34 protein-coding genes (2 of these 34 only partly in view) are annotated in these 57,671 nt (G+C 72.4%); 11 read left to right on the forward strand and 23 right to left on the reverse strand.

Annotated features, from left to right (window positions below):
- The 4 genes from WME98_RS38590 to WME98_RS38605 form a co-directional block, all read left to right on the forward strand.
- On the forward strand, nucleotides 1-1,091 hold the 3' end of the coding sequence (locus tag WME98_RS38590; RefSeq protein WP_437946729.1) for an AAA family ATPase. 3,928 nt of this gene lie to the left of the window's left edge; the window shows 1,091 of its 5,019 coding nt (coding positions 3,929-5,019); its start codon lies beyond the left edge, outside the window; the stop codon is at nucleotides 1,089-1,091.
- Between the two features lie 113 nt (nucleotides 1,092-1,204).
- Nucleotides 1,205-1,873: a methyltransferase gene (locus tag WME98_RS38595; protein ID WP_437946730.1), complete on the forward strand. Its 669-nt coding sequence runs from the start codon at nucleotides 1,205-1,207 to the stop codon at nucleotides 1,871-1,873.
- A gap of 17 nt (nucleotides 1,874-1,890) precedes the next feature.
- Nucleotides 1,891-2,706 carry a class I SAM-dependent methyltransferase gene (locus tag WME98_RS38600; protein ID WP_437946731.1) on the forward strand — a complete coding sequence of 272 codons (816 nt, stop codon included), beginning with the start codon at nucleotides 1,891-1,893 and terminating at the stop codon, nucleotides 2,704-2,706.
- Between the two features lie 138 nt (nucleotides 2,707-2,844).
- Entirely contained in the window at nucleotides 2,845-3,570 is a 726-nt protein-coding gene (locus tag WME98_RS38605; protein ID WP_437946732.1) for an SAM-dependent methyltransferase, read from the forward strand.
- Between the two features lie 87 nt (nucleotides 3,571-3,657).
- Here the strand turns inward: WME98_RS38605 and sfnG are convergent, their stop codons facing one another.
- The 4 genes from sfnG to WME98_RS38625 all read right to left on the reverse strand — a co-directional run bounded on the left by sfnG (nucleotide 3,658) and on the right by WME98_RS38625 (nucleotide 7,750).
- Nucleotides 3,658-4,803, reverse strand: a complete 1,146-nt coding sequence (sfnG, locus tag WME98_RS38610; protein WP_437946733.1) for a dimethylsulfone monooxygenase SfnG — start codon at nucleotides 4,801-4,803, stop codon at nucleotides 3,658-3,660.
- A 32-nt stretch (nucleotides 4,804-4,835) separates the two neighbouring features.
- On the reverse strand, nucleotides 4,836-6,017 hold the full coding sequence (locus WME98_RS38615) for an acyl-CoA dehydrogenase family protein (protein ID WP_437946734.1): 1,182 nt from the start codon (nucleotides 6,015-6,017) through the stop codon (nucleotides 4,836-4,838).
- Nucleotides 6,018-6,174: 157 nt separating this feature from the next.
- Complete coding sequence (locus WME98_RS38620; RefSeq protein ID WP_437946735.1) at nucleotides 6,175-7,383, reverse strand: acyl-CoA dehydrogenase family protein; 1,209 nt, start codon at nucleotides 7,381-7,383, stop codon at nucleotides 6,175-6,177.
- 52 nt (nucleotides 7,384-7,435) lie between these two features.
- Nucleotides 7,436-7,750 carry a hypothetical protein gene (locus tag WME98_RS38625; RefSeq protein WP_437946736.1) on the reverse strand — a complete coding sequence of 105 codons (315 nt, stop codon included), beginning with the start codon at nucleotides 7,748-7,750 and terminating at the stop codon, nucleotides 7,436-7,438.
- Between WME98_RS38625 and ssuD the strand changes: the two genes are divergently transcribed.
- Nucleotides 7,743-8,882: an FMNH2-dependent alkanesulfonate monooxygenase gene (gene ssuD, locus WME98_RS38630; RefSeq protein WP_437946737.1), complete on the forward strand. Its 1,140-nt coding sequence runs from the start codon at nucleotides 7,743-7,745 to the stop codon at nucleotides 8,880-8,882. The genes WME98_RS38625 and ssuD overlap by 8 nt on opposite strands.
- Nucleotides 8,883-8,956: 74 nt before the next feature.
- Here ssuD and WME98_RS38635 read toward each other — a convergent pair whose 3' ends face one another.
- The 6 genes from WME98_RS38635 to WME98_RS38660 all read right to left on the reverse strand — a co-directional run bounded on the left by WME98_RS38635 (nucleotide 8,957) and on the right by WME98_RS38660 (nucleotide 16,383).
- Nucleotides 8,957-10,117, reverse strand: a complete 1,161-nt coding sequence (locus WME98_RS38635) for a sigma 54-interacting transcriptional regulator (RefSeq protein ID WP_437946738.1) — start codon at nucleotides 10,115-10,117, stop codon at nucleotides 8,957-8,959.
- Between the two features lie 106 nt (nucleotides 10,118-10,223).
- Nucleotides 10,224-10,790 (reverse strand): NADPH-dependent FMN reductase, encoded by a 567-nt coding sequence (gene ssuE, locus WME98_RS38640; RefSeq protein WP_437337582.1) that lies wholly within the window; start codon nucleotides 10,788-10,790, stop codon nucleotides 10,224-10,226.
- A gap of 295 nt (nucleotides 10,791-11,085) precedes the next feature.
- On the reverse strand, nucleotides 11,086-13,077 hold the full coding sequence (locus WME98_RS38645) for a hypothetical protein (protein ID WP_437946739.1): 1,992 nt from the start codon (nucleotides 13,075-13,077) through the stop codon (nucleotides 11,086-11,088).
- 866 nt (nucleotides 13,078-13,943) lie between these two features.
- Nucleotides 13,944-14,684, reverse strand: coding sequence for a hypothetical protein (locus WME98_RS38650; protein WP_437946740.1), 741 nt, complete (start codon nucleotides 14,682-14,684; stop codon nucleotides 13,944-13,946).
- Nucleotides 14,681-15,286, reverse strand: a complete 606-nt coding sequence (locus WME98_RS38655; protein ID WP_437946741.1) for an RNA polymerase sigma factor — start codon at nucleotides 15,284-15,286, stop codon at nucleotides 14,681-14,683. The genes WME98_RS38650 and WME98_RS38655 overlap by 4 nt, the downstream gene beginning before the upstream one ends.
- On the reverse strand, nucleotides 15,286-16,383 hold the full coding sequence (locus WME98_RS38660) for a hypothetical protein (protein ID WP_437946742.1): 1,098 nt from the start codon (nucleotides 16,381-16,383) through the stop codon (nucleotides 15,286-15,288). The genes WME98_RS38655 and WME98_RS38660 overlap by 1 nt, the downstream gene beginning before the upstream one ends.
- 441 nt (nucleotides 16,384-16,824) lie before the next feature.
- Between WME98_RS38660 and WME98_RS38665 the strand changes: the two genes are divergently transcribed.
- Both WME98_RS38665 and WME98_RS38670 read left to right on the forward strand, forming a co-directional pair.
- Nucleotides 16,825-18,999: a substrate-binding domain-containing protein gene (locus tag WME98_RS38665; RefSeq protein WP_437946743.1), complete on the forward strand. Its 2,175-nt coding sequence runs from the start codon at nucleotides 16,825-16,827 to the stop codon at nucleotides 18,997-18,999.
- Between the two features lie 238 nt (nucleotides 19,000-19,237).
- The gene (locus WME98_RS38670) at nucleotides 19,238-23,146 is read left to right on the forward strand and encodes a protein kinase domain-containing protein (protein WP_437946744.1); all 3,909 of its coding nucleotides are present in this window, start codon (nucleotides 19,238-19,240) and stop codon (nucleotides 23,144-23,146) included.
- Between the two features lie 102 nt (nucleotides 23,147-23,248).
- On the opposite strand, the gene WME98_RS38675 is transcribed toward WME98_RS38670, so the two are convergent.
- From WME98_RS38675 to WME98_RS38690, 4 genes are all read right to left on the reverse strand, one after another.
- Nucleotides 23,249-24,559 carry an ammonium transporter gene (locus WME98_RS38675; RefSeq protein ID WP_437946745.1) on the reverse strand — a complete coding sequence of 437 codons (1,311 nt, stop codon included), beginning with the start codon at nucleotides 24,557-24,559 and terminating at the stop codon, nucleotides 23,249-23,251.
- A gap of 199 nt (nucleotides 24,560-24,758) precedes the next feature.
- The gene (locus WME98_RS38680) at nucleotides 24,759-25,190 is read right to left on the reverse strand and encodes an SRPBCC family protein (RefSeq protein ID WP_437337590.1); all 432 of its coding nucleotides are present in this window, start codon (nucleotides 25,188-25,190) and stop codon (nucleotides 24,759-24,761) included.
- Nucleotides 25,183-25,503 carry an ArsR/SmtB family transcription factor gene (locus tag WME98_RS38685; protein ID WP_061623556.1) on the reverse strand — a complete coding sequence of 107 codons (321 nt, stop codon included), beginning with the start codon at nucleotides 25,501-25,503 and terminating at the stop codon, nucleotides 25,183-25,185. Before WME98_RS38685 ends, WME98_RS38680 begins: the two co-directional genes overlap by 8 nt.
- Before the next feature lie 344 nt (nucleotides 25,504-25,847).
- On the reverse strand, nucleotides 25,848-27,500 hold the full coding sequence (locus WME98_RS38690) for a 4-alpha-glucanotransferase (protein ID WP_437946746.1): 1,653 nt from the start codon (nucleotides 27,498-27,500) through the stop codon (nucleotides 25,848-25,850).
- Between the two features lie 292 nt (nucleotides 27,501-27,792).
- On the opposite strand from WME98_RS38690, the gene glgX reads away from it, so the two are divergent.
- The 4 genes from glgX to WME98_RS38710 all read left to right on the forward strand — a co-directional run bounded on the left by glgX (nucleotide 27,793) and on the right by WME98_RS38710 (nucleotide 36,210).
- A complete protein-coding gene (gene glgX / locus WME98_RS38695) occupies nucleotides 27,793-30,126 on the forward strand; it encodes a glycogen debranching protein GlgX (protein ID WP_437946747.1) in 2,334 nt (777 codons plus the stop codon).
- A 610-nt stretch (nucleotides 30,127-30,736) separates the two neighbouring features.
- Nucleotides 30,737-32,440, forward strand: coding sequence for an Ig-like domain-containing protein (locus tag WME98_RS38700; protein WP_437946748.1), 1,704 nt, complete (start codon nucleotides 30,737-30,739; stop codon nucleotides 32,438-32,440).
- A gap of 3 nt (nucleotides 32,441-32,443) precedes the next feature.
- Complete coding sequence (locus WME98_RS38705) at nucleotides 32,444-34,801, forward strand: PKD domain-containing protein (RefSeq protein ID WP_437946749.1); 2,358 nt, start codon at nucleotides 32,444-32,446, stop codon at nucleotides 34,799-34,801.
- Nucleotides 34,798-36,210: a c-type cytochrome gene (locus WME98_RS38710; RefSeq protein ID WP_437946750.1), complete on the forward strand. Its 1,413-nt coding sequence runs from the start codon at nucleotides 34,798-34,800 to the stop codon at nucleotides 36,208-36,210. Before WME98_RS38705 ends, WME98_RS38710 begins: the two co-directional genes overlap by 4 nt.
- Before the next feature lie 142 nt (nucleotides 36,211-36,352).
- Here WME98_RS38710 and WME98_RS38715 read toward each other — a convergent pair whose 3' ends face one another.
- The 9 genes from WME98_RS38715 to WME98_RS38755 form a co-directional block, all read right to left on the reverse strand.
- The gene (locus WME98_RS38715; protein ID WP_061623547.1) at nucleotides 36,353-36,991 is read right to left on the reverse strand and encodes a glutathione S-transferase family protein; all 639 of its coding nucleotides are present in this window, start codon (nucleotides 36,989-36,991) and stop codon (nucleotides 36,353-36,355) included.
- Nucleotides 36,992-37,041: 50 nt separating this feature from the next.
- Nucleotides 37,042-38,682, reverse strand: coding sequence for a cyclic peptide export ABC transporter (locus WME98_RS38720; protein ID WP_437946751.1), 1,641 nt, complete (start codon nucleotides 38,680-38,682; stop codon nucleotides 37,042-37,044).
- On the reverse strand, nucleotides 38,679-41,069 hold the full coding sequence (hypF, locus tag WME98_RS38725; RefSeq protein ID WP_437946752.1) for a carbamoyltransferase HypF: 2,391 nt from the start codon (nucleotides 41,067-41,069) through the stop codon (nucleotides 38,679-38,681). Before hypF ends, WME98_RS38720 begins: the two co-directional genes overlap by 4 nt.
- On the reverse strand, nucleotides 41,041-42,069 hold the full coding sequence (hypE, locus tag WME98_RS38730) for a hydrogenase expression/formation protein HypE (protein WP_437946753.1): 1,029 nt from the start codon (nucleotides 42,067-42,069) through the stop codon (nucleotides 41,041-41,043). The genes hypF and hypE overlap by 29 nt, the downstream gene beginning before the upstream one ends.
- A gap of 118 nt (nucleotides 42,070-42,187) precedes the next feature.
- Nucleotides 42,188-42,778 carry a cysteine hydrolase family protein gene (locus WME98_RS38735; protein WP_437319836.1) on the reverse strand — a complete coding sequence of 197 codons (591 nt, stop codon included), beginning with the start codon at nucleotides 42,776-42,778 and terminating at the stop codon, nucleotides 42,188-42,190.
- A gap of 105 nt (nucleotides 42,779-42,883) precedes the next feature.
- Entirely contained in the window at nucleotides 42,884-55,354 is a 12,471-nt protein-coding gene (locus WME98_RS38740) for an amino acid adenylation domain-containing protein (protein WP_437946754.1), read from the reverse strand.
- Nucleotides 55,355-55,415: 61 nt separating this feature from the next.
- Entirely contained in the window at nucleotides 55,416-56,417 is a 1,002-nt protein-coding gene (sbnB, locus tag WME98_RS38745; protein WP_437946755.1) for a 2,3-diaminopropionate biosynthesis protein SbnB, read from the reverse strand.
- A 3-nt stretch (nucleotides 56,418-56,420) separates the two neighbouring features.
- A complete protein-coding gene (gene sbnA / locus WME98_RS38750; RefSeq protein ID WP_437946756.1) occupies nucleotides 56,421-57,386 on the reverse strand; it encodes a 2,3-diaminopropionate biosynthesis protein SbnA in 966 nt (321 codons plus the stop codon).
- A gap of 43 nt (nucleotides 57,387-57,429) precedes the next feature.
- A protein-coding gene (locus WME98_RS38755) for a carbamoyltransferase family protein (RefSeq protein WP_437946757.1) crosses the window boundary here: on the reverse strand, nucleotides 57,430-57,671 show its final stretch. Its footprint extends 1,762 nt past the window's final position; the window shows 242 of its 2,004 coding nt (coding positions 1,763-2,004); the start codon falls outside the window, past its right edge; its stop codon occupies nucleotides 57,430-57,432.

Genomic DNA, 57,671 nt, shown 5'->3' on the forward strand with positions numbered 1-57,671 from the left:
GCCGCGCGGACTCGCCGGTGTCCTTCACGGTGTCGAGCTCCTCGACCGCCAGCACCGGTCGCAAAGGCGTGCTCGACGTGACGGCGATGATCCGCGCGGCGCAGGTGATCGCCGGCGAGGTCGAGCTCGACAACGTGCTCGAGCAGCTGATGCGGATCGCCGTGGAGAACGCGGGGGCGCAGCGGGGCGCGCTCGTCCTCGATCGCGGCGAGCGGCTCGTGGTCGAGGCGCTCGCGACCGTCGATCCCGACGCGGTCCGCACGGGCATGACGACGCCCGTCGAGGACAGCGCCGAGATCGCCGTCTCGGTCGTGCAGTACGTCGCCCGGACCCGGGAGCCGGTCGTCCTGGGCGACGCGACCGAGGACGCGCGCTTCGCGGCCGACCCGTACATCGTCGCGAGCCGCCCGCGGTCGGTCCTCTGCATGTCGATGATCCACCGGGGCCGGCTCACGGGCGTGCTTTATCTGGAGAACAACGCCGTCAGCAACGCCTTCACGGCGGCGCGGATCGAGCTCCTCGGGCTGCTCCTGTCGCAGGCGGCCATCGCCGTGGAGAACGCGCTGCTCTACGCGCACTTGCAGCACCGCACCGAGGAGCTGCGCGTGGCCGGCGAGCGGCTGGAGCTCGAGCTCGCCGAGCGCGCGCGCTCCGAGCAGACCCGGGCGTCGCTCCAGGAGGAGATCATCCGGGTCCAGAACGACAGGCTGGCCGAGCTGTCCACGCCGCTCATCCCGATCACCGATCGCATCATGGTCATGCCGCTCATCGGGACGATGGACGCGGCGCGCGCCCAGCAGGTGCTGCACACGGCGCTGCAAGGGGTCGACGCGAACAGCACGCAGGTCGTGATCATCGACATCACCGGCGTCAAATCGATCGACACCGGCGTCGCTGCCTCGCTCATCCGCACGGCGAGCGCCCTCCGGCTGCTCGGCGCGCAGGCGGTGATCACGGGCGTTCGCGGCGACGTGGCGCAGACGCTGGTCGCGCTGGACATCGATTTCGGGGCGATCGTGACCAAGGGGACCTTGCAGAGCGGGATCGCTTACGCGCTGGAGCAGAGCAGGAGGGCTCGCCGTCTGTCCTGAGGGACCGACCAGGACACGACGTCGCGTCCCGCCATCTACAATCGTCCTCGCGCAGGCGCGAAGTCGCGCCTTCTCTCTTGTTGCGGCGCATCTCGTACTTATATGGATGAGGTATGTTGTCGAGCGAACACACTCGACGCGACGCCGAGCTCCGCGCGATCCGCCGCCGGCAGCCGTACGCGATCGACGTCGACGGACTTCGGATCTGGGTCGCAGAAGACGTCTTTCCTCCCGATCTGGGCTACTCGCCGCGTCGGCTCGCGGCCGTCCTCGGGCGGTACACGCCTCGTCGCGCCCTCGATATGGGCTGCGGATCGGGGTACCTCGCCCTGGTGTTGAGCAAGAACGGAGCCAGAGAGGTCTGGGCGGTGGACAAGCATCCGCCGGCGATCGCGTGCACGACAGCGAACGTGGCGAGGAACCCGCCGCTCCGCGTCCGCGCGGTGGAGAGCGATCTGTTCTCGTCGGTCCCACCTGGCACGATGTTCGATCTCATCGTGTTCAATCAACCCTTCTATCCGAGCACGGCGCCGCGAGGCGTGTTCGGCATGAGGCGCGACGGCGGCCGCGCCATCATCGAGAGGTTCTTGATCCAGGCGAGGGGCTTCGTCGCGCGCGATTCCGTCATTCTCATGCCCTTCTCGCAGATGGCGGGAGCAGAGAACGATCCGGGCGCGATCGCGGCGCGGCTCGGGTACACGTCCCGGATCGTGCGCCGCGACGACGACGGGCCTCACGCGCACGTCATCCACGAGATCCGAGCGCGGGGCGGCGCGTCCTGACGCCGGCAGGAGAGGCCATGACCGGGTTCGACGTCAGCCGCTATCCTCTCTGCGGTGCGCCGGAGGCGATGCCCGCGCGCCCCCGCCGGCCGCATCGGCTGACCCACCAGGCCTGGGCCCTCGCGTCGCGCCGGTTCGTCCGCAATGACATCCCGCCCATCCTCGACCGGCTGGAGGGCTGCACGAGGGTCCTGGATATCGGCGGAGGAACCGGGGTGGTCGTGCGGCGCATCGCGGAGGCGCTCGGCGGGTGCACGACCGTCGAGCCCGACGCGGCGAGCGCGTCCGCGATCGGGGAGGGGCGAGCGGGCCACAGGATCTGCGTGCTGCGCGGCAAGGCCGAGCGCCTGCCGATCGAGGAGGACACGTTCGATGGGGTCGTGTCGACCTGGGTGCTTCACTACGTCGATGACGTCGTGAGCGCCGTGGAGGAGATGATCCGGGTGTGCGACAAGCGCGGGTCGAGGATCTTGATCGTGCAAGGGGCCCCCGACAACGAGATGATCGGCCTGCTGAACAGGAACTGCTGCGCCGTGGCGGGCGACGCGGCGGATCATCAGGGATACCTGCTCGCGACGGCCGCGGAGGTGCTCTTCGGCCGCGGCTTCAGGAGCATCGAGATGACGAGGGTGAACGTCGAGCTCCGCTGCGAGGAGGCCGATCTCGAGGAGCGGATAGCGAGCGCCGCGGAGGTCCTTCAGCGGTTCTGGTACGACCGGCACCCGGCGGCGGAGCTCATGAAGAGGCGGCTCGCTGGCGAGCTGAGGGCCCATTTCACGAGGAAGCCGAGCGCGATCGGCAACGATGGCGTCCTTTTGACCGCGCGCCGATGAGGTGCCCCGCCGGGGCCGGCCGGCGCGCGGCGCGGAGATGGGCGGAGATGGGCGGAGATGGGCGGAAATGGCGGGAGATGTCAGATGATGAGCGGTTCAGCATCCGTGGGACGGTTCGCGCACGCGAACGCGGCGCGTATGATCGATTACTGGCTCGGCGGCATTCACTACCTGCCGGTCGACATCGAGGCGGCGAAGGAATACGAGGCCGCGTACGGCGATTTCCGCGGCATCTTCCGCGTCCTGCGCGCGTACATCGGGCGCGCCGCGAGGGCGATCCGCGCGGAGGGCATCGATCAGCTCCTCGTCTTCGGCGCCGGGCTGCCGACCTCCGGGAACGTCCACGAGGCCGTGCCGGACGCGCGGGTGCTCTACACCGACGTGGATCCCATCAACATCGCGATGGGGCAGCGGATCCTCGCCGGCCTGCCGAACGTCGGGTATGCCTACTGCGACGCTTCGGACCTGACAACGCTGGACCGGGCGTCGGTCGAGCGCGTGCTCGGGCCGATCCGGCGGCTCGGGATCGTGTTCGTCGGGGTCGCCGCCTTCATCGCCGACGACAAGCTCGCGGCGACGTTCGCGTCGCTCCACGACCTGGCGCCGGCCGGCAGCTTGATGGCGCTCGATTTCGACAGCGAGATGTGCCGCCGGTACCCGCGGATCGTCGCGCTGCTCGAGGCGCCGGGGCTCCGGTTCCACATGCGCGCCCCGGAGGCCATCCGCCCGCTGCTCGGCCCGTGGCGGCTGACGAGCGAGGGGATCACCCCCGTCGGCGCCTGGCGCAATCACGGAGAGGACGCCGATTATCCGCCGTTCATGTACGGGTGCATGGCGCGCCGTGCGGGCGACGAGGAGGGCTGATCCGGGGCCGACCGCCCGCGGGGCGCCCGCCCCGCCCGGACCGAGCTCGCCGGAAGGCACCGGCGCCCGCGCGGGCGCCGGCCGCCCTCAGGCCGCCTTGCGCGCCTCGTCGGCCTCGAGCTCGCGGACGATCGGCAGGACCTTCTTCCCGAACTGCTCCACCTCCTCGAGGTAATGCAGGAACCCGCCCAGCACCAGATCGACCCCGGCCGCCTGATAGGCCACGATCCGCCTCGCGATCTGCTCGGGGGTGCCGATGAGGCCCGTGCGGAAGCCGTCGTTGTACTGCACGAGATCCTCGAAGTTGGAGTTGGCCCACATGCCCTCGCGCTCGGGCGACGCGCGGCCGGCTTGCCGCACGGCGTCGCCGAAGCCGTTCACGGCCTCCACGTCCGCGTGCGCGATGATGTCGCGCAGGACCTGCCGCGCCTCCTCCTCCGTGTCGCGGGCGATGATGAAGGCGTTCAGGCCGAACTTCACGCGGCGCCCCGCCCGCGCCGCGAGCTCCTGGATCTCGCTCACCTGCGCGCGGACGCCCTCGATGGAGTTGCCGTTCATGAAGTACCAGTCGGAGACGCGGGCGGCCATCTGCCGCGCTGCCTTCGAGTTCCCCCCCTGGAAGATCTCGGGGTGCGGCTTCTGCACCGGCTTCGGCTTCAGCGTGAAGTCGTTGATCCGGTAGAAGTCGCCCCGCAGCGAGAAGTGGTCCTCGGTCCAGATGCCCCGGAGCGCCCGGATGAACTCCTCCGAGCGCCGGTATCGCTCGTCGTGCTCGAGCCACGGCTCGCCGAGGGCGGTGAACTCCCCCTTGAACCAGCCGCTCACGACGTTGACGGCGAACCGCCCGCCCGACAGGTCGTCGGCGGTCGCGCCTAGCTTCGCGAGCACCCCGGGGTGCCACAGCCCCGGGTGGACCGCCGCGATCACCTTGAGCCGCTCGGTCGCGAGCAAGAGTGCCAGGCTGAATGACGTGGACTCGTGCTGGTTTTCGGCGCCGTAGCTCGCCATGTACCGGACCTGGCTGAGCGCATACTCGAAGCCGCTGTCCTCGGCGAGCCGGGCGAGCTTGCGGTTATAGTCGATGCCCCAGTGCGTCCGCTGCTCGATCTTGCTCACCACGAGCCCGCCGCTGACGTTCGGCACCCAGTACGCGAACTTCACGGGGCCGCGCGAAGGCGCCGTCGAGGGCAGCGCGGTCAGCGCGGTAGGCACAACATTTCCGTGATTACTCATGATTTCATTCCTCCAAGCATGCCCGCGGGGGCTCACTCTCCGCCGGCCTCGAAGAGCTCGAGCGGCAGGCCGACGAGGGATTTGCCGATCCACTCGCGCGCGATGTTGTTGGACGGCCCCATGCCGATCGCGGCGCGCGCGTCGCGGAAGGCGCGCTCGAGCGGCCCGCGGCGGTAGCCGTAGCCGCCGCTCACGTCGAGCGCGAGGCGCGCCACCTTGTTGGCCACCTCGGCGGCGTGGACCTTGAACTCGGTGAGCGGCATGAGCAGCTCGCCCTGCGGCCTGCCCGCCGCCTGGAGCTCGTCGAGCTGCTCGGCGAGCGCCGCCTGCCAGGGGCGGAGGCTCTCGACGAGGACCTTCGCCTCCCCGAGCTGCTGGCGGAGGACCTGGTAGTCGGCGAGCCGGCGATCGAAGTCGCGGTGCACCGTGCCGAGCGCGTACTGGGTCACGGTCGCGAGCGCGCCGCGGGCGACGCCGTGCCACGCGGCGCCGAGCCCGATGAGGTACACCGGCGAGACGCCGTGATAAATGATGTCCTTGCCCTGGCCCTCCGCGCCGAGCCGATCCCGGCGCGGCACGGGCACGTTGCTATAGCGGATCGGCCCGCTATGGTTGCCGTGCACCCCGAGGGCGTCCCAGCGGCCCGCCTCGATGCCCGGCCGCTTCCCGTCGACGATGAAGAAGGTGATGTCGGTCGGCCCCTTCGCGCCCGGCGTGCGCGTCTGGAGGACGTAATAGTCGGCCTTCCCCGCGCTGGTCGTGAACGACTTCTCGGCGGAGATCAGGTAATCGTCCCCGTCGCGCGCCGCCTCGCTGAAGTTGAACCACCAGTGGCCGCCGGACGCCTTCTCGCTCGTCGAGTAGGTGCCGACGAGCCCTCGCCGGGCGGGCTTGAGCCACCGCTCCTTCTGATCGTCGTTGCCGAAGAGCGCGATCGTCTGCACCGCGCCGATGTGCATGACGTAGACGAGCGCGGTCGACGCGCAGGCGCGCCCGATCTCCTCGGCCGCGATGGCGAACGCCGTGTGGCCCAGCCCGAGGCCGCCAAGCTCCTCGGGCAGGAGCACCCCATTCCACCCCTCGCGCGCGAGCGCGTCGAGGTTCTCGCGCGGGAAGACCCCCTCGCGATCGATCCGCTCGGCGTTCGGCGCGATCACGGCGGCGACAATCGCCCCCACACGCTCGCGGATCGCTGCATCATCTCGTCTCGCCATGTCTCTCTCCTCATGACGGCGCACGCGCGCCGATCGCTCTTGCCAGGGTCCGGTCAGGCGAGCTCCCGTCACGGCGCCGCCCCGCCGCGCGCGCGCCGCGCCTCGACGTCGCCATCCCGGGAGGGCTCGCTGCCCGGGTCGGTCGTGTCGCGCTCCCTTACGAGTAGAAGCTCGGCTCCGGGATCGCGCCGTTCAGCGCATAGGCGCCGAGCTCGCGCGACTTGTAATCGACCGGGTCGTGCAGCGTGTGCGTGCGCAGGTTCCGCCAGAACCGATCCATCCCGGCGCTGGCGGCCGTCGCGCTCGCCCCCATCACCTCGAACATGCCGTTCGTGATCTCGAGCCCTGCGCGCGACGTCGCCACCTTCGCCGCGGCGACGGCGATCGCGCACCCGCCGCGCTGCTCGGGGCTCAACCGATCTCCCTGCTCCCACGCCGCCTGGAACGCCGCCCCGGCGCGATCGGCGAGCAGGCGCGCGCCCTCGAGGGCGAGCCACAGGTCGCCGTACCGGAGGAGGACATACGGGTCCTCGGTCGCGGGCGTCCCCTTGGCGGCGATCCACGGCCGCCGCCGCGTGCCCGTGTACCGCCGCGCCTCCTCGAACGCCCCTTCGGCGAGGCCGAGGTACACGTTCACCAGCACGAGCTGGGCGAGGCACGGGCGCAGCGAGGCGAACGGCGAGCCGAGCGGCCCCGGCGTGGTGAGCAGCTCGTCCGCCCGTACCTCGACGTCGTCGAGCTCGACGGTGCCGCTGTCGGTCTGCCGCTGTCCCATGTTGTCCCAGTCGTCGAGCACCCGGATCCCCGGCCGACGGGTGGGGACGGCGGCGACGACGAGCTTGGATGTCGCGTCGTCGAGCGCCGACACGATGAGCATGTCCGAGTCGCTCGCCCCGGAGCAGAAGCTCTTCGCGCCGCGCACGGCGAGGCCGTCGCCGCGGCGCACGAGGCGCGCGCGCGTGTCGAGCGGGTTCAGTGCGTTTCCCCAGAACCAGCGCTCCGCGACGCTCGCGGCCTGGAGCCGGCTCGCCTGGTCCGCGCTCCCGAAGAGCCGCAACGTCGCGAGCATCAGGTGATGAAAGCCGAACACATGGGCGACGGCGCTGTCGGCGCGGGCGATGCGCCGGACCGCCTCGAGCACGACGGTCCAGGGCGCTCCCCAGCCGCCCAGGGGCGCCGGCACCGAGAGCGACAAGAGCCCGCTCCGCCGCAGCCGATCGCGCTCCTCCTTGGGCGTCCCGCCCCGCTTGTCCCGCTCGACGGCCGTCACGGCGAAGGCGCGCGCGAGATCGTCGGCGACGTCGAGCGCGCTGCCCGGCGCCGGAGGCGACTGTCCATTGCTTGCGTGAGCCACTTCGCCCTGCATGCCTCGGCCTCGGTGGACATGCGATGTCGCGACGTCGCGCGCCATTGGCACATCACTGGCTAAAGTCGGAAATTGCCTTATAACTAGGCATGAGCCGTGCCATCGAGCAGCCCGCGCGGACTCGGTCCTTGCGCCATGAAGGCTGTCCGGCGTTGCTGCTCCAGCAGCAGTCGCTGCGCGCGCGCTGCTGCCCCAGCAGCAACTGCTGCTCCAGCAGCAGCGTCAGCGTCGCGGTGCGCGCGGGCGCCCTCGGACGGCGGGCGGCGCTCGCGCGGAAGCCTGTCACCTCGCGTCTGCGGCGCGAAACGTGCTTCCGGGCCGCTGGCCCGGTGATCCACGGGCGAGGAGCCCACGATTTCATGAACATCTTCTGGTTTCTCCCGACGCACGGCGATGGCCGCTATCTCGGCACCGCCGAGGGGGCGCGCCCCGTCTCGCTCGCCTACCTTCGCCAGATCGCGCAGGCCGCCGACGACCTCGGCTATTACGGCGTGCTGCTCCCCACGGGGAGGTCTTGCGAGGATGCCTGGGCGATCGCGTCGGCGATGATCCCGCTCACGCAGCGGCTGCGGTTCCTCGTCGCGCTGCGGCCGGGCATCGTCTCGCCCACGTGGGCTGCCCGCATGGCGTCCACGGTCGATCGGCTCTCCGACGGCCGCCTGATCCTCAACGTGGTGACCGGCGGCGATCCCGCGGAGGCCGAGGGCGACGGCGTCTTTCTCGGCCACGACGAGCGGTATGCCGTGACCGACGAGTTCCTCACCATCTGGCGCCGCGTCATGGCCGGCGAGACGGTCGACTTCGAGGGCAAGCACCTGCGCGTCAAGGGGGCGAAGCTCCTGTATCCGCCGATCCAGACGCCGCACCCGCCGCTCTACATCGGCGGATCGTCGCCCGCGGGGCACGCGCTGGCCGCGCGCCACCACGACGTCTACCTGACGTGGGGCGAGCCCCCGGCCGCCGTGGCCGAGAAGATCGCGGACGTGCGCCGCCGCGCGGCCGTGGAGGGGCGCGAGGTGCGCTTCGGGATCCGCCTGCACGTCATCGTGCGCGAGACGGCCGAGGCCGCGTGGGCCGCTGCGAACGACCTCATCCGGCACCTCGACGACCGCGCCATCGCCGCGGCGCAGCAGGCGTTCGCGCGCTTCGACTCCGAGGGCCAGCGGCGCATGGCGGCGCTGCACAGCGGGCGGCGCGAGGCGCTCGAGATCAGCCCGAACCTCTGGGCCGGGGTCGGGCTCGTGCGCGGCGGCGCCGGCACCGCGCTCGTGGGCGACCCGGAGACGGTCGCGCTCCGCATGCGCGAGTACGCCGAGCTCGGGATCGACACGTTCATCCTGTCGGGCTATCCGCACCTCGAGGAGGCTTATCGCGTCGCCGAGCTGCTCTTCCCGCGGCTCTCCGTCGCGCGGAAGGGGACTGACGTCCGCACCAACCTCACGGGGCCGTTCGGCGAGGTGATCGCCAACGACATCCTCCCCCAGCGGTCGCAGAGCTGAGCGGGCCAGAGCGCCGCGTCGCGCGCGCCGCCGGGCGGCTCCGGGCCGTGACCGCGCGCGGCGCGGGCGCGCGGTCAGGGCTCGGGGGCCAGGAGCTCTCGCACCGCCGCGCGCGCCTCCCCGGCCCTCGACAGCGAAGCTGGGGACTCCGACGTGGGGGGCGCCGCGAGCTCGCCGGATTGCAAGAGGCGCGCGCGCACGAGGTCGCGGGTGACGCCGAGCAGGTTCGCCGTGTGCCCCAGGTTGCGCTCGCAGCGGCGGTACGCGGCGCGGATCACGATCTCCTCGACGCGCTCGTGCACGTTGGGAAAGTCGCCCTCGAACAGGGCGGTGATGGCGCTCTCGAGCGTGGCCATCCACGCGTCGACGCCGCTCGACGCGCCGGGGAGCGCGGGCGGAGGCGCCTTGGGGGGGAGGCTCGCGAGCCGCAGATCGCTCCCTGTCACGCGGCCAGCGCGGCAGACGAGGAGCGCCTGTTGAATGACGTGCTCCAGCTCGCGGATGTTGCCCGGCCACGGGTGCGCCAGCAGCCGCTCCATCGCCGACGACGCGAGCACGCACGGCGCGGGGCCGAGGCGGCGCCCGTACGTGGCGAGGAAATGCCGGGCGAGCGGGAGGATGTCGCCCGGCCGCTCGCGCAGGGCCGGCACCGCGATCGCCGCGCCGGAGAGCCGGGAGAGCAGGTCCTCACGGAACCTGTCGACGGCGACCATGTCCTCGAGCGGGACGCTGGCGGCGGCGATGACGCGCACGTCGGCGGGCGCCGGCTGCCGCGCGCCGAGCCGGACGACCTCGCGATCCTGCAGCAAGCGCAGCAGCCTGTCCTGCGCGCCGACCGGGAGATACCCGATCTCGTCGAGGTAGAGCGTGCCGCCCTCGGCCGCCTCGACCAGACTGCGCTTCGGGGCGGGGCCTCTCGCGCCGCTCCCATGCTCGACGCGCTCGACGCGCTCGACTCCGAAGATCGCGCTCTCCGCGAGCGCGGGCGACAGCGCCGCGCAGCTCACGGCGACGAAGGGCCGGCTGCGGCGCGCGCCGAGCTCGTGCACGTAGCGCGCGAGGATCTCCTTTCCCGTCCCGGTCTCGCCGGCGAGGAGCACGGCCGCGTCGCCCGCGGCCGCCTGCTTCACGCGCTGGAGCAGCTGGTGCGATCGGCGGTCCTCGAAGGCGAGCGCCGTGGCGCGCTCGGTCGGGGCCGTGGTCGATTCCGGGGTGGGGAGGGTGAGCAAGCGCATGGTCTACCTCGAAGCACCGGGAGTTGTTGGCTGGTGTCTGCGCTTCCGTGGGATCGAGCGATCGAACCGGAGGGCGCCGTGCGGCGCCCTCCTCCCCGGCCGGACCTCAGGCGGCCACGTCGCGCGCCGGGAGCGGGAGGCCTTCGCGGAGCACGCTGTCGATGAAGGGCCTCACGACCTCTTCCAGCTTGCTTCCGAGCTCGTCATCGATCTCGAGCGCGCCGTCCTCGCCGAGCCGAAGCGCCTTGTCGAGGAGGAAGAGCCCGGCGAGCACGTGCCGAGCGCCGAGCGACTGGAGGACCGGGCGGAGCCCGTAATCGATGGCGAGCACGTGCGCGAGCGTCCCCCCCGTGGCGAGCGGCAGCACGGCCTTCCCCGCGAGCCCGAACTGCGGCAGGAGGTCGAGGAACGCCTTGAGCGCTCCCGTGTACGAGGCCTTGTAGATGGGCGTCGCGATGACGACCCCGGCCGCCTCCGCGACGATCCGCACCGCGTCCGCGACGGCGGGCGAATCGACGCGGCCGAAGAGGACGTCCTCGGCGGGGAGATCGCGGACGTTGACGGTGGTGACGCGAAACCCCTCGCGCCCGAGCCGCGCCGCGATCCGGGCGGCCAGCGCGGCCGTCTTCGAACGGGCAGAAACACTTCCAGTGATGATGGCAATGCCTGACATGAACGCGTCATAACAAAGCCCACGGCTCTTGTCTACTATAACGGATGATTCATCCGTCTTGACGGACTGTGCCCGACGGATCGCTGCTGCGGCCCTCCTGCGCGTGAGCCTGCGGAGACGATGGGTGTCATGGCGTTCCCTGGTGCCTACATGCACCTGCACGGCGCCCCGCGGCGTGGCTGTGCGCGGGCGCGCGTGGGCCACAAAAGAAAAAAGGAAGAGGACGCCGGTCGGGGGGGAGAGCACCGGCGCCTCTTCCTGAGCGGGCGCTCGCCTTCGCGAGCGCCCGCCCCCGCTAATTCTCGAACCGGACGTTATCCAGGTAGTACGGCCCCGAGTTGGTGGTCACGTTGAAGTTGAACTGCAGCTTCACGTCGGTGGGCCGCGGCGTTGCGCTCAGCGCGTTCTTTGTCGCCGTCGCCAGCGAGGCGAACTGGAGCCTCTGGAACGACCCCCGCGTGATCGGCGTGAGCGGCACGTTCCCGGCCCACTCGTTGTTGATGCCGGCCGACGGGATCGAGATCAGCACCTCGACGTTCCCGACCCAGCTCGGGTTCGGCTGCGCGGGAGACACGAAGAGGTCGACCGTGATCTTGTTGCCGATCGTGAGCCCCGCGGTGCTGAAATTCGGGCTGACGACCGCGTGGAACGTGCCCGGCGTCAGGATCTGGAGGGAGGAGATGCCCTCCACCGCGCGGCCCGTGTGGAGCGACAGCTGGGCCTGCGTCGACGTCCACGCGCCCGGCTTCTCGAACCCGAGGATCGGGTTGTTGAGGAGGAAGTCCGCCATCACGTTCTCCCGGAACGGGATGAACACCTCCGTGAGCGCCTCCGAGATGGCGAAGCGCTGCCCGCCCTCGATGGGGTCGCTCTCGAGCTGCTCGGTCGTCTGGACGAACGGGGCCGTCTTGGCCAGCGTATCCGTCGTGCCGAGATCGAGCTCGACGGTGGGCGAGCCCGTGGCGTCGCCGATGGGCTCATGGCACCCGCTGCACGACAGCGAGAACGCGCGCCCGACGATCTGGTCCGGCGTGAGCGTGCTGCCCATGGCGGTGAGCTTGTTCTGGATGCTGGTCCTGAGCGCCGAGGTCCCGCTGCCGAACGTGGCGAAGTAGTTGTTCTGGAGCCCGATCATCTGGCTCTCCCCGGCGTTCATGGTCGTCGGGTAGCCCGGCTCGAACGCGAAGCGGTTGATGTCGTCGGCCGCGGCGAGCCGCTCCACCAGGCTCGGGAACGACGTGTTCCGGAAGGTGACGGCGCGCGCGTCGGTCGACGCGGGATCGAAGAGCGGCGCGGCCGGGGTGTCCTTCACGAAGGACGGGGTCGCGACCAGCGTGGCGCTCGTCCCGGAGCCGGTGTGCAGGAGCCTGAACTCCCGCAGGTTCCACGTCGTGAAGGGCACGGGCGGATCCCCGACGACCTCGGGGGCGAAGAGGAACTCGTTGGTCCGGATCTGGCCGCCGAACGGCCCTGTGTTCTGACCGTAATGATCGATGTGGATGACGGGCTCGAACCCGGGCAGCCCCTCGAAGTAGAAGTCGTGCAGCGCGTCCCGCCGGTCCGCGAGGGTCTCCGACGGGTCGGACAGGCCGTACCAGAAGTCGACGATCGGGCGGCAGCCCTCCCGGCCCAGGCTCGGCGTCGGGTTGGGCAGCCGGGCCTCGAAGATGATGAAGTTGCGCAGCTGGAACGCCCCCGGGGTCATGCCCGAGCGCCTCGCGAAGACCACGCGGTACTCACCGCAGTTGGCGCCGTCCGGCGGGGCGAGGTCGAAGCGGTTCGACAAGGTCGTGGCGACGTACGCGTTGTCGGCGGTCTCGTCGGCGAAGGGATCCCGGTCGGCCTCGAAGCCCACGGCGCGGGGGCAGTCGATCGGCCAGCCGTTGATCGACCCGTCCGAGCCGGGGATCACCACGTCATCGCAGTTCGGGCCGAGCCCGAGCCCGTCCGCGGCCTTCCGGTTCGTGTCCATGAGCTGCTGGAACAGCTGGAGGGGCGTCAGGCTGACGCCCGCCTGATCGATGAGCTGCTGGAGCACGTCCTTCAGCGTGAACGCGCTGAGGATATCGGCGTTCGTGACGACGAGCGACTTGCGCCCCTCGATCGGGAACGCCAGCGAAAGCTCCTGTGCGGCGGACGCGGTGTCGCCCTCCGCGAGATCGGCCGGATCGCCGTTCGTCGGCGAGAGATCCGCGCAGGAGACCGGCAGCATCGCGAGCGAGATCAGCGCGGCGCGCCGCGCCCGTCGGAGCGCTCCGGCGGGGGCAGAGCCAACATGAGAGCGCACCGGATTGCTCGAACTCGACGGCTTAGAGAACATGAAACCTCCTGAGAACGACGACGACAAACGACGGAGCCCGCGCTCTGGCGCGCGCGCTCCCGGGTGACGGCTGGACGTGCGGACAGAGCCCGACGATCGCGGACGAGCGCGCGCGTCGACCTGCGAAGACACGAGTCGAGCGCGCTCCCGAGCGGGGCACGACGCGCATGGATGGCGTCGAGCCTACGGCTCTGCGATGAGGCGAAGTGACGCCCTCATCTCCCGGAGCGGCTGCCCGTGAACGCGGGCTGAACAATAGTGGTATTTACGTCCCGAGCAAGCCTTATCCGATGTCATGTCCGTGACATGCCAGGCGCCGCGCGTGCGGCGCCGATCGGCCGTCGATGAACACCCGGAGATCATCGTCGCTGGCGTGGACGAGGGATTCGCCGCTCATGTGCTCGAACGTCGGATGGAGCTCGTGCGTGAAGCGTAGTTGCGCGCGACCCTCGCTGCCCGGGCCGCGGTCGTCGATAGGGGAGAGCTCCCTGTCGAGGAAGATGCCTGTCCCGCGAACGCGCATGTTCATGGGGCGGTGTACGGATCTCGCCGCCATGGCCGTCGTCGGCGGGGCTCAGCTTCTCGACCGATGACGGCGACGTCGGTCGGGCACGCGGCGGGCGGGAGCGCGGAGGCCGCCGGGGGGACGACGGCCGTCGCCGGGGGGCCAGCCCGGGCGCCGGGCGCGGCGCACCGGCCCGACCTCGTCGACGATCGCCACATGCCCCGTGAATGCTGCCGAGCCCGCTGGCCCTTCACGAAATCGTGAGGGGCGCGTCGCTCTTCAGCCCGCCGCGGCGCCGCGGCCTCGCGGCCCTCGGGCCGTCAGGGCGTCACGGCGTGGCGCTGACGATCCGGCGCACCGGCTCGGCGAAGGAGCTCGACGGGTAGCGCGCCACGAACGCCGCCGCCCGCGCCCGCGCCTCGTCGGCGCGCCCGAGGCGCATCAGCGCGCGGATCGCGATGAACTCCCGCTCCTCCGCGAGCCGTCCCTTGGGGAAATCGGCCTCGTGCCGGGCCAGCGCGGCGAGGGCGGCCGCCGGGTCCTGCGCGAGCGCGGCCCGCGACTGGTCGACGAGGTTCGACTCCCGGACCAGGTCGTCGTTGTCCACCGCGGCGATCGCGTCGGGCGTCGGCGCGGCCGGCCGGGCGTTCCGCGGCGCCTCCCGGCGGGCGACGGGCGCGGGCGCCGGCTCCGCCGCCGGCGCGGGCGCCGGCTCGGGCGCGGGCGGCGGGGCGGCGGCGGGCAGGCCGCCCCGCGCGCTCGAGAACAGCTGCTCCAGCGGCAGGTCGGTCAGCGGCGCGACCGGCGCGGCGGCGCTCCGGCCGTCGTCGAGGGCGGCGTAGAGCCCGGCCCCGCCGGCGCCGAGGCCCACCGCGAGGAAGATCCCCTTGATCCACATCGGCACCGTCGCCCCGGCGCCCGCGCTCGTCGCGAGCGGCGCCACCCGGGCCGCGGTGCGCGCGAGCTCGGCGGAGGTCATCGGGCGCGGGCGCGAGGCGGCGAGGAGGAGCTCGCGCGCTCCCAGCGGGGCGCCGCCACCTTCCTGCTTCCATCGCTTCGGATCGCTCATTGGACCCCCCTGCGCGCGCGCTCGGACTCGCTCTTCTTCAACAGCGTGGCGAACTCTTTCCGTGCCGCGTGGAGGCGCGAGTATACGGTGCCGACGGGGACGCCGACCAGGCTCGCGATCTCGTTGCAGGGCATCTCTTCGATCTCGAACATGACGAACACGGCTCTTCGGTCGAGATCCATGGCCTCGAGGATGCCGTCGAGCCGCAATCTCGCTTGATGTTGGGAGGTGATCTCTTCGGGGCCGCGCGCGGAGTCCGGCACGTCGTCCACCACCTCGCCGAGGCGCTCCCGCCGCGTGTGCGCGCGGCGGCGGTGCGACGCGGCGACGCGGCGGCAGATGGCGAAGAGCCAGGTCGTGATGGGGCAGGCCCAGTCGAAGGACGGGAGCCGCCGCTGGACGACGATGAAGACGTCCTGGAAGGCATCTTCCAGGTCCGGATGCTGGATGCCGAACCGCTGGAGGGTGGCCCAGACGAATCCGCCGTGCTCGGCGTGTAGGGCGACGAGGCTCCGCGGCGACGGCTTGGCGTCGCCCAGGACCTCTGCTCGTAAAGCTTGCTCCACGGTCTGGTGGATGCTGCCAGTCGGGGGATCCTTCATCAAAAGGTGACCCCGACCCCCGCGAACGCCGCGCCGCCGACGGCCGGCTGCTCGAAGCCCGCCGGTTGCCCGTCCTGCAGCTGGAAGCTGTACCGTGTCATCGGAACGAAGAGATCGATCCCGGTCTCGAGCCGGAGCGGCCCGACGATGCGGACGCCGAGCCGGGTGCCGGCCCCGAGGCTGAGCCAGGCCCGCGAGCCGACGTCGGTCGGCAGGATCGTCGGGGTGATCTGCTCGTCCCCGTAGACGACGGCGTGGATGGCGCCCGCCACCACGCGGCCGCAGAGCCCGAGGGCGAGCGATCGGCTCCGGACCGCCTCCAGGCACCCGCCGAGCCAGCCGGCGGTGAGGCCGAAGGCGAACGTCCGCTGGGTCGCGTGCTGCTCCGGGAGCCAGAGCGCCCCGGTCTCGAGGGTCCACCGCGGCAGGACCGCCCACTCGCCCGAGAGGGCGACGCCGGCCCCGGGCGAGGGGACGAGGCCCACCGAGGCGAACCCGCGCCAGGCGACCGAGATCCCGACGGGCGGCGGATCTTCGGCCGGCGGCGGCGCGGCCCGGGTCTCGGCCGGCCAGGGGAACGGCGGCTCCGGCGACCGCGTGGCCGCCGGCGGGCTCGGCGGCCGCACGGCGGCCGGCGGAGGAGGAGGAGGCGGCGCCGGCGCGGCGGCCGGCGGCGGGGGGACCTCGGCCGGGGGGGAGAGGGCGGCCTCGGGATCGGTGGTGAGCATGATGTGCACCGCCGCCGCGGCCACGATCCCGTCGCAGCTCTGGCCGTGGTCGGAGAACTCGCGGACGGTCGGCGGGGCGCCGTCGCACAGCTGGGTCCGGATCGTGGCCGACCAGGCGCCGGGCTGCCCCTGCACCATGGCCTCGATCGAGGCGACCTTGCCCGTGGTGACGAGATCGCGCCCGAGCCGCCGCGAGATCTCGGCGCGGAACTGGGCCGCGCTAGGGCACTGCGCCTCCGCGCCCGCGAGGCGCACCCACGACACGTCGGCGGCGCCGCGGTCGCACTCCTCGGCCCACGCCCCGGCCGGGGCGAGCGCGACGCAGGCGCCGAGGACCGACATCAGCGTACGTACGGCCGGTTCGCTCACCGCCGCCCCCTTCGCGCCGGCGGACCGGGCTCGCGGCGGGGGAAGGGGCGACTTCGTATGGTGCGGCGCGTCATAGCGGAGAGAATGTTAGCTCAGTCGCCAAATTGTGGGGGGCCTGTGTACACGCGGGTAGATCACAAGTCACACGGGATTTACGGGCGCCGATGCTGGTTCGCTTCCATCGCGTGTACACGAGGAGACCCAGGTGGGGAAGGCGCGCGGGCCGCGCGCCGACGCTGGCGAGGCGGCGGATGCCCCGGCGTTCCGCGCGGCTCAGCGCGCTTCGCGCCGCGGGCGGGGAGCACGATTCGCGCTCATCGCGTGAGGCGATCTCGCCGCCGGGCGTTCCTCCGGTGGTTCGATGTCCGGTAGGATGAGCACCGACGATGCCGACGCCCGGACCGCGACGATGCGGACGCCCGGAGCGCGCGCGCACCCCCCATGCCCTCCCGCCCGACCACCATCGGCGTCCTCACGCCCTTCCTCGACGGCTTCTACTTCAGCGCCATCCTCAGGGGCGTCCACCAGGCGGCGCAGCAGCGCGGCCACCGCGTCGTGGTGATCTGCGGCACCCCCGACTTCATCCAGGCTCCCTCGCTCGCCCGGGACCAGGTGGATGGGTGGATCGTCGTGCTCGCCACCGACGGCATCGAGCGGCTCGCAGCGGCGCGCGTCCCGCTCGTCACGATCAGCACCTGCGCCCCCGAGGCGGGCTGCCCGACCGTGATGCCGGACAACCGCAAAGGCATGCGCGCCGCGGTGCGCCACCTCGTCGAGCACGGGCACCGGCGCATCGCCTACGTCGGCTTCATGGACCAGGACGACATCCGCGAGCGCTTCGAGAGCTACAAGGAGACGCTCGCCGAGAGCGGGATCCCCTTCGATCCTGGGCTCGTCTTCGAGGCCGAGAACAACTGGCAATCCGGCGGCGCCAAGGCCGCAGAGGCCGTCCTCGCGCGCCGGGGCGAATTCACCGCCGCGGTCGTCGCCACGGACAAGAACGCGCTCGGCATGATGTCCGTCCTCCAGGCCGCGGGGTGCCGCATCCCCGACGATCTCGCGATCGTCGGCTTCGACGACATCACCGAGGCCCAGTGGTCCACCCCGCCCCTGACCACCGTGCGCCAGCGGTTCGACGGCCTCGGGAAGATCGCGTGCGATCTCGTGCTGGCGCAGCTCGCCGGCGAGGCCGTCCCGCCCGGGCCCGTGCTCGCGCCGACCTCGTTGGTCCCGCGGCGGACCTGCGGGTGCAACCTGCTCCAGGGCTTCCTCCACCGGCGGGGCGGCGCGCCCGACGAGGCCGCCGGCGGCGTCCTCGCCCGGCAGATGGTCGAGCTGCTCATCGGCCATCCGCTCCCGTCCGATACGCCCCCCGCCGCCGTGTGGCCCGGCGTCGCCACGGTGATCGAGGGACACCTCGCGGCGATCGAGGGCACGAGTCCCCCTCCGTCGGACGCGCTCGACGAGGCCTGCCAGCAGGCCGTCCGCCTCACGCCCGACGTGGAGAGCCTGATGGGGATCGCCCGCCTCCTCGGCCGGCACCGCCGCCCGCGCGGGGGGTGGACCGCCGAAGCTGCGGAGTCGGCCGAGGCGCGCGTCGAGGAGCTCCTGGAGCGACTGCGCCTCTCGCTCACCCTGGCCCGGATCGATGCCGAGCGGCAGTTCGTCGAGGAGCTCGGCGTGGTCGTGCGGTCCGATCACGAGGTGAGCCTCGCGCTGCTCGGCGGCACCCAGGAAGAGTCCCGCTCGCTCTCCTGGCTCGACTCGACAACCGCCGTCTGGGGGTGCCTCGGGCTCTGGGAAGACCCGATGACCCGCGAGCGGCTCGTCGTCACCGGCGCGTACAGCCGCGATGGCACCCCGACTCCCGCCCTCGGCGGCGTCTACGCGCGAGAGGCCTTCCCGCCCGCCGAGCTGCTGCCGCCCTCGACCGCCGGCGGCCCATTCATGGTGACCCTCCAGCCGATTCGCACGCTCCACCGCGACTGGGGGGTCCTCGCGATCGTCGGCCCGGGCTCGATCGAGAGCGCCGGCGACGAGGGCACCGTCGCGATCTGGGGCGCGCTCCTCAGCGCGGCCCTCGAGCGCGACGCGCTGATGCAGTCGCTCTCGGAGCAGCACGCGAGCCTGGAGGAGGCCTATCTGCGCGAGCGCGCGCTCTCGGCGGCCGTGCGCGAGCTCGGCTGCCCGCTCATCCCGCTCCTGCGCGGCGTGCTGCTCGTCCCGCTCATCGGCGAGCTCGACACCGGCCGCGCCCGGGAGGTGCTCGAGCGCGTGGTCGAGGGCGTGAACCTGCACCGGGCGCGCTGCGTGCTGCTCGACATCACCGGCGTCCCGCGCCTCGACGCCCCGGCCGCCCACGCGCTGGAGCAGATCCACCGCGCGGCTGCCCTGCTCGGCGCCCGTGTCATCCTGGTCGGCGTGCGCCCGGAGATCGCGATGAGCCTGGTCGCCCTCGATATCGATCTCGGCGATCTGTCCACGCATCAGTCGCTGTCGTCCGCGCTCGAGGATCTCGCGCCGGAGGGGGTCCGCGCGCTCCGCACGAGACGTAACGACGAGGCGCCGCCGCGCGGCGCGACGCCGGAGCCGCGCCGTCGCCGAGGATCGGAGTGACACTCCACAGGCCGCGCTGAGCGCGCGCGCAGCGCTGTGGACTCCCACGCTCGCTCGGCGCGGACACGCCTGGACATAAGCACGTCATGAACGTGCATGTCGGCTGCCAGCGTGATTGTCGAGCACGAGAGACGTAGAGCGAGAAATCCTACGAGGATCGCAAGTACAGCGGCGCGAGCGACCGACTCTCCTTCTCGCGCGCTGGACATCGCATCGGCAGCCGGGCAATACTTCTTTCATGCGCGTCGGCGACGTCGTCGGGCAGCGGTTCGAGCTCCTCACGCGCGCTGGCTCCGGCGGCATGGGGGAGGTGTTCCGGGCCCTCGATCGGGCGACCGGCGAGACGGTCGCCCTCAAGGTGGTGCTCGGCGAGGGCGCGCACGAGGCGCGGTTCGAGCGGGAGGCAAGGCTCCTGTCGGAGCTCTCCCACCCGGGCATCGTGCGGCACGTGGCCCACGGGAGGGCCTCGTCGGGCAAGTCCTATCTCGCCATGGAGTGGCTCGAAGGCGAGGATCTCGCGCGGCGCCTCCTGCGCGGCCGGCTCAGCATCGAAGAGACGCTGACGCTCGGGGTCAGGGCCGGCGAGGCGCTCGCGGCCGCGCACGCCCACGACGTCGTCCACCGCGATCTCAAGCCGAGCAACCTGTTCCTCGTCGACGGGCAGATAGACCAAGTGAAGATCCTCGACTTCGGGATCGCGCGCCGGCTCGACGCGACGCCGATGACCCTGACGGGGGTCGCCCTCGGGACGCCGGCCTACATGGCCCCGGAGCAGGCGCGCGTCGGGTACAACGCGCTCACGCCGCGCGCCGACGTGTTCGCCCTCGGCTGCGTGCTCTTCGAGTGCCTCACGGGCAACCCCGTGTTCGTCGGCGAGAACATCCCCGCGATCCTCGCGAAGATCCTGTTCGGCGAGGTCCCCGCGGTCCGCTCGCTCCGCCCCGAGGTCCCCCCGCAGCTCGACGCGGTGATCCACCTGATGCTCGCGAAGGAGCCGGACGAGCGCCTCAGCGACGGCGCGACCGCCGCCGTGATCCTGAGCACCCTGCGGTCCGCCGGCTGCGGGCCCCCGCGCGGGGTCGCGTCGGAGCGCCCCGAGGCGCTCACCTCGAGCGAGCTGCGGCTCTTGTCCGTGCTGCTCGTGGGGAAGGAGCCAGCGCCGGTCGAGGCCGACACCGCGCCGCTCGACCAGACGCTGCAGGTGACCGTGGACGCGCAGCTGCGGCAGGTCGTGCAGGCGCACGGCGGGCACATGGAGGCGCTCGCCGACGGCTCGGCGGTGATCGCCATCGTCGCGAGCCGGGACGCGACCGATCAGGCGGCGCACGCGGCGCGCTGCGCGCTGGCGCTGCGGAAGCTGGCCCCGACCCGGCCGATGGCGCTCTCCACGGGCCGGGCGCACATGGCGCGGCAGCTGCCGATGGGGGAGGCGATCGATCGGGCCGCGCGGCTGCTCGGCGCCTGCGAGGCGCGGCGGGCGGTCCAGCGGCACCCCGACACGCGCCCGCGGCCGATCGCGATCGACGACGTGACGGCCCGGCTCCTCGGCGCGCGGTTCGAGGTGTCCGGCGAGGGCGAGCGGCGGGAGCTCCACGGCGAGCGCGACCTCGCGGGCGGCGCGCAGACGCTGCTCGGCAGGGCGAGCGCGTGCGTCGGCCGGGATCGCGAGCTGCTCACGCTGCAGACCATCTTCGCCGAGTGCGTCGAGATGCCGGTCGCCCGCGCCGTGCTCGTGACGGCGCCCCCCGGCGTCGGCAAGTCTCGGATCGCCCACGAGTTCACGCGCGCGCTCCGCGCCGAGGGCGGCCCGGTCGAGATCTGGACCGGCTGCGGCGACGCGCTGCGCGTGGGCTCGGCGTTCGGCCTGCTCGGGCAGGCGATCCGCGGCGCGTGCGGCATCCACGGCGGCGAGGCGGCCGCCGCCCGCCAGCAGAAGATCGTCGCGCGGGTCGCGCGGCACGTCCCCGGCCCCGACCGCGAGCGCGTGGCCGTGTTCCTCGGGGAGATCGCCGGCGTCCCGTTCCCGGGCGCCGAGAGCGCGCTGCTGCGGGCGGCCCGCGACGACGCGGAGACCATGAGCAAGCAGATGCGCCGCGCGTGGGAGGACTTCCTCGCCGCCGAGACGTCGGCGCGCCCCGTCCTGCTCGTGCTCGAGGACCTGCACTGGGGCGATCTGCCGACGGTGCGCTTCGTCGACGCGGTGCTCGGCGCGCTCGGCGAGCAGCCGTTCATGGTGCTCGGGCTGGCGCGCCCCGAGGTCCGCGAGCTGTTCCCGTCGCTCTGGAGCGGGCGCGCGCTCAGCGTGCTTCACCTCGCGAAGCTGCCGAAGAAGGCGTGCGAGCGCCTGGTGCGCCACGCGCTCGGCGAGGAGCTGGACGCGGCGACGGTGGCGCGCCTCGTGGCGCACGCGGACGGCCACGCGTTCTACCTGGAGGAGCTGATCCGGGCCGTGGCCGAGGGCAAGGGCGACGTGCTGCCGGAGACGGTGCTGGCGATGGTCCAGGCGCGGCTCGCCGCGCTCGACGGCGACGCGCGCAAGGTGCTGCGCGCGGCGAGCGTCTTCGGCGACGTCTTCTGGCGGGGCGGCGTCGAGGCGCTGCTCGGGAGCGCGGAGCCGTGGGCCGCTCCGCACGACGTGCTCTCGGAGCTCTGCGACGGGGAGGTGATCGTCCGCCGCAAGGAGAGCCGGGTCCCCGGGGACGAGGAGTTCATGTTCCGGCACGCGCTCCTGCGGGAGGGGGCCTACGAGATGCTCACGGACACCGATCGCGTCCTCGGGCACCGGCTCGCGGCGGCGTTCCTGGAGCAGAACGGCGCGAGCGATCCGACGATGCTCGCCGAGCACTACGAGCGGGGGCTCGACCTCTTGCGCGCGGGGAGCTTCTACCTGCGCGCGGCCGAGCAGGCGCTGCGGGGGAGCGACGCGGACGCGGCGATCGCGCGCGCCCGGCGCGGGCTCGAGTGCGGCGTGCCGGACGCGGTGCAGCTGAGCCTCCTCGGCGTGCTCTCGGAGGTGCACGCGTGGCGCAGCGAGTGGGACTACGCGCTGCTCTACCTCGAGCAGGCGCAGCGCTTCCTGACGCCCGGGAGCATGCCGTGGGTGCGGACGGTGCCGGCGAAGATCACCGCCGACATCCACCTCGGGCGCATGGACGAGTTCACGGCGACGGTGCGGGCGCTGCAGGCGGTGGAGCTCGCGCCGGAGGCGACGGGGGTGGCGGCGTTCGCGCTCGGGGTGGGGAGCTACTACGCGGCCCAGCTGGGCGAGTTCCGGCTCGCCGAGGCGCTGACGCGGCGGGTGCGCGAGGTGGCGGAGCCGGTCGCGGATCGCGAGCCCGTGGCGCGCGGGTGGCTGCAGATCGCGCACGCGTTCCACGAGGCGTGGCGGGACGGGGATCTGTGGGCGGGGCTGTGCCAGGCCGAGGCGGCGCGCGCGAGCTTCGTGCAGGCGGGCTACTGGCGCGGGTCGATCGTGTCTCAGGTGGCGATCGGGATGAACGCCCGGCTGCTCGGCGATCTCCACCGGGCGGAGCGCGAGCTGTTCGAGACGATGTCCGCGGGCGAGGAGCTCGGCCCGGTGTCGTGGCTGCGGACGTTCCTGCGCATCGAGATGCTGATCGATCGCGGCGCGCTCGACGGGGCGCGGGACGAGACGGGGGCGATGCTCGGGATGGGGCTGGAGCGGCGCAACCCGCTGCAGCAGGGGTTCGCGCGCTGGGCGCTCGCGAGCCTGCTCCGCCGCGAGGGCGATCTCGAGGCGGCGGAGCGCGAGGCGCTGACCGCGATCGATCTGCTCGCGTTCCTGCCGCTGGAGCAGGCGGGCGCGCGGGCGCTGCTCTCCTCGATCCGGCTCGCCGCGGGCCGCGTCGAGGACGCGCTCGCCACGGCGACGGAGGTGGTGTCGGCGCACGATCGCTGGGGCGCGCCCGGCTACAAGGGCACGTTCGCCCGCCTCGTCTACGCGGAGGCGCTCCACGCGGCGGGCGAGCGCGAGGCCGCGTGCGCGGCGATCGCCGGCGTGGGCGAGCGGCTGCGCGCGCGGGCGGAGCGGCTGCCCGCGGCGCACCGCCGGAGCTTCCTCGGGGAGATCCCCGAGAACGCGCGCGTGCTCGAGCTGTCGCGGCAGTGGCTGCGCGCCGCGAGCTGAGGCGGCGCGGGCGCCCCGGAGCGAAGGGCGGGGGGACAAAACGGCGAAGGCCGCCCGGCTCTCGCCAGGCGGCCCTCGCGGGCGCGCTTCCGCTGCGCTGGATCAGGCGCCTTCGCGCGCCAGGACCGGCGACGGAGCGGGCGCGGAGGAGGTCGGGGGGATCGACTCGACCGCGTGCGCGCTGCCCTCGCCGAGCGCGTAGGCCTCCTCGCCGTGGAGGATGCCGTCGAGGCCCTCGTCTTCCGTCTCGGGGTCGACCCGGAAGCCCATCACCGCGTTGATGCCCTTCACGAGCACGAAGGTGACCAGCGCCGCGTAGCCGGCCGCGACCGCGGCGGCGATGAGCTGCTCGGTGAGCAGCGCCGAGTTGCCCTTGATGAGGCCGTCCTGGCCGGCCGAGTTCCACACCTTGGAGGCGAACACGCCGGTGAGCAGGGCGCCGAGCAGGCCGCCCACGCCGTGGATGCCGAACGCGTCGAGGCTGTCGTCATAGCCCAGCTTGCCCTTCAGCATCACCGCGCCGTAGCACACCGCGCCCGCCGCGAGCCCGATCGCGACGGACGCCATCGGCCCGACGAAGCCCGCGGCCGGCGTGATGGCGACGAGGCCCGCCACGAGGCCCGACGCGACGCCGAGGAGCGACGGCTTGCCGAAGCGCACGGCCTCGATGAGCGCCCAGGCGAGCGCGCCGATGGCGGCCGCGATGTGCGTGTTCACGAACGCGACGCTCGCGAGCCCGTTCGCCGCCAGCGAGGAGCCGCCGTTGAAGCCGAACCAGCCGAACCACAGCAGGCCGGCGCCGAGCAGCGTCATGGTGAGGTTGTGCGGCACGATCTTGCGCGTCGGGTACCCCTTGCGCTTGCCGATCACGATCGCCATCACGAGCGCGCTCGCGCCCGAGGCGAGGTGCACCACGGTGCCGCCGGCGAAGTCGAGCGCGCCGCGCGCGAGGAGCCAGCCGCCCGGGTTCCAGACCCAGTGGCAGATGGGGCTGTAGACCGCGAGCGACCAGAGCAGCGTGAACACCACGTATGACGAGAACTTGATGCGCTCGGCATAGGCGCCCGAGATCAGCGCCGGCGTGATGATGGCGAACATCATCTGGAACGCCATGAACAGGAGGTGAGGCACGGTCGTCCCGGCGCGCGGCTCGGTGCCGACGCCGTTCAGGAACGCGTAATCGAGGCCGCCAATCAACCCGCCCTTGGATTCGGCGAACGCCATCGAGTACCCGATGGTCACCCACGCCAGGGTCACGATGCCCATGGCGAAGAAACTGTGCATGAAAGTGCTGAGCGTGTTCTTGGTTCGGACCATGCCCCCGTAAAACAGGGCCAGCGCTGGCGTCATCAGCAGGACCATTGCCGACGAGACCAGGAGCCAGGTGGTGTCCGAGGCGTTGATTTCGTTCACTGGTGGCCTCCTCGACGGCGAAGGTAAGAGGAGGCAGTTTTCCGGAATGTTTCGCCGGCATGTACTTCACGAGCGCGTGAATCATGCCGCCACGACGCAGCGAGTCAGGCCGCGTGGGCTCCCCAACCGCGGGCGAGCGGGGCGGACCGGTGTTTCCAGCGGGTCGATGGATTTGCAGTGCGGCCGCCTGCCGGTGGGGTCACCGCCACTCGGGGTAGAGGGCCTTCCCGGTCTCGAGGAGGCTCTTCATGCTCGACAGGATGGCGGGCCAGCCGTTGCTGATGGCGGGGAGCACCTTGCTGTTCTCCGCGAACTGGTCGTGGGTGAGGGTGAGCTTCACGTGCGCGCCGAACTGGGCGAGCTCGAAGGTGACGCGCGACGGGCGTTCTCCGAGCACGTTGCCGAAGGTATAGGCGAGGAGCTTCGGCGGCTCGGCCTTGAGGACCTCGCCTTCCCAGTCGAACGAGCCGTCTTCCTTGACGTGCTTCACGGCGGACCCGGGCTTCCACTCGGATTGGATGGTCCTGCCGCCCCAGTATTGCCGGGTGAACTCTCCGGTGGTCAGCGCCTCCCACACCTTGTCCAGGGTCGAGGCGATGTACGTGACGTAGACGAACTCGGGTTTACTCATCGTTGCTCTCTCCCTCCAGCGCGCGCTTGAGCGCGTCGAGCGCCCGCACGCGCTGGCGCTCGTATTTGCCTATCCATCGCTCGTAGATCTCGCCGATCGGCGCCGGGTTCAGGTAGTGGAGCTTCTCCCGCCCCTGCCAGACGACGGCGACGAGGTTCGCGTCCTCGAGCACGGCCAGGTGCTTGCTGACCGCCTGGCGTGTCATGTCCAGCCCTTCGCAGAGCTGCCCAAGCGTCTGCCCGTTCTCGGCGTGCAGCCGATCGAGCAGCTTCCTGCGGCTCCGATCCGCGAGCGCCTTGAAGACCTTGTCCATCGAGCCGCTCACCGGCCCCATCATGCAACCAATCGGTTGCCTGTCAATATGCAACCAATAGGTTGCCTGTCAAGCAAGTCCGCGATCGCTCCGCGTGACGATCGTGTTCTCGAGGGACGAGTCCGGGCCGCTTGGTCCCTCGGCATGGCGGTAGGCCCGAGGGGGGTGAGCTCGTGCGGGCGCGGGGTGGGGGATGGGCCGATGTTTGAGCCTGAGCCATGGGTTAGCCGGCGAAGCCGGCTGGCCCATGGCTCAGGCGAGTTCGGCGGGGCCCCCACCCCGCGCCCGCACGAGCTCACCCCCCTCGGGCCGGGCGTTTCAGCTCACCCGCCCTGGCGAGGCGCCTAGCCGCGCCCGCTCGCCTCGATGCTCTCCCGCACCCGATCGAGCGCCCCCCGCACCTCGGGATCCCGGTCCATCTCCGCCGGCGGCGCCGGCAGCCGCAGCGACCAGTTCTCCGGCCCCACGGTCCCCGGCGTGTTGACCCGATCCCGCGTCGCGAGCACGTCCTGCACGAGCAGCAGCACGAGCTCGCTCTTCGACCCGTGGATCAGGTCGAGCAGCGCCCGGTGCGTCTCCTTCGTGAACTCCCGCCCGAACTCGTGCCGCCGCGGCGCGAGCTGCGGCAGATCGAGCACCCCCGCGCGCTCCCGGTCGTCCCGCGACTCCCACCACGCCACCACCGAGTCGGTGTCGTGCGTCCCGAAGCACGCGACCGAGAGCGGCGGGTATTCCGCCGGATTGCGGAACACCACGTCGTCCTTCTCCCAGATCAGCACCTTGTACCCCGGCACCCCGAGCGCCGTCAGCGACGCCCGCACCCACGGCGGCACCGCGCCGAGATCCTCGGCCACGAGCTGCGCCCCGGTCTCCGCCGCCCCCTCGATCATCGCCCGCACCACGCGCTCGCCGTGCTCGCGCTGCTCCGGCTCCTCCGCCGGATCGAACGTCGCCCTGGGCCGCTCGCCCCCCTGCCCCTGGCTCTTGCGCTCCGGGAAGATGTACGTCCGGTAGAAGCCGACCAGGTGATCGATCCGGAACCGGTCGCAGAGCAGCCCCGTGTAGCGGCAGCGCCGCCTTAGCCACGCGAAGCCGTTCTCGCGCATCCGGGCCCAGTAGTACGGCGGGAGCCCCCAGTTCTGCCCCTCCGTGTCGAACTGATCCGGCGGGGCGCCGACCGACATGTCGTGCCGGAACTCGTCCTGGTGCGCCCACACGTCGGCGCTGTCGCGCGACACCATGAACGGGAGGTCGCCCATGATCTCGACCCCCTTCTCCCGGAGATCCGCGCGCGCCGCCTCCCACTGCGTGTGCGCGAGCCACTGGACGTACTCGTAGTAGAGGATGTCCCGCGCGCGCTCCTGCCGCAGCCTGTCGAGCGCCTCCGGCCTCCGCTCGCGGATCTCCTCGGGCCAGTCCCACCACGCGACGCCGCCGAAGCCGTCCTTGAACGCGCGGAACTGCGCGTAGTCGGGCAGCCAGTCCGACTGCCGCTTCACGAAGTCGGCCAGCTCGGCCGCGCGCGGCGTCTGCTTCGCGTGGTGCTCCCGCTCGAACCGGTCGAAGGCGAAGCGCAGCGCCCGCCCCTTCACGCGGCGCACGAGATCGTAGTCGACGCGCGCGCTCTGCTTCGCGCGATCGAGCGCCGCCGCGTCGTCGCCGAGCGCCTCGCCGTAGAGCTCCGGCGGGAGCTCGGGCACGGCCGAGAGCGAGATGTACATCGGGTCGATGCCGAACGCGGAGAGCGCCATGTACGGCGACGTCTCGCCGCCCGACACCTCGCCGAGCGGCAGGAGCTGCACGAGGCGGAGCCCCGCGCCGCGCATCCACGCGGCGAACTCGGGGAGATCACCGATCTCGCCGATGCCCCACGAGCGATCGCTGCGGAGCGAGAAGAGCGGCACCGTCACGCCGGAGATGCGACGGCGCGCGCCGGAGGGAGGAGGCGAGCTCTGGGACGAGCCCTGGGACTGGTTTTCGGCAGAGGGAGAAGACATGGGCGTTTTTCGCTTGGCTCCAGGCGTTCGGGGCGGAGTCTATCCCGGCTCGCGCGCTTGGCGATGCTCCATCTGTTCGTCGGGCCGCCCCGGCGCCGCCGCGTCATGGCCCTGCCTGCGCGCGTCGGCGTAGGACCGGGCAGGCGCGGAGGCGGCGCCTGATCCCGGCGGCGGGCGGCGCCCGATCCCGGCGGCCGATCCGGGGCCTGGGGGCGAAAAATCGAGCCGGTCGCGCTTGTGTCTCGACAGCGGCGCCGATTTCGCGAATAGGGCGACTCCACAGGTTTTTCCGATGACCAGACGCATATGGCCCGGCACGCCGACCCCCCTCGGCGCCGTCTATGACGGCGAGGGGGTCAACTTCACGCTGTTCTCTCAGTCCGCCACGAAGGTCGAGCTCTGCCTCTTCGAGGCCGTCGACGATGTCGTGGAGCGCGAGCGCATCGAGCTCCCCGAGCGAACGGCCCACGTCTTCCACGGGTACGTGCCGGGGCTCAAGCCCGGCCAGCTCTACGGCTACCGGGTGCACGGGCCGTACGATCCGCGCTCCGGGCACCGCTTCAACCCGGCGAAGCTCCTCGTCGATCCGTACGCGTACGCGCTCTCCAGCGAGCCGAACTGGAAGGCGCCGCTCTTCGCCTACGACCGCGGCGGGCCGTCCGAGCGCGGCGACGGCGGCGGCGCCGGCCGGCCCAAGGACGCGGGGCGCGACGGCGCGGCGGCCGAGAAGGGCGAGGGCGGCCGCGCGGGCAAGTCGGGCGAGCGCCAGCCGCGCGTGAAGCAGGGCGCGTCGACGCCGCCGCCGCCGCCGACCGCGCTCGACGACCTCGAAATCTGCCACCGCGACAGCGCCTGGGGCGCGCCGAAGTCCGTGGTCGTCGATCACCGCTTCGCGTGGGACGGCGACCGGCCGCCGGCGACCCGCTGGCAGGACACGATCATCTACGAGGTGCACGTCAAGGGGTTCACCCAGCGGCACCCCGGCGTCCCCGCGCACCTGCGCGGCAGCTACGCGGGGCTCGCCTCCGAGGCGGCGATCGCCCACTTCAAGAAGCTCGGCGTCACCGCGCTCGAGCTGCTCCCCGTGCACGAGATGGCGAGCGAGCGCGAGATCTGGGAGCGCGGGCACATCAACTACTGGGGCTACAACACGCTCTCGTACTTCGCGCCCGCGGGCCGCTACTCGTCGAGCGGGCGGCTCGGCCAGCAGGTGGCCGAGTTCAAGGCGATGGTGAAGGCGCTCCACGCCGCCGGCATCGAGGTGATCCTCGACGTCGTCTACAACCACACCGCCGAGGGCAACCACCTCGGCCCGACGCTCTCCCTGAAGGGGGTCGACAACTGGGCCTACTACCGGCTCGTGCCGCACAACCCGCGCTACTACATGGACTTCACGGGCTGCGGGAACACGGTGAACACGCGCCATTACCAGACGCTGAAGCTGGTGATGGACAGCCTGCGGTACTGGGTGACCGAGATGCACGTCGACGGCTTCCGCTTCGACCTCGCGTCGGCCCTGGCCCGCGGCCACCACGACTTCGACCGCCTGAGCTCGTTCTTCGACATCATCCACCAGGACCCGGTCCTCTCGCGGGTCAAGCTCATCGCCGAGCCGTGGGACGTGGGTGAGGGCGGGTATCAGGTCGCCAACTTCCCCGTCCTCTGGACGGAGTGGAACGATCGCTATCGCGACTCGGTCCGCCGCTTCTGGAAGGGGGATCTGCTCGCGGCCGACCTCGGCTACCGGCTCACCGGGTCGAGCGACCTGTACGCGTCGAGCGGGCGCCGGCCGTACGCGAGCGTGAACTTCGTGACGGCGCACGACGGCTTCACGCTGAACGATCTCGTCTCGTACAACGAGAAGCACAACGAGGCGAACGGCGAGGGGAACCGGGACGGCACGAACAACAACCACAGCTACAACCACGGGGTCGAGGGCCCCTCGAACGACCCGGCGGTCGTCGAGCTGCGCGAGCGCCAGAAGCGCAACCTCCTCGCGACGCTGCTCCTCTCGCAGGGGGTGCCGATGATCAACGCCGGCGACGAGATCGGCAGGACGCAGCTCGGCAACAACAACGCCTACTGCCAGGACAACGAGCTCTCGTGGCACGACTGGGATCTCGACGAGCGGCGGCGGCAGCTGTTCGAGTTCACCTGCCGGCTCATCGCCCTCCGGCGCAGCCAGCCGGTGTTGCGCCGGCGGACGTTCTTCTCGGGCGGCTACGTGCACGGGAGCGGGCTCAAGGACATCGTGTGGTTCCGCCCCGACGGCGGCGAGATGACGCCGGAGGACTGGACCCACCCGAACGCGCGGGCGATCGGCTACCTGCTCGGCGGCGACGCCCTCTGGTCGTGCGGCCCGCGCGGCGAGCCGATCACGGGCGACACGCTGCTCGTGCTCATCAACGCGAACCACTCGCCGCTGGAGTTCGTGCTGCCCGCGATCGAGTTCGGCGAGCGGTGGGAGGTGCTCATCGACACCCGCACCGCCGCGGAGCCGGCGCGCACGGTGCCGGCGAGGGCAGGGGGCGAGCGCTACCTGCTCGTCGACAGGTCCGTTGCGGTGCTGCGGCTCCTGGAGCGCAAGGAGAAGAAGAAGGTCAAACGCGTGAAGGCGCGGACGTAGCCGACTGGCCACGACGCCCCCGCGCCCCGCGCGGCCGGTGATCCGGCCGCCGGGGTGGGCTTCGACGACCGGGCGCAGCGCCGCCTGCGGCAACCCAAGAGGGCGCCTGCCAACGCTCGCCCTCGCCGCGGTGGACGCGGATGCACCGGGGGAGAGCCCCGAGCGCAGCCCGGAGATCTCAATATCACTCCAATTTTCTGATGTCGCCCCGGGAGCCGGGGTGAAATATCACTATTGGTTAAATTTTCTCATGCTCGCCCCAGGAGCCAGGGACGAGCGCGGCGCCACCGGCGTCGCGGCTCGGCCTACGCGCGTGTTCGCGACGCGGGCCAGCTCTCCGCGACAGGCGGGCATGCCGCCTTGCATCATTTTGTTAACGTTAACATGGAAAACATGTTCAAATTCGGCCGATATCGATCGTTGTTGACATGTGAAATGTTAGCGTTCACAATATTCCTCAACTGGTCGCCCCGCGTGTCCGCGCGCCCGGCGTGTCCGCTGCGACAGCGGTGGATACCGTCGGCTCGAGGTTTCCGCGGGCTGGCCATCCATCATTACTCATTACTTACGCCTACTCAAGAGGATAGGGATGCGTACGAAGACTATTCGGATGCGTTGGCTCGGCTTTCCTTCGTTCGCCGCCCTGCTCGCGGCGTGCTCCGGCGGCGCCGACCTCGGCCCGACGCCGGAAGGAGACGGCGGCAGCACCGCCGATACCACCTCCGTGGCGACGGGCACTGGCGGCGGGGCGCCGATGCCCACGGTGGGAGCCACGAGCAGCAACTCCACGAGCAGCAGCTCCACGAGCGGCGGCGCCACGAGCGGCTCGGGCGGAGACGCCACGACCGGCACCGGCGGCGGCCCGGTCGGCGTCGAGCCGGACGCGATCACCGCTCCGGAAGGCACGATCCCGAACATGCCGATGCCGGCGAACAAGGTCAACCTGCCGCGCGACAAGTGGCGAGATGGCCTGGTGTCGCCGACGCTCGAGGCGGGCCACCACCAGAACCAGCCGATCGTCGTCAACGGCTACGTTCAAGGCGCCGGCAACGCCGAGATCGTCTTCTACGACATCGCCGATCCGGCCAATCCGAAGATGCTCTCGCGCATGCAGAGCCCTGGCTTCGATCCCAGGGGAGGGCCCAAGGGCGTCGGCGAGGCCGAGTCGCATCAGACCTCGCTCGGCCGTTATGGCGACAAGTTCTACCAGGTCACCACCTCGGGCACCGGCGTCGACATCTGGGACGTCACCGACGCCCGCGCGCCGCGTCACGTGAGGCTCGTCAAGCTCGACGGCGTCAACTACGGGGACTTCACCGACGCCGTCTGGGGCATGTACTGGCAGGGCAGCGTCATCTACATCGGCGGCACCAACACGGGCCTGCACATCCTCGACGCCGCGGATCCCGAGGACGTGAAGTTCGTCAAGAAGATCCCGATCTCGCAGTTCGGCGGCGTGAGCGCCGGTCCGCTGTGGGCCGTGGGCAATACGCTCGTCATCACGACGCCCAAGGACAACGGCGGCATCGCGACGATGGACATCAGCGATCCGATGAACCCGGTCGCGCTCGACTTCATCACCCCGAGCAAGAGCTACATCTGCGGCCTGTACGGCAAGCACGTCTACGTGCAGTCGCCGCTGCGCGTGTGGGACGTGCTGACCGACCCCACCGACATCGGCTCGGCCAATGCCCCCATCGCCACGCTGCCCGACTCGGCGTTCAGGGCCAAGGGCTACCCCGCCGGGTCCGAGTACATGAGCTTCTCCGATGGAACTCTGTTTCTCGGTCACCTGCGGCCGGATGCGGGCGTCTCCAAGATCGACGTGCGCGACATCCACAAGATGTCGATCACGAGCCGCGTCTGGGGCCGGCTCGAGTTCACGAACGGCGACGACCAGTTCTCGATCCCGGTCGGCAGCCTGCTGGTGCTGGCCGACGACGAGCTGCCCTACCGCGGCATGGTCATCGCCGCGCACTCCACCGAGCCGGACACCACGCCCCCGGCGGTCGACACGGTGCTGCCGAAGAACGGCGCGACGGGGCTGTCCAGGAAGTCGCGCATCGGCCTCAGCCTCACCGACAACGTCGAGATCGCCACGGTTCACCACGGCAGCTTCATCGTGAGGCCGGTCGGCGGGCAGCAGGTGAAGGGCAAGTTCGGCCTGTACATGGGCATCGTCAACTTCGATCCCGACGAGGACCTGATGCCGAACACGACCTACGAGATCGTCCTGCCGAAGGACGGTATGAAAGACCTCGTCGGCAACGGCATCGCGGCCGAGTTCAAGTCGACGTTCACGACCGGTCCCTGAGTCATGCGCTCGCTCCCGAAGCTCATCGGCCTGCTCGGAGGCATCTGCTCGGTCGCGGCCTGGCCGGCCGAGGCGCTGGCCATCACGGCCAGCATCGCCGACCGCGCGTCCTCGGTCGCCGGCGAGGCCGTCACGTTCGACCTGACGATCGCCGACGCGGTCGGCCCCGTGCAGGTGCGCTGGGACATGGGAGACGAGACACGCACCGAGTTCACGGTCGACGACGTGCAGCAGGTGCACACCTACGCCGCTCCCGGCCACTACCCGGTGCTGGCGACGGTCAAAGACGATGTCGGGTTCACCAGCGTCTCGTTCGTGCACACGGTGCATCGGCCGCTCGTCGCGGGGAGCGCGGCGGGCTCGACCGACCTCGTGTACGACCCGCCGAACGCGAAGGTCTACACGGCCAATTACGAGAACGACAGCGTGAGCGTGCTCGATGCGAGCGCGCTGACCAAGGTCGCGGAGGTGCCGGTGGCGCGCGGCCCGGTCGGGCTCGCGCTCACCGCGCAAGGCAAGCTGTGGGTGCTGCACCGGGATGCGCACTCGGTCTCCATCCTCGACACCGCGTCGCTCTCGGTGGAGCGCGAGATCGCACTGCCGTACGCGTCGCAGCCGATGGGCCTCGCGATCAGCCCGACCGGAGACGCCGCGTATGTGACGCTGATGGCGGTCGGCAAGGTGCTGAAGCTGGACGTGGCGAGCGGCGCCGTCGTGGCCGAGCTCGCGCTCGGCGGTACGCCGCGGGGCGTCTCGGTGTCGCACGACGGCGCGCAGATCTACGTCACGCGCTTCCTCTCCGAGGACAGCCAGGGCGAGGTGGCGCGCATCGACGCGGCGACCTTCCAGGTGAGCACGCGCTTCGCGCTCGCCGCGGACACCACGACGGAGGACACGGATCAACAAGGGCGCGGCCTGCCGAACTACCTGTTTTCGGTGGGGCTCTCGCCCGACGGCGCGTTCGCGTGGGTGCCGGGCAAGAAGGACAACATCTTTCGTGGGCCATTCCGCGATGGGCTCGACCTCACCGACGACAACACGGTACGTCCGCTCGTGGCGCTGCTGAACCTCGCGGAGGGCGTCGAGGACGTCGCGCGGCGCATCGATCTGGACGATCGCAACCTGCCGAACCAGGTCGTGTTCACGCCGCTCGGCGACTATGCCTTCGTCAGCGTCGCCGGCTCGGCCCTGGTGGAGGTCCGCGACGCCTACACGGGCGAGTTCGTGACCGCGCTGAAGGAGACGGGCTTCGCGCCGCGCGGCCTGGCGCTGACCGAAACCAACAAGCTGTTCGTGCACGCGTCGCTCAGCCGCGCGGTGACGGTCTACGACGTCGCCGACATCGTGAGCTCGCACGACCTCATCACCAAGAAGCTGGTCGAGATCCCGACCGTCGCCGTGGAGAAGCTCGATCCCCAGGTCTTGCGCGGCAAGCAGCTGTTCTTCAACTCGGCCGATATCCGCATGAGCGACCAGGGCTACATCAGCTGCGCGTCGTGTCACTTCGACGGCGCGGAGGACGGGCGAGTCTGGGACTTCGGCAGCGCGGGGGAGGGGCTCCGCAACACCGTCTCGCTGCTGGGGCGGCGCGGCACGGGCCACGGCAACGTCAACTGGAGCGGAAGCTTCGACGAGATCCAGGACTCGGACGACAACATCCGCCACCTGTTCGGCGGGAAGGGGTTCCTGACCGCCGAGCAGCTCGCCGTGGGGACCGTCGGCACGCCGCGCGGCGACAAGAAGGCCGGCCTGAGCCCCGAGCTCGACGCGCTGGCGGCGTTCCTCGGCTCGCTCGACACGTACCGCCCGAGCCCCTATCGCAACCCCGACGGCTCGCTCACCGAAGACGGCGTCGCGGGTCGCGCGATCTTCAAGCGCCTCGGCTGCGATTTCTGCCACACGGGGCCCGACGGGACCGACAGCGCGCGCGGCAAGCTGCACGACGTGGGCACCGTGAAGCCGTCCTCCGGGATGCGCGCCGGTGAGCCGCTGCTCGGCATCGACACGCCGACGCTGAACGGCGTGTGGGAGACCGCGCCGTACTTGCACGACGGCTCCGCGCCGACGCTGCGCGACGTCCTCGTCACGGCCAACCCGGAAGATCGCCACGCCTTCATCAGCGGGCTCAGCGAAGCCGAGCTCGGGCAGCTCATCGCCTATGTGCAGCAGCTGGACGGCACCGTCGACGCGGGGCCGAGCGAGGGCGAGGCGCCGGGCGAGGCGCCGAGCGACGCCGGAGGCTTCTTGGGCCTGGGCTGCAGCGCGACGGGCGGGCCTGCCGAGCGCCGCGCGCCGCTCCTGGCCATCGCGCTCATTGCCGGTTGGATGACGTTCGGCGCCCGCCGCAGGAGGCCGTCATGAAGTACCTTCCGAGCCTGTGCCTGGCTTCGCTGCTGCTGTCGGGCTGCGTCGTCGGCGAGATCGGCGAGGAGCTCGCCACGGACCAGGCGACGATCGACTGGGACACGCTGCCGCCCGTGAGCGCTCCCGACCCGGAGCTGTGGAGCCTGCCCACGCGCGAGGCGCAGTACCGCGCGTTCTGCGCGTCGCCGCGCGGCGACAGCTTCTTCCGGGCGATGTGCGCCACGCCGCGGCCGAACATCACCGACTTCGCCAGCTTGCTCAGGGTCGCGAAGCTCGACGAAGATCGCGCCTTCGCGCTCACCGGCAACTCCACCTCGCTCGTGAAGAGGGCCGTCTCGGCCGTCAATCCGCGCATCATCATCTTTCCGCGCGTGTCGGAGATGCGCGAAAGGCCGGCAGAGATGACCGCGCTCGGCTTCGTCCGCGGCGAGCCCTTCGTCGAGATCGTGAGCCGCGATCTCTCGACCGGCGACTACAACTTCTACCTGTTCACGTTCGAGCGGCAGTGCGACTACGACGGCGGCTGCGATCTCGCGAGCCTGCTCACCGAAGAGGTGGAGCACGGCTGGACCGCGTTCAGCGTTTACAGCGAGGAGGACGTCGAGAATACGTCGTTCGACTGTCGCTCGTGCCACCAGCCCGACGGCCACGGCACGAGGAAGATCTTGCGCATGCAGGAGCTGGAGTTCCCCTGGATGCACTGGTTCCCGCAGCGCTTCGTGCAGCGCACGGAGTCCGATCGGGTGCTCACGGCGCAGTTCGCGGAGGCCCACGCGCACGACGCGCAGTACGGCGGCATCCCCATCGCGACCATCCAGAATGCCATCGACGAGGGCAGCGGCGCGCACCTCGAGGCGCTGCTCGCCGCCGAGGGCCAGTCGGCGCAGCCGAACGCGTTCGACCCGCGCATCGAGGCCGAGATCAAGGTCGGCCCGTCGAGCCCGACCTGGGAGAAGCAGTTCGCCGTGTCGCTGGCGGGGGACTCGATCTCGGTGCCTTACCCGCTCGTGGACGTGACGGATCCCGCGCTCCGCGCGGAGCGGACCCGGTCCTACCTCGACGTGGTGACGGGCGCGGCCCCGCGACAATCCCTGCTCGATTCGCGCGACCTCTTCTCCGCGGACGCGAAGGTGAAGCTGGGCCTGGTGCCGCCGCCGGGGGCGAGCGGGCGCGCCGTGCTCACGCAGCTCTGCTCGCGCTGCCACGACGGTCGCGTGAACCCGGCGCTGAGCCGCGCCAGGTTCAACGTGAAGAACCTGGACGGCATGTCGCGGGAGACGAAGGACGCGGCCATCCTTCGCTTGCAGGAGCCGGCGACCTCGCCGCTGCGCATGCCGCCCTGGCGCGCCGCCGACCCCCTGCCGCCCGCGGAGCTCGCCGCGGCCATCGAAGAGCTGCGCAAGTAGCGCTGTCGACTCGTCGGCCGGGGGGCCGGATTTGAACATGAAGGCGGGAAGGCGGGAAGAAAGATCATTGATCTTCCTGCCTTCCCGCCTTCATGGGAATCACTCCGGGGCAAATTGGGCCACCACCTCGGCCGGCGAGGCGCTACCCCGTCAGCGACTCCGCCTGCGCCGCGGCCACCCACTCCGCGAGCCCCGGGTGCCGCCACATCGTCTCGGCGTACTCCGCCGCGGCGCCCGTGAGCGGGACCGCGTACGTGCGGAGCCGCGTGACCACCGGGGCGAACATGGCGTCGGCGATCGTGAAATGCCCGAACAGGTAGTCTCCCTTGTCGCGGTGCGCCGCCCGGCACTCGCTCCAGATCGACGTCACGCGGCTGATGTCGGCGTCCGCCGCCGCGTCGTGCGCGATCGGGGCGATCTCCCGGCGAAGATCCATGGACATGGCGCTCCTCAGCGCCGCGAACCCGGAGTGCATCTCGCTCGACACCGACCGGGCCAGCGCGCGCGCCGCGCGATCGGCCGGCCAGAGCCGCGCCTCGGGGAAGAGCTCGGCGACGTACTCGCAGATCGCGAGGGAGTCCCAGAGGACGAGATCGCCGTGCCGCAGCGCCGGGACGCGCCCCGACGGCGAGCGCCGGAGGAGCGCCTCGCGCGAGCCCGGCTGATACAGCGCGATGACCTCCTCCGAGAACGGCGCGCCCGTGTGCTTCAGCGCGAGCCAGGCGCGGAGCGACCATGTCGAGTACGTCTTCGTACCAAGATACAGGACCAGCGGTTCCATGACACCTCCCGTCGGCTCGCCGCCCTGCGACGAACGCGGCGGGTTCTATCTCATGCGCTGGCGCGCGTCTCGTCCGAACGCGCCGCCGGCGCCTCGCCCACGAGCTGACCGAAGTCCATCTTGATCACGCGATCCGCCAGTCCGAAATACTTCTCATCGTGGCTGATGACGATGATCGTCTTGCCGCTCGACCGGAGCTCCGCGAGGATCTGGCGGTAAAAGACGTCCTTGAACACGGGATCCTGGTCCGCCGCCCACTCGTCGAACAGGTAGATCGGCCGGTCCTCCAGGTACGCCGTGAGCAGCGCGAGGCGCTTTCTCTGCCCCTGCGACAGCGACGTCGTCGAGAGCGCGCCCCCCTCGACAGACACCTTGTGATCGAGCTGCAGGCGAGAGAGATACCCCCGCGCACGCCGGGTGAGCTCCGGAGAGTCGAGCCCGATCAGGCGCTCGAACAGGTGGAAATCGAAGAACACCACCGAGAAGAGCTGCCGGTAGGCCTGCCGGTTCTTGTCCGTGATCGCCTCGCCGTCCAGCCGGATCTCGCCCGCCTCGGGCGTGTACAGGCCGGTGATCAGCTTCGCCAGCGTCGTCTTGCCGCTGCCGTTGCCGCCGACGAGGAAGATCAGCTCGCCGCGCCGCACGGTGAGGTGGATGGGGCCCAGCGTGAAGCTGTCGTCCTTGCCCTCGGACCGGTAGGCGTGGGTGACCCCGGCGAGCTCCAGCCGCTTCCACTTCTCGGGGAGCGCGGCCGGCGCCTCGGCCTCGCCCGCGTCGACCGCGAGGCCCGCGCCGAGGTCCTCGACCTTCTGCACGGCGATGCCCGCGCGGCTCAGCGCCGGGAGCGAGCCGATGAGGACCTGCATCGGCGTCATCAGGTAGAGGAGGATGATCGCATATCCGACGAGCGTCTCCGCGCTCGCCACCTGGAAGAGCGGCAGGACGAAGAGCGTCACGCCGATGATGGCGAACACCATCCCCTGGCCCCACCCGTTCGCGGCGGTGAGCGCGACCATGCCGCGCAGGTTGCTCGCGTGGACCGCCCCCGCCTCCTCGTCGAGCGACGTCGCGAGGAACGCCTCGCGGCGCCGCGCGTGGAGCTTCAGCTCCTTCACGCCGCGCGTGAGCGCGCGGAACGTCTTCATCAGCTCGTCGGTCGCCTCGCGCGCGCGGCGGAAGTGGCGAGTCGCCCGGCTCATCGGGAGCTGGTACCCGACGACGCCGAGGACGATGAGCGCGACCACCGAGGCCAGCATCGCCGGCGACAGCCACCCCAGGTAGAGGAGGCCGCCGACGACGATGACCAGGTTGATGCAGATGATCGGGATGTGCTGCAGCGTGGCGGTGATCACCGGGACGTCGTCCGTGAGCACCGTGAGCATCCGCGGCGGGCCGATCTCCTCGAGCTGGCGGAGCGGGGCGCCGAGGATCTTGCGGCAGATCTTCACCCGGAGATCGAAGAGCGCCCCCTGGCTGAGGCGCGTGAGCAGGATCTCCGAGTGGTACCGGGCGAACGGGAGCAAGAGGCAGACGGCGGCGAAGGCCCACATCACCGCGCCGCGCTCCCCCTGGAGCGCCTGGTTGATCAGCACGAGCAGCGCCGTGTTGCAGGCGCCGCAGAGTACCCCCGCGATGACCGCGAGGACGAGGATCCGCCGGGAGTAGCCGGCGATGAAGGCGACGAGCTTCATGGACGATCGGGGGTGGCGGGGCGCTCTCCCCGCGCCGGCGCGGCGCCGCGCGCGCGGGCGGCCGCGACGAGGATCTGGCCGAGCGAGATGCCGCCGTCGTTCGGGGGGACCAGCCTGTGGCAGTGCGGCGCGAGCCCCTCCCGCGAGAGGCGGCGGAGCGCGTTGATCACGACGAACTCGTTCATGAAGACCCCGCCGCTCATGACCACGCGGCGCACGTCGTACCGCTCGGCCAGGCGCAAGCACACGTTGGCGATCACATCCACCACCGTCGAGTGGAACCGGCGGCTGAGCTGTGCCGGCGTGGCGCCATGCTCCTCGGTCGCGCGCAAGAGATCGCGCACGAGCGGCCGGTAGTCGACGACGAGCCGGCCGTCCCGCTCCTCGATCCCGTAGTCGAGCGGGGGCGCGGTGCCGAAGTCCCGCTCGAGCAGCGCCTCCAGCTCGATGGCGGCCTGCGCCTCGTACTCGACCTCGTGGCAGACGCGGAGCAGCGACGAGACGCCGTCGAACAGCCGGCCCATGCTCGTCGTCGCCGTCGCGTTCAGCCGCCGCTGCGCCATCTTCACGAAGACGTCGCGGCGCTCCTCCGGGATGTCCGCGAGCGCCGGGACGCGGACCCCGCCGAGCTCGTCCCCGAACGTCTCGACGAGCAGCGAGATGGCGACGCGGATGGGCTCCTTGACCGCCTTGTCGCCGCCGAGGAGGTACATCGGCCGGAGGTGCCCGGCCCGCACGAAGTCGCGGTAGTCGCCGACCAGGAACTCGCCGCCCCAGATCGTGTTGTCGAGGCCGTAGCCCGAGCCGTCGAAGATGACGCCGATCACCCGCTCGTTCAGCCCGTTCTCCGCCATGCACGCCGCCATGTGGGCGTGGTGGTGCTGCACCGTCGTGACCTGCATACCGCTCCGGTCCTTCGCCGCCCGGGTGGAGCGGAACGCCGGGTGCATGTCGCAGGCGACCGTGTCCGCCTGCACGGACAGGAGCCGCTGGACGTGCGACGAGCAGTCGACGTGGGCGCCGAACGTCGAGTCGTTCTTCAGATCGCCGATGTGCTGGCTGATGAAGACCTGGTTGTCCTTGCCGACGGCGACGGTGGTCTTGAGCTCGCCGCCGAGGGCGACGACGGCGCCGACGCCCTGGGACAGGTGGATCGGGTACGGGGCGTAGCCGCGCGAGCGCCGGATGAAGGAGAGGAGCGGGCCGTCGAGGCCTTCCGCCTCGGTGAGCCGGACGACCGAGTCGTCGACGCGGGTGCGGATGTCGCGGTCGTGCAGGACGAAGTAGTCCGCGATGTCGCGCAGCTGCGCGAGCGCCGTGTCGTTGTCGAACGCGATCGGGTGTCCGGACAGGTTGCCGCTCGTCATGACGAGGACGTCGAGCGCCGGGTCCTCGAGCAGGAGGTAATGCAGCGGCGTCGACGGGAGCATGACGCCGAAGCTCGGGTTCCTGGGGGCGACCGCGTCGGGGAGGGAGCCGGGCCGCCGGCGCAGCAGCACGATCGGGCGCTGCCGGCTCTCGAGCAGCGCCCGCTCGGGCGGGCTGAGCGCGACGTAGCGGCTCGCCGCCTCGCAGTCGGCCACCATGATCGCGAACGGCTTGGCGTCGCGGCGCTTGCGCCGGCGTAGCTCCCGCACGGCCGCCTCGTTGCGCGCGTCCGCGACGAGGTGGAAGCCGCCGAGGCTCTTGACCGCGAAGAGCGCGCCCTCGCGCAGCCGGGCGATCGCGAAGCGGACCGGATCCTCGGCCGCGATCGGGGCGCCGAGCCGATCGGTGAGCGTGAGCCGGGGGCCGCACGCGGGGCACGCGTTCGGCTGGGCGTGGTAGCGCCGATCCTCGATGTCCTCGTACTCCCGCGCGCAGGCGGGGCACATCGGGAAGCTGCGCATCGTGGTCTGCGACCGGTCGTACGGCATCTCGCAGATGATCGAGTAGCGCGGCCCGCAGTGGGTGCAGTTGATGAACGGGTAGCGATGCCGGCGGTCCGCGGGGTCGCGCAGCTCCCGCAGGCAGTCGGCGCACACGTCCGAGTCGGGCGGGATGAGCGTGTCCGTGTAGCGCAGATCGACGCTGCCCTTGATGTGGAAGTCGTCGTACCGCGGGGCGGGCTCGGCCAGCGCCTCCTCGCGGACGGCCGTGATCCGGGCGAGCGGCGGCGGCGACTCGACGAGGGCGCGCAGGAACGACTGGATCTCGGCGTCGCCGGCCTGCAGCTCGAGCAGCACGCCCTGAGAGTCGTTGAGGACCCAGCCGCGCGCGCCGACGGCGCGCGCGAGCCGGTGCACGAACGGCCGGAAGCCGACGCCCTGGACGATGCCCGAGACCCGGAAGCGGCGGGTCACGAGGGCCGGCAGCGGCTCAGCAGAGTCGCGGGAGTTCGGCTCCATAGAGCTCCTCGATCAGGGTTTGGGTCCCATCGGGCTCGATCATGGAGACGGCCGGCGCCGGGGCGCTCTTGACCTCTCCGATGACCGCCGCGTTGCGGCCGTACGGGTGCGCGCGGAGGATCCCGAGCACGTCGCCCGCCTTGTCCGCCTCCACGAAGAGGCAGAGGCACCCCTCGTTGGCGAGGTGGATGAGGTTGATGCCGAGCATGTCCGCGGCCATGACGGCCTCCGGCAGCACGGGCAGCGCCGCGCGCGCGAACGAGAGCTCCGCGCCCGAGGCGCGGGCGAACTCGTGCAGGACGGCGCACAGGCCGCCGCGGGTCACGTCGCGGATCGCCGTGACGGCGCCCTGGGGGACGCCCCGGAGGACGGCGTCGATGAGGCCATTGAGCGGCGCGCAGTCGCTCTGCACCCGCTTCTCGAAGCCGAGGCCCTCGCGCACCGAGAGCAGGTGGATCGAGTGGTTGCCGAGCTGCCCGCTCACGATGATCTTGTTGCCGGGCTTCACGGCGCGGCTCACGAGCGGCGGGCGCTCGAAGACGCCCACGCCGGTCGTGTTCATGAAGAGCCGGTCGGCCTCGCCCTTGCCGACGACCTTCGTGTCGCCGGCGACGATCTTCACGCCGGCCTCCCGCGCCGCGTCGCGCGCCGACTCGAGGGCGCGGACGAGCGAGGCGATCGGGAAGCCGGTCTCGATGATGAGGCCCAGGGTCAGGTAAAGCGGCCTCGCGCCGCTCACCGCGAGATCGTTGACCGTGCCGCAGACGGCGACCTTGCCGATATCGCCGTTGCCGAAGAACAGCGGCGTGACCACGAACGAGTCCGTGGTCATGGCGATCCGGCCCGCGGGCACGTCGAGGATCGCGCTGTCCTCCATCGCGCCGATGTACGTGTCGCCGAGCGTCGCGGCGATCCGCTCGACGAGCTCCCGGCTCAGGCGGGCGCCGGTCCCGTGGTCGAGGACGACCTCTTCGTTCTCTCTCGCGTGTTCTTTCGTCATGTGAGGCTCCAGCGTTGACTCCGCAGGTGTGCGGTGAGGGGGTGTAAACGCGCGTAAAAGCGCGCAAGAGCGCGTAAAAGCGACGAGGCCGCCCGCCCCTCGGCCCCGTCGCGCGCCGTCAGCCGAGCAGCTCTTCCCGGCTCGGCAGGTCGTCGTTCTGGCGCAGGCGCTTGATGATCTCCGCGCCGGGCGCGATCGCGGCGCAGTACGACGCCATCCACTCGAGGGAGCGCTTCTTGTCCTCCTCCTTGAGCGAGAACACGCAGTCCTCGGGGACCCAGACCTTGTATCCGCGGAAGAACGCGTCCGCCGCCGTGGTCTGCACGCAGATCTGGGTCTGGATGCCGGTGACGAGCACCGTCTTGACGCCGAGCTCCTTGAGCTTGTCGTCGAGGGGCGTCTCGTAGAAGCCGCTGTCGCGGCCCTTGACCATCACGAGGTCGGACGGATGGACGAAGTCCTTGATCAGCTCGGCGTTCGGCGTCCCCTTGATCGCGGGGATCTCCTTGCCGCGGAAGCGCCGCTGGATCTGCGGATCGTTGGGATCGTTGATGAGCTGGAGGTGGACGACGACGTGCCCCAGGGCGCGGATGGCGCCGAGGAACATGTTGAATTGCGGCGCCACCCGGGTGAGGAGCTCGCGACCTCCAGGCATCTTGTCGATGAACTCGTACTGAAGGTCGTTGGTGAGCACGGCGATGTTGGGCATGATGGTCCTCTTCGATTCGGTTGATGGATTCGAGACGAGTCGGTCAAAGGCCCTTGCCGGCGACGGGCGCGGCAGGGCGGTGAAGCGCGGCGGCGCGAGCGCCGATCACCCGGGCGGCCCGGCGGCGCCCTCGCGGTCCGCGCCGGCGTCGGCCTCGAGCAGCGCCGCCCGGATGCGCTCGGCGAGCGCGCCGACGCGCGGCTTGCGGAGCAGCGTGTAGTGATCGCCGGCCGCGACGTGGCTCCTCAGGCCGGGCGCCCACCTGGCCCAGGCGGGCCGCGGGTCGCGGCGCGGCGAGGCCTCGGCGCGGAAGAGCTCCACCCGGGCCGACACCGCGCCGGGGGCGTAGCGCGCGAGCAGCGCCGCGTTCCGCTGGAACACGTCGAGCAGCGCCTCGAGCTCGGCGAGCGTGGTGCCGCGGGGCAGGGCGCCGAGCTCCTGCGCGCGCTCGAGCAGCCACGCGGCGTGGGGCGCGCCGTCGCCCAGCTCGGCGAGCGCCGCGGCGGCCGACGCGCCCGAGATCCCCGCGAGATCCGCGGCGAGCTGCGCGATCGGCGGGAGCTCGTCGCCGGGCTCGTCGAACGGCGGCAGGTACGCGTCGAGGAGGACGACGGCGGCCACGCGGCGCCCGCCGCGCTCGAGGACGCGGGCCATCTCGAAGGCCACGACGCCGCCCATCGACCAGCCGCCGAGGAGGTACGGCCCCTCGGGCTGGACGCGGCGGAGCTCCTCGCAGTACGCCTCGGCCATCTCGCCGACGCTGCCGAGCGGCCGTGGGGGGGTCTCCAGCCCGTACGACTGGATGCCGTAGAAGGGGCGCTCGTCCCCGAGCGCGGCGGCGAGGTCGGCGTAGCAGAGGACGTTGCCGCCCACGGGGTGCACGAAGAAGAGCGGCGGGCGCGCGCCCCGCGTGTGGAGCGGGACCACGACCGAGGCGCGGCCCGGCGGCGCGCCGCCCCCGTCGCGCAGGAGCGCCGCGAGGCCCTCGACCGTGGGCGCGCGGAAGAGGCTGGTGAGCGGCAGATCGCGGCCGAAGCGGCCGCGGATCTCGGTCATGAGCCGCACGGCGAGCAGCGAGTGCCCGCCGAGCGAGAAGAAGTCGTCGGTCACGCCGACGCCGGGCGCGCCGAGGAGCTCCTCGAACAGGGCGCAGAGCTCGAGCTCGAGCCGGGTCCGCGGCGGCACGCGCGCGCCCTCCGCGAGCGCCGCGAGCGCCGCGGGCGCGGACGCGGCGAGCGCCCGGCGATCGATCTTGCCGCTCGGCGTCTGCGGCCACCGCTCGACGGGCACGAGCGCCGGCGGGACCATGTAGTCGGGCAGCCGAGCGGCGAGGAAGCGGCGCAGCGCGTCGGCGTCGGCGCGCCCGCCGCGCGGGATGAAGAAGCCCGCGAGCCGCACGTCGCCGGGCGCGTGCTCCCGGGTGACCACCGCCGCCTCGGCCACGTCCGGGTGGGACGCGAGCACGGCCTCGATCTCGCCGAGCTCGATCCGGAAGCCGCGGATCTTGACCTGCTCGTCGAGGCGGCCGAGGAAGTCGATCTCGCCGTTCGGCAGCCACCGCACGAGGTCGCCCGTGCGGTAGAGCCGCGCGCCCTCGGCCTCGGGGAACGCCGCGCGCACGAAGCGGGCGGCGGTGAGGTCGTCGCGGTTCAGGTAGCCGCGCGCGAGGCCGACGCCGCCGATGTGGAGCTCGCCGGGGATGCCGACGGGCGCCGGCTGGCCGCGGCCGTCGAGCACGTAGACCTGCGTGTTCGGCAGCGGGCGGCCGATCGTGGGCCGCGCGACGTCGGCGGTGTACTCGGCCGACGTCGCGAGCACCGTGGCCTCGGTGGGGCCGTAGCCGTTGAGGAACCGCCGGCCCCGCGCCCACCGCCGCGGCAGCTCCACCGGGCACACCTCGCCGGCGACGCACAGGACGCGCAGGTCGGGGAGCGTGTCGAAGCCGACCGCCATGAGGGCCGAGGGCGTCAGCATCGCGATCTGGATGCGCTCCTGGCGCAGGAGATCGATGAGCCCGGGCCCGGGCATGAGCGCCTCGGCGCGCGCGAGGCAGACGACGCCGCCGGCGGAGAGCGGCACGAAGATCTCCATCACGGAGACGTCGAAGCTGAGCCGGGTGAACTGGAGGACGCGCGTCCCCGGCTCGACGCCGAGCTGCTTGCGCTGCGCCTCGGCGAAGGCGGAGAGCGAGCGGTGCTCGATGAGCACGCCCTTGGGGCGCCCCGTCGAGCCGGAGGTGTAGATGACGTAGGCGAGGTCCTCGGGGAGCGCGCCGGCGTCCGGATCGTCGGCCCGCTCGTGGGGGAAGGCGGGCTCGCTCTCGTCGAGCCGCACGACCGGAGGCAGCGCCGCGGGCAGCGCCTCGAGGAGCTCCGGCTGGGCGATGAGCAGCGCGGGGCGCGCGTCCTCGAACATGAAGGCGAGCCGATCGCGCGGGTAGGTCGGGTCGAGCGGCACGTACGCGCCGCCGGCCTTCAGCACCGCGAGGAGCGCCACGATCATGTTGGGCGAGCGCGGCATGCACACGCCGACCAGCGCGCCGCGCCGCACGCCGCGGGCGCGGAGGTGGTGCGCGAGCTGGTTGGCCCGGCGGTTCAGCTCGCCGTAGCTCACCGCCGCGCCCTCGAAGAGGAGCGCGGTCCGCTCGGGGGCCGCGCCGGCCTGCGCCTCGAACAGGCGGTGCGCGCACGCGGCCTGAGGGGCGGGCTGCGCCGCGCCGCCGTCGCTGAACGTCCGCACGACGAGATCGCGCTCCTCGCGGCCGAGCAGCGGCAGGTCGCTGACGCGCAGCTCGGGCCGCGCGGCGCTCGCCGCGAGCAGGGCCTCGAGGTGGCCTCGCCAGCGCTCGATCGTGGACCTATCGAACAGCTCGGCGCTGAACTCGATGCCGCCGGAGATGTCCGTTTCGCCCTCCTCCAGCGCGAGCAGGAGGTCGAACTTCGCGGTCGCGGTGTCGACCTCGAACGGCGAGGCCTCGAGCCCCCCGAGCGCGCGCGGCCGCTCCGGCGCGCCCTGGAACGCGAAGGCGGCCTGGAAGAGCGGCGTGCGGCCGAGGTCGCGCTTCACCTGAAGGGCGTCCACCACCTGCTCGAACGGGACGTCCTGGTGCTCCTGGGCCTCGAGCGTCACCTGCCGGACCCGCCGCACGAGCTCGGCGAACGTGGGGTCGTCGTCGACGCGCACGCGGAGGACGAGCATGTTCACGAAGAAGCCGATGAGCGGCTCCATCTCGACCTGCGTGCGCCCGCCGGTCGGCGAGCCGACGGCCACGCCGGCGCGGCCCGTGTACCGGTGCAGGAGGGCGACGTAGCCGGCGAGGAGCACCATGAACATCGTCGCCCCCTCGCGTCGGCCGAGGGCGCGGAGCGCCTCGACGAGCGGCGCGGACAGGCGCACGGGGACGGTGTCGCCGCGGTGGGAGAGGGCGCCGCCGCGCGGCCGGTCGGTGGGGAGCTCCAGCGGCTCGAGGTCGGCCAGCGCGCGCTTCCAGTACTCGAGCTGGCCGCGCCACGCGTCGGCCTGGGCGCGCTGCCAGATCGCGACGTCGGCGACCTGCACCGGGAGGGGCGGCAGGTCCGGCGCGCGGCCCGCGCGCGCGGCCTCGTAGCAGGCGGACAGCTCGCGGAGCAGGACGGGGATCGAGCCGCCGTCGCAGGCGACGTGGTGCGCGGTGACGAGGAGCGCGTGCTCCTCGTCGGCGAGGCGGAACAGCGCCGCGCGGAGGGGCGGGCCCGCGGCGAGGTCGAACGGCCGGCGCGCCTCCTCCTCCGCCGCGCGCCGCGCGGCCCGCGCCCGGTCCTGCGGCGGGACGCGGGACAGGTCGACGTGGCGCAGCTCGATCCGGGCCTCGGGGAGCACGACCTGGATCGGCTGGCCGCCGCGCACCTCGAACCGGGTCCGCAGCACCTCGTGGCGCGCGACGATCTGCTCGAGGCTCCGCGCGAGCGCGGCGCGATCGAGCGGGCCGCGGAGCATGACCCCGATCGGCATGTTGTAGACCGCGGTGCCCGGCTGGAGCGCCTCGACGAACCAGAGGCGCTGCTGGGCGGGGGAGAGCGGCGCGTCGGCGCCGCGGTGCGCCGGGCGGAGCGGCCGGGGCGCGGCGCGGCGCCCGTCCTGCTTCGCCCGATCGATGCGCTCGGCGAGGGCGGCGATCGTCGGCGCGTCGAAGGCGGCGCGCAGCGGCAGGTCGACGCCGAACAGGCGCCGCGCGCGCGCGACGACCTGCACGGCGAGGAGCGAGTGGCCGCCGAGCGCGAAGAAGTCGTCGGTCGTCCCGAGGCCGTCTCGGCCGAGGACCTCGCCCCACACGCCAGCGAGGGCCTGCTCGGTCGGCGTCGCCGGCGCGCGCTCCGGGAGGGCCGCGGGGGCGGGCCGGCTGGGCGCCGGGAGCGCCTTGCGGTCGACCTTGCCGTTCGGGTTGAGCGGCCAGGCGTCGAGCTCGACGAAGGCGGACGGGACGAAGGGCTCCGGGAGCCGCTCGGCGACGAACGCCCGCAGCGCCTCGGCGTCGAGCGGCCGCCGGGCGAGGACGTAGGCGACGAGCCAGCGGCCGGCGGGGCCGTCGTCGCGCGCGAGCACGAGCGCCTCACGGACGTCCGGGTGCGCGGCGAGCGCGGCCTCGGTCTCCGCCGGCTCGATGCGGAAGCCGCGGATCTTCACCTGGTGATCGAGACGGCCGAGGTACTCGAGCTCGCCGCTCGCGAGCCAGCGCGCGCGGTCGCCGGTGCGGTACATGCGCGCGCCGCGGGCCTCGTCGAGCGGGCAGGGGACGAACCGCTCGGCCGTGAGCTCGTCGCGCCCGAGGTAGCCGCGCGCGACGCCCGCGCCGGCGATGTAGATCTCGCCGGCCACGCCGACGGGCACCGGCTGCCTGCGGGCGTCGAGCACGTAGACCTGGGTGTGATCGATCGGCCGGCCGATCGTGGGGCGCGCGTCGGCGGTGACGGTCGCGCCGGTCGAGTACGTCGTGGTCTCGCTGGGGCCGTAGAGGTTGAGGAGCCGGCCGACGTGCGGCAGCGCGAGCACGTCGCGCGCGAGCGAGGCGCGGAGCGGCTCGCCGGCGAGGCACACGGTCCGCACGGAGGCGGGGATGCCCGAGGCCGCGAGCAGCGCCGCCGCGGCGGACGGCACGGTGTTGAGGAGCGTGACCTCGCCGGCGCGCCGGAGGGCGGGCAGCGCGAGCGCGTTGTCGGCGAGGACGACCTTGCCGCCCCAGCAGAGCGGCACGACGAGCTCGAAGACCGAGAGGTCGAAGCACGTGGACGTGGACGCGAGCACGCCGGCGAGCTCCTCGTCCGAGAACGCCCGCCGCGCCCACCACGCGAGCGCGACGGCCTGGCGGTGCTCAATCACGACGGCCTTGGGCCGGCCCGTCGAGCCGGAGGTATAGATGAGGTAGGCCGCCTGGTCCGGCCGCCCCGGCTCGAGGGGGGCGAGCGGGGCGAGCGGCGCGGCGGCCTCGTCCGCCGCGATCTCGTCGAGCAGCAGGACCTCGGACGACCCGGCCGGCACGAGCCCCGAGAGCGCGCGCTCGGTCACGAGCAGGTGCGCTGCCGCGTCCTCCAGGATCACCGCGAGCCGCTGGCGCGGGTAACCCGGGTCGAGCGGCACGTGGACGCCGCCGGCCTTGAAGATGGCCCAGAGCGCCACGACCAGGTCGAGCGTCCGCCGCACGCACAGGCCCACGCGCACCTCGGGCCCCACCCCGAGCGCGCGCAGGCGCTGCGCGAGCGCGTCGGCGCGGCGGCGGAGCTCGCCGTACGTGAGCTCGCCGCCGTCGGAGACCACGGCCACGGCGTCGGGCGACCGCTCGGCCTGCGCGTCGAAGAGCTCGTGCAGGCACGCGGCGGGCGGCGGCGGCGCGCTCGTGGCGTTCCACGAGACGAGCACCTCGTTCCGCTCGGCCGGCGTGAGGAGCGGGAGCTCGCCCACGCGCGCCGACGTCGCCGCGGCGGCGGCGCGCAGGATCGTCTCGTAGTGCCCCGCGAGCCGCGCGACGGTCGCGGGGTCGAACAGGTCGAGATCGAACTCGAGGGCGCCCTCGATGACGTCGCCGGTCTCGGTGAGGAAGAGCGTCAGGTCGAACCGCGCCTGCTCGACGTCGAGCTCGACCGGCGACACCTCGACGCCCGGCAGCGAGAGCGCGGGCGGGGGGACGTTCTGGAGCGCGAACATCACCTGGAACAGCGGGTTCCGGCGGAGATCCCGCTCGACGGCGAGCGCGTCGACGACGAGCTCGAAGGGGAGATCCTGGTGGGCGTACGCCTCGAGCGCGTCCGCCTTCACGCGGCCGACGAGCTCCTCGAAGCTCGGGTCGCCGTCGAGCCGCGCGCGCAGGACGAGCGTGTTGACGAACAGCCCGATGAGCGGCTCGATCTCGGCCCGCCCGCGGCCCGCCACCGGCGTGCCGACGCAGAAGTCCTCCTGGCCGCTGTAGCGGTGGAGCAGCGCCTCGAAGCCGGCGAGGAGCGTCATGAACAGCGTGGCCCCGAGCTCCTGGCTCCGGCGCCGGAGCGCGGCGGTGAGGTCGCGCGGCAGCTCGAACCGGTGCGTGCGCCCGCGGGACGAGCGCGCCGCGGGGCGGGGGCGGTCCGTGGGCAGCTCCAGCGGCGGCGCGCCGTCGAGCCGGCGGCGCCAGACCTCCCGCTCGGCCTGGAGCAGGTCCTGGGTGAGCTCCTGCCGCTGCCAGGCGGCGTAGTCGGCGTACTGGATCGGCAGCGGGCGGAGCCGCGGCTCCTCCTTGCGCGCGAACGCCTCGTAGGCCGCGGTGAGCTCGCCCGCGAGCACGCCGAGCGACCACCCGTCCGAGGCGATGTGGTGGAGCGTGACGAGCAGCACGTGGTCGTCGGGCGCGAGCCGGAAGAGCGCCGCGCGCAGGAGCGGCCCCTGCGAGAGATCGAACGGCCTCGCGGCCTCCTCCGACGCGCGGCGCCGCGCGGACGCCTCCCGCTCGGGCGCGGGGAGCCCCGAGAGGTCGACGAGGGGGAGGGGCCACGCCTCCGGCGCGCCGTGGAAGCGCTGGACCGGGCGGCCGTCGACGGCGTGCAGCGTGGCGCGCAGGGCCTCGTGCCGCCGGACCACCGCCGCGATCGCGCGGCCGAGCGCCTCCGGGTCGAGCGCGCCGCGCAGGCGGAGCGCCGCCGGCACGTTGTACGTGGCGCTCTCCGGCTCGAGCTGATCGAGGAACCAGAGCCGCTGCTGCGCGAACGAGAGCGCCACCTCGCCCTCGCGCGGCGTCGGCGAGATCGGCCGGGGCGCAGGGCGCGCGCCCCCCTGGGCCTGCCGCTCGACGAGCGCGGCGAGCCGGGCGACGGTCGGCGCCTCGAAGATCCACCGGACGGCGACGTCGACGCCGAGCACGTCGCGCAGGCGGGCCGCCGCGCGGGTGGCCGAGAGCGAGTGCCCGCCGATCGCGAAGAAGTCGTCGTGCGCGCCGACGCGCTCGACCCCGAGGACGGCGCGCCACACCTCGGCGATCGCCTGCTCGAGGCCGGTGCGCGGCGCCGTCCGCGCCGCGAGATCGCCCGCGGCGCCCCACGCGGGCGCGGGCAGCGCCTTGCGGTCGACCTTGCCGTTCGCGCTCAGCGGGAGCGCGTCGAGCGGGACGATCGCCGCCGGGATCATGTACGCCGGCAGGCGCGACGAGAGCTGCTCCTTGAGGGCGCCCGGATCGAACGACGGGGCCTCCGGGACCACGTACGCGACGAGCCGCGGGTCGCCCGGCGCGTCCTCGCGGGCGACCACGACGACATCGCGGATCCCCGCGCACCGCGCGGTCGCCGCCTCGATCTCGCCGAGCTCGATGCGGAAGCCGCGGAGCTTGATCTGGTGGTCGATCCGCCCGAGGAACACGAGCTCGCCGCCCGGCAGGCGCCGCACCAGGTCGCCCGTCCGGTACAGGCGCGCGCCCGCGCCGGGCGCGAACGGATCCGGCAGGAACGCCGCCGCGGTGCGCTCGGGGTCGTGGAGGTAGCCCCGGCCGACGCCGTCGCCGCCGACGTAGAGCTCGCCGGCGACGCCGAGCGGCACGGGCCGCCGCCGCCGATCGAGCACGTAGAGCTGCGTGTTCTGGATCGGGAGGCCGATCGGCACGTACGCCGCGTCCTCGGGCGGGGGCTCGGCGAGGACGTGCTGGGCGACGTCGTCCGAGCACTCCGTCGGGCCGTAGGCGTTCATCAGCGGGATCTGCGGGAAGAGCGCGAGCCACCGCCGCGCGAGATCGGGCGGGAGCGCCTCGCCGGTGAGGACGAGCCACCGCAGGCCCTCGAGGCGCGGCCGGAAGCTCGGGCGCGACTCCAGCTCGTCGAGCGCCCCGCGCAGGAGCGACGGCACGATCTCCAGGACGGTGATGCCGAGGTCGCCCACGGCCTCGAGGAGGCGCGCCGGGTCGGTCGCGATCTCGTCCGGCACGAGCCGGCACGTCCCGCCCGCGAGCAGGGCGCAGAGCAGCTGCCACACCGAGATGTCGAAGCTGACCGGCGCGGTCTGCGCGACGACGTCCGACGGTCCGAGCCCGAGGGAGCGCACCTTCGCGAAGAGGTGGTTCAGCATCCCCCGGTGCTCGACCATCGCGCCCTTGGGCGCGCCGGTCGATCCCGACGTGAAGATGACGTAGGCGAGGTGCTCCGGCCGCGCGCGGGCAGGCGCTTCGTCGGGCGCGGCCGCGCCTTCGGCGAGCAGCTCGCCCGCCGAGAGCGCCTCGGGCGCGGCGGCGCACGCGGCGACGATCTCGTCCCGCAGCGCGCCCGGGATCGCGTCGCCCACGAGGAGGGGAGGGCCGCCCGCCCGCGTGAGGATGTCGGCGTTGCGCCGCGCCGGGTGCGCCGGGTCGAGCGGCACGTACGCGCCCGCCGCCTTGAAGGCCCCGAGCGCGAGCACCAGGAAATCGAGATCGCGGCGCGTCAGCAGGGCGACAAGGCGATCCGGGCCGACGCCGCGCGCCGCGAGCGCGCGCGCCACCTGATCGGAGAGGCGGTCGAGCTCCGCGTAGGAGAGCCGGAGGTCGCCGCAGGCGGCGGCGAGCCGGTCGGGCGTGCGGGCGGCCTGCTGCCGGAAGAGGTCGTGGAAGCAGACGCCCTCCGGGACGGGCGACGCGGTGTCGTTGCAGCCCGCGATCAGGTACCGCTCCTCGTCCGGCGGGAGCAGCGCGAGCTCGTCGATCGGCCGGTCCGGATCCTCGGCGGCGGAGCGGAGGAGCACCTCGAGGTGGCCGGCCATGCGCTCGATCTCGTCGCGCGCGAAGCGATCCTCGCGGTACTCGAGCGCGGCCGCGAGCTCGCCGCGCTCGCCATCGAAGCGGGCCACGCTGAGCCCCAGGTCGAACTTCGCGGTGCCCTCCACGGCCCCGTCCGGCGACCAGAGCACGGGGCGCCACAGCGCCCCCTCGGCGCCCGCGGGCGGCTCCGAGACGCTCTCCAGCACGAAGCTCGCCTGGACCAGCGCGTCCCGCTCGCCCGGGCGCCCGGCGCCGGCGGCGCGCGCGACCTCGTCGAACGGCAGCTCGGCGTGCTCCATCGCCTCGGCCATGGTCCGGCGCACGCGGCGGACGAGCTCGCGGTACGTCGGCCTGCCGGAGAGATCGACGCGCAGGACGACCGTGTTCGCGAAGAAGCCGACGATCTCCTGGTGCTCGGGGCGGCTCCGGTTGGCGACGACGACGCCGATCCCGAAGTCCTCCTGCCCGGTCGTGCGGTGGAGCAGCGCCGCGTACACGGCGGCGAGGGCGACGAAGAGCGTCGCGTTCTCCGCCCGCGCGGCGGCGAGCGCCGCCTCGACGTGCGGCGCGGACAGCGAGAACCGGACGGTCCCGCCGGCGAAGGGCGACGCCGCCGGGCGCCGTCGCTCGGCGCCGAGATCGAGCCGCGGCAGCCCCTCGAGCTTCGCCTTCCAGTGCGCCCGCTCCGCGTCCATGCGCGCCAGCGCGACCCGCTGCGCGCGCGCGTAGCCGTCGTACCCGGGGGCCGGCCCCAGCGCCGCTCCGGCGCGGCCGGCCGCGCGCGCGGCGTAGGCCGCCGCGAGGTCGCGCACGAGCACCTCGATCGATCGGCCGTCGGTCACGAGGTGGTGCTGCGCGAAGAGCAGCACGTGGTGGCGCTCGCCGAGCGAGACCAGGCACACCCGCGTCAGCGGCCCCTCCTCGAGCGCGAACGGCCGCTGCCCCCATTCGGCGGCCAGCGCGCGCAGGCGCTCCTCGGCCCCCGCCGCCTCGACGCGCGCGCGGGCGAGGGGCACCGCCACCTCGGGGAGCACGATCTGCCGCGGCTCCCCGCCGATCTCGCGGAACACGGTGCGCAGCGCCGGATGCCGGCGGACCACGGCCGCGAGGCTCTCCTCGAGCTTCGCCTCATCGAGCGCGCCGACGATCCGCGCGCCGAACACCACGTGATAGAGCGGGCTCTCCGGCGCGAATTTGCAGAAGAACCAGAGGCGGAGCTGGTGGGACGAGAGCTCGACCGGCTCCCCCGCCGCCGCGGGCGGCGCGGCGGGCGACTCGGCCCGCGCCGGCGCCTCGAGCGCCCCCGCGAGCGCCGCCGCGAGCTCCTCGACCGTGGCCGCCTGCCAGAGCAGCTGCGCCGGCACCGGGACACCGAGCAGGTCCTCGAAGCGCGCCTGCAGCTCGATGCTCGCCAGCGAGTCGAGCCCGAGCGCCATGAGCTTCGAGGTCGGCGCGATGCTCCCGGCGTCCACGCGGGCGAGCCGGGCGAGCTCCTCGCGCGCCGCCTCGACGAGCAGGGCCGCCCTCCCCGCGGCGGGCACCGCGCGCAGCGCGAGCCGCAGCATCCGCGCCGGATCTGCCGCCGGCCGCGCCGGCTCCGCCGCCGCGCCGGCCGGCGCCTCCGGGGACAGCGACGCGACCAGCGCCTCGAGCGTCCCGTCGCGGAACCCCTGGGCGCACGCGTGCCGCTGGATCTTGCCGCTCGACGTCTTCGGGATCGTGCGCGGCCGGAGCAGCAGCACCGCGTGCGGCTGCACGTCGTGCTCCCTGGCGACGGCGGACCGCACCGCCTCCACCGCGTCCGGCGGCGGCTCGCCCCCGCCCCGCGCGTCGATCTCGGCCGCGATCCCGAGCCGCTCTTCCCCGCCGACCTCGATCGAGAACGCCGCGCAGCAGCCGGGGCGAACGCGCGGGTGCGCCGCCTCCACCGTGCGCTCGATGTCGTCGGGGTACAGGTTCCGCCCGCGGATGACGATGAGGTCCTTGATGCGCCCGGTGACGAACAGCTCTCCGCCCGCGAGGAACCCGAGATCCCCGGTGCGCAGGTACGGCGTGGCGTCGTCGCCCGCGAGGCGCGCGCCGAACGTGCGCGCCGTCTCCTCGGCGCGGCCCCAGTACCCGCCGGCGACGCTCGGGCCGGCGACCCAGATCTCGCCGATGTGCCCGTCCGCCACGCGCTCGCCGCCCTCCGGCGACACGACGGCCACGCGCGCCCGGGGCGCCCCGGACGACACGAGCCGCCGCGCGCCCGCCAACGCCGGGTCCACCTCGAGCGAGACCCCGCGCGCGAGCGCGCCGGCGTCGACGCTCACGCACGCGGGCGGCGCGGCGCGGAGGCCCCCGGAGACGAACAGCGTCGCCTCGGCGAGCCCGTAGCACGGGTAGAACGCCTCCCGGCGGAAGCCGCACGGCGCGAACGTGGCCGCGAACCGGTCCAGGGTCTCGGCGCGGACCGGCTCCGCGCCGTTGAACGCCACCGTCCAGGAGCGGAGGTCGAGCGCCGCCAGGTCCTCGGGCGTCGCCTTGCGCGCGCAGAGGTCGTAGGCGAAGTTCGGCCCGCCGCTCGTCGTGGCGCGGAAGCGCGAGATCGCCTTGAGCCACCGCATCGGCCGCTCCAGGAACGCGAGCGGCGACATCAGCGTGCACGGGAAGCCGACGAAGATCGGCTGCAGCACCTTGCCGATCAGCCCCATGTCGTGGAAGAGCGGCAGCCACCCGACGCCCGACGAGCCCGCGTCGTGCTCGAAGCCGGCGAGGATGGCGCGCTCGTTGGCCATCACGTTCGCGTGGCTCACCATCACGCCCTTCGGGTGCCCGGTGGAGCCGGACGTGTACTGGAGGAACGCGAGCGTCTCCCCGGAGATCGCCGGCGGCCTCCACGCCGAGGCCGCGCCGGGCTCGAGCGCGTCGGTGGCGATCCAGCGGAGCTGTCCGAGCTCCGGCGCCTGCTGCCCGAGGGCCTCCGCCATGGAGGCGATCATCGCCGTCGAGAGGACGAACCTCGCGCCCGCGTCGCGGGCGATCGCGCGGAGCCGCGGCAGGGTGCGAGCCATCTGCGCGGGGTTCGGCGGGTACGTGGGGACCGCGATGACGCCGGCGTAGACGCAGCCCATGAACGCCGCGATGAAGTCGAGCCCCGGCGCGTAGAGGAGCAGCGCGCGCTCTCCGGCGCCCCCGGCCGCCTGGAGCGACGCCGCGATGCCCAGCGCGCGGACGTGGAGATCGCGGTACGTCCACGCCTCGGCGCCGCCGTCCACGTCTCCGGTCGTCAGGAACCGGAACACCAGGGCATCGCCCTGGGCCTCGGCGCGCAGCCGAAGGAGATCCACCAGGGTCGCGCAGCGATCCAGATCACCCACCAAAACACCGCTCATCGAAAAGCTCCCGCGCTCTCTCGCCCTCTGCGAAGCCCGCCCGGCGTCAGCGCGTCATGTCGAAGAAGTCGTCGATCCACGTCACGTCGCCCGCGGCCTCGGCGCGGGCGTAGGCCCACCGCGCCACCGCGAGATCGAGGATCCCCATCCCGAACGGCGAGAACACGATCGGCCTCGTCCGCGGTGCCGCGCACCGCCCGAGGAGCACCTCGGCGATCGTCCCCGTGACGAAGTCGCGCCGGCCGGACTCCTGCTCTGCCAGGTGGAGCGAGGTGCCGGCGCTCAGCACGTGCTCGACGCTGTCGACCACGTTGAACGAGGAGCGGACGATGCTCGGCGACAGGTCGCGCAGAGACAGGTGCAGCACGACCGGGTTGTGGGAGAACCAGCCCGCGTCGTGGACGTGCGGCGTCGCCGCCGAGGTCGTGAAGACGAGCAGATCGCTCCGCCGCACCACGGTCTCCAGGTCCTTCGCGACGCGGATCTCGCGGCGCTCGTCCGGCCCGAAGGCGGCCGCGCGGAACCGCTCGGGCTCGGCGGGGTTCGTGTCGAACAGGAGCACCTCGGGGATCTCCCAGCCGAGGCGCGACAGGAACGAGACCACGTACCGGGCGATGAGCCCGGTCCCGACGATTCCGAGCGAGCGCGCGCGCCGCCCCCCGGACAGCGCCGCCGCCGCGGAGACCGCGGACGCCGCGGTGCGCGCCGCCGAGATGATCGATCCCTCGAGGCACGCGAACGGATACCCATTGTCCGCGCGGTTCAGGACGATCACCGCCGACGCCCGGGGGATGCCCTGCCGGACGTTCGCCGGATAGCTGGCGATCCACTTGATCCCCGACACGGGCTCTCCGCCGCCGAGGTGGGCCGGGAGCGCGATGATCCGCGCGTCCGGCCGGTCGGGGAAGCGGAGGAAATAGCTGTTCGGACAGACCACCTCACCGCGGTGGCCGGCGAGGTACGCGCCCTCGACCGCCTCGACGCACTCCTCGGGGCTCTCCTCGATGAGGCGACGGATGACATTGCCAGAGACCACACCAAAGCGCATCGATCATCCCTCGGCGTATCGCGACGCCCACGCAGGGTTGTAAACGGTGTCGAGATAAGGCACGCCGCGGTCCGCGCAGAGGAACAGGACCCTCGGCCTCGTGAGGCCGGTCGCCCGGCCGAAATAGCGCTGGATCGCCGCGTAGACCGTCCCCGTCGAGCCGCCGACGAGCAGCCGGTGGCGGTCGAGCATCGTCCGGCACGCGGCGATCGACTCCACCTCTGGGACGATCACGACGTCGTCGATCAGCGCCTCTCGCAGGAGGTCGGGCACGACCCCCGCGCCGATCCCCGGGATGCGGCGCGGCCGCGGCGGTCCGCCGAAGATCACCGACCCCTCGGCGTCCACCGCGACGATCTTCACCCCGCGGAAGTGCTCCTTCAGGCGCCGCGACAGCCCGGCGACCGTCCCCGCCGAGCTCACGGCGACGAACACGAAATCGAGCTCCGTGAACGCCTCGCAGATCTCCCGGCCCGTCGTGTGGAAATGGGCCATCATCCCGTCGGGGTTCTTGTACTGGTTGGGCCAGTAGGCCCTCGGGAGCGAGGCGCAGAGCGACTGCACGCGGGCGAGCCGCGTCTTGAGGAACCCCCCCGTGTCGTCCCGCTCCTCGACCTTCACGACCCGCGCGCAGAGCGAGCGGAGCACGTGCTCGTTCACCGCGGAGATGTGGGGATCGATCACGGGGATGTAGTCGAGCCCGAGGAGCTGCGCGTACGCGGCGAGCGCGATGGCGAAGTTGCCGGACGACGACTCCACCACCGTCGTCCGCGGGTCGATCTCGCCGCGCTCGATCGCCGACTTCAGGATCCAGAGCGCGGGGCGGTCCTTGATGCTCCCGACCGCGCTGCAGTACTCGAGCTTGACGAAGAGCTCGAGGCGCTCGTGGTCGAGCCGCACGACCGGCGTCTCGCGGAGCATGCTGACGAGCGTGGCCGCCCGCGAGAGGAGTTGTTCTTGATGAAGCATGCAGGCTTTACCACCCTCAAGGCGCTGGACAGGCACCCACGAACTAGGCCTCTCTCGGGCGCAGCGACACGAGCCGCTGCGACCAGAGCCCCTCGATCTCCAGGACCGCCTTCTGCATGCGCGCGGGCTCGCCGGCGCCGGCCTCCGCGAGCAGCTCGCCGATCGAGCGCGCGCCGTCCGCGCGCATCAGCGCCTCGCCCACGTCGGGCGACACGCTCGCCCGCGCGCCGGCGTCGTACGTGTTCCGCAGCTCGAAGACCGAGGCCGCGCGATCCATCGCGACGA

This window comes from Sorangium sp. So ce296, assembly GCF_051529605.1.
Classification (GTDB): Bacteria; Myxococcota_A; Polyangia; order Polyangiales; family Polyangiaceae; genus Sorangium; species Sorangium cellulosum_D.

Bases quoted from the DNA above. Each gene is read 5' to 3' on its own strand.
- WME98_RS38595 (WP_437946730.1), top strand. From the start codon at position 1,205: ATGTTGTCGAGCGAACACACTCGACGCGACGCCGAGCTCCGCGCGATC.
- WME98_RS38600 (WP_437946731.1), top strand. From the start codon at position 1,891: ATGACCGGGTTCGACGTCAGCCGCTATCCTCTCTGCGGTGCGCCGGAG.
- WME98_RS38605 (WP_437946732.1), top strand. From the start codon at position 2,845: ATGATCGATTACTGGCTCGGCGGCATTCACTACCTGCCGGTCGACATC.
- sfnG (WP_437946733.1), bottom strand. From the start codon at position 4,803: ATGAGTAATCACGGAAATGTTGTGCCTACCGCGCTGACCGCGCTGCCC.
- WME98_RS38615 (WP_437946734.1), bottom strand. From the start codon at position 6,017: ATGGCGAGACGAGATGATGCAGCGATCCGCGAGCGTGTGGGGGCGATT.
- WME98_RS38620 (WP_437946735.1), bottom strand. From the start codon at position 7,383: ATGCAGGGCGAAGTGGCTCACGCAAGCAATGGACAGTCGCCTCCGGCG.
- ssuD (WP_437946737.1), top strand. From the start codon at position 7,743: ATGAACATCTTCTGGTTTCTCCCGACGCACGGCGATGGCCGCTATCTC.
- WME98_RS38625 (WP_437946736.1), bottom strand. From the start codon at position 7,750: ATGTTCATGAAATCGTGGGCTCCTCGCCCGTGGATCACCGGGCCAGCG.
- WME98_RS38635 (WP_437946738.1), bottom strand. From the start codon at position 10,117: ATGCGCTTGCTCACCCTCCCCACCCCGGAATCGACCACGGCCCCGACC.
- ssuE (WP_437337582.1), bottom strand. From the start codon at position 10,790: ATGTCAGGCATTGCCATCATCACTGGAAGTGTTTCTGCCCGTTCGAAG.
- WME98_RS38650 (WP_437946740.1), bottom strand. From the start codon at position 14,684: ATGAGCGATCCGAAGCGATGGAAGCAGGAAGGTGGCGGCGCCCCGCTG.
- WME98_RS38655 (WP_437946741.1), bottom strand. From the start codon at position 15,286: ATGAAGGATCCCCCGACTGGCAGCATCCACCAGACCGTGGAGCAAGCT.
- WME98_RS38665 (WP_437946743.1), top strand. From the start codon at position 16,825: ATGCCCTCCCGCCCGACCACCATCGGCGTCCTCACGCCCTTCCTCGAC.
- WME98_RS38670 (WP_437946744.1), top strand. From the start codon at position 19,238: ATGCGCGTCGGCGACGTCGTCGGGCAGCGGTTCGAGCTCCTCACGCGC.
- WME98_RS38680 (WP_437337590.1), bottom strand. From the start codon at position 25,190: ATGAGTAAACCCGAGTTCGTCTACGTCACGTACATCGCCTCGACCCTG.
- WME98_RS38685 (WP_061623556.1), bottom strand. From the start codon at position 25,503: ATGGACAAGGTCTTCAAGGCGCTCGCGGATCGGAGCCGCAGGAAGCTG.
- WME98_RS38690 (WP_437946746.1), bottom strand. From the start codon at position 27,500: ATGTCTTCTCCCTCTGCCGAAAACCAGTCCCAGGGCTCGTCCCAGAGC.
- glgX (WP_437946747.1), top strand. From the start codon at position 27,793: ATGACCAGACGCATATGGCCCGGCACGCCGACCCCCCTCGGCGCCGTC.
- WME98_RS38700 (WP_437946748.1), top strand. From the start codon at position 30,737: ATGCGTTGGCTCGGCTTTCCTTCGTTCGCCGCCCTGCTCGCGGCGTGC.
- WME98_RS38705 (WP_437946749.1), top strand. From the start codon at position 32,444: ATGCGCTCGCTCCCGAAGCTCATCGGCCTGCTCGGAGGCATCTGCTCG.
- WME98_RS38710 (WP_437946750.1), top strand. From the start codon at position 34,798: ATGAAGTACCTTCCGAGCCTGTGCCTGGCTTCGCTGCTGCTGTCGGGC.
- WME98_RS38715 (WP_061623547.1), bottom strand. From the start codon at position 36,991: ATGGAACCGCTGGTCCTGTATCTTGGTACGAAGACGTACTCGACATGG.
- WME98_RS38720 (WP_437946751.1), bottom strand. From the start codon at position 38,682: ATGAAGCTCGTCGCCTTCATCGCCGGCTACTCCCGGCGGATCCTCGTC.
- hypF (WP_437946752.1), bottom strand. From the start codon at position 41,069: ATGGAGCCGAACTCCCGCGACTCTGCTGAGCCGCTGCCGGCCCTCGTG.
- hypE (WP_437946753.1), bottom strand. From the start codon at position 42,069: ATGACGAAAGAACACGCGAGAGAGAACGAAGAGGTCGTCCTCGACCAC.
- WME98_RS38735 (WP_437319836.1), bottom strand. From the start codon at position 42,778: ATGCCCAACATCGCCGTGCTCACCAACGACCTTCAGTACGAGTTCATC.
- sbnB (WP_437946755.1), bottom strand. From the start codon at position 56,417: ATGCGCTTTGGTGTGGTCTCTGGCAATGTCATCCGTCGCCTCATCGAG.
- sbnA (WP_437946756.1), bottom strand. From the start codon at position 57,386: ATGCTTCATCAAGAACAACTCCTCTCGCGGGCGGCCACGCTCGTCAGC.